We start from the raw sequence: 55,286 nt of genomic DNA, 5'->3' as shown, positions 1-55,286 counted from the left end.
ACGACCGCGTTGCGCACCGACCCGCCCTCGTCGAGCTCGGCCAGGTCCTGCTCCAGGGCCGCGTCGAGCTCCTCGGGTTCGAGGCCGGGCTCGGTGCCCGCGGGCGCGAGGGGGGAGGGGCGGATCGGGTGGCGCGCCCGGCGGCGTACGAGACGGAAGCGGAGGGTGGCGACGAGCGCGGCCGCGCAGCACAGGGCGAGCAGGAGCAGGAACAGCCAGCGGAAGGCGGCGCCCACCCCGTGGCTCGCGCCCGAGCCGTGGTGTGCGGACGCCGGTGCCTGCCGGTCGACGTGCTCGCGGGCGGGTGGCTGCTGGACCTTCCCCGCGGTGCTCGACGGCCGGTCGTGGTGCAGCGTCAGGTGGATCCCGGCCAGCGGACGCAGCCCGTCGGACCCACCCGCGAACACCGCCGCGAGGGCCAGGAGGACCACGGTCGCCAGGACCGCGCCGCGCACCGGCGCACCCATGATCGAAGGCTATTGCCGAGACCCGGGTTTGTCGCGCCCGAGAACCGCCTCTGTCGCATGCGAGAGGCGGTTCTCGGCGGTGACAAACCCGGGTCTCGGCGGTGACCAACCCGGGTCTCGGCTACTTGACCTCGGAGCGCATCAGCATCCGCAGACCGAGCGCCAGCGGGACGACCAGCCAGATGACGGCCGAGACCGCGAGCTGGGCCCACTGCTGGCCGGTCACGCCGGCGTCGTACAGCGGGATGGTGGCGGAGCGGAGGTCGAACCAGGCGGCGTGGTCGCGCCACCACGGCTGGGCCGACGCGAGCGCCTCGGAGACGCCCGGCAGGACCAGGGCGTAGACGAAGTAGCCGACGACGGCGCCGGGGGAGTTGCGGAACAGCACGCCGAGCATGAAGCCCATCAGCATGCCGATCTGGTCGGCGAGGACGATCTGCGCGAGCACGCCGGTCTGGATGTCCCAGGTCGGGGTGACGCCCGCGATGCCGGCGTTGAGCAGGTTGCCCAGGGCGCCCGCGGCGAGGGCCACGACGACCGAGACGATGCCGACCGCGACGACCACGAGCAGCTTCGCGGCGATGATCCGGGCCCGGCTCGGCACCAGCGTGAAAGTGGTGAGCGCGGTGCGCTGGCCCCACTCGCTGGAGACCGACAGCGCGCCGAGCACCGGCAGGATGACAGTCGTCGGGATGCCGACGGCCTGGGCGAAGTCGCCGTAGCTGAGCGTCGCGCGGTTGCCGAACAGCATGGTCGCGCCGGTGGCGATGAGGGAGAGGATCCCGACGCCGGCCAGCAGCCAGAAGCCCGAACGGGTGTCGAACATCTTGCGCCACTCGACCTCGAGCAGACGGTTGAAGGGGATGGGGGCGGGCACCGCCCGCTCCTCGCGTACGACGGCGGGGGCCGCCGCCTCGGGGGTGATCGTGGTGGTGCTCATGCCGCCGCTCCTTCGCTGGGGCTGGACTGGTTGGTCAGGGTGTCGCGCTGGGTCTCGGCCGTGAGCGACAGGAACATCTCCTCCAGGCCGGCACCGTCGGCCGCCCGGAGCTCGGTCAGGGCGATGCCCGCCTCGAACGCGGCGCGCCCGACCGCAGCCAGCTCGCCCTCGGCGAGCACGACGCCGGCAGCACCGGGCCGTGCCTTCACGCCGGCGGTCTGCAGCGCGGCCACGAGCGCGGCCTGGTCGGCGGCGCGCACCAGCGTGCCGCCCGCGGCGAGCAGCTCGTCCTTGGTCCCTTCCGCGACGATCCGGCCGTGGCCGATCACGACGATGTCGTCGGCGATGACCTCGATCTCGTGCAGCAGGTGGCTGGAGAGGAGCACGGTGCCGCCCTGGTCGGCGAAGCCGCGCAGCAGGTCGCGCATCCAGCGGATGCCGGCCGGGTCCAGCCCGTTGGCGGGCTCGTCGAGGATGAGGACCTCGGGATCGCCGAGGAGGGCGGCCGCGATGCCGAGCCGCTGCCGCATGCCGAGGGAGTAATTGCGCACCCGACGGCCCGCCTCGTGGTCGGACAGGCTCACCCGCTCGAGCATCTCGTCGACGCGGGTCCGCGGCAGCCCCATCGTCCGGGCCGCGATGGTGAGGATCTCCCGGCCGGTGCGGCCGGCGTGCTGCGCCGACGCGTCGAGCAGCACGCCGACCTCGCGGCCCGGGTTGGGCAGCTCGGTGAAGCTGCGGCCCAGGATGGTGGCGGTGCCCGAGGTCGGCGGGGTGAGGCCGACCATGACCCGCATGGACGTGGACTTCCCGGCGCCGTTCGGGCCCAGGAAGCCGGTGACCCGGCCCGGCCGGGCCGTGAAGGTCACGTCGTCGACGGCGGTGAAGTCGCGGTAGCGCTTCGTCAGTGACTGGATCTCGATCATGTCCCGGAGTCTGCTGCGCCGACCCGTCGGCGTACCTCCGGCGTGACCCTGGGATCGACCCTGGGATCGACCCCGGGGAACCCCGGCTGGATCGGATAGGCTTGCCTAAGTTAGTGTTGCCTTGCCAAACCACGACATCCATCGGGAAGGGAGGGAGCCGACGTGCTGCCCACCTTCGTCATCGGCCTCCGCGAGGGGCTCGAGGCGGCGCTGATCGTCTCGATCATCGCCACCTTCCTGCGGCGCAACGGCGGCTCGATGCGCGGCATGTGGATCGGCGTCCTCGCCGGCGTGCTGCTCAGCATCGGCGTCGGCATCGGCCTCGACCTGCTCGAGAAGAGCCTGCCGCAGGCCGAGCAGGAGGCGCTGGAGACCGTCATCGGCCTCGTCGCGGTCGTCATGGTCACCGGGATGATCGTGTGGATGCGCCACCACGCGCGCCACCTGAAGTCCGAGCTCGAGACCGCCGCCGCCGACGCGCTGGCCTCCGGCACGACCACGGCCCTCGCGGTGATGGCCTTCCTCGCTGTCCTGCGTGAGGGCTTCGAGACCGCGGTCTTCCTGCTCGCCACCTTCGAGCACGCCTCGAGCGCCCCCACGGCGGTCCTGGGCGCGGTGCTCGGCATCGTGGTCGCGGTCGTCCTCGGCTACCTCATCTTCGCCGGCGGCGTCCGGCTCAACCTGCAGAAGTTCTTCTCCTCCACCGGGATCTTCCTGGTCTTCGTGGCCGCCGGACTGGTCATCTTCGCCGCCCGCACCGCCCACGAGGCCGGCTGGCTCAACATCGGCCAGGGTCGCACCGTCGACCTGTCCTGGCTCGCGCCCAACGGCTCGATCCGCGCCGCGCTGTTCACCGGCGTGCTCGGCATCCAGCCCGACCCGCGCGTCGTCGAGGTGCTCGCCTGGACCTGTTACCTGATCCCGATGCTGGTGCTGATGTACCTGCCCGCCCGTTGGCGCCCCCAGGGTGCGCTCGCGCAGCGGCTGCGGTACGCCGGCGCCGCCCTCCTGACTGTCGTCGCGGCCGGGTTCTCGGTGCTGATCCCGGCCGCGGCGACGCCCCGCGCGGACCTGCCCGCGACCGTGGACCTCGCGACGCTGGTGACCTACAACGACGGCCGCGTGCCCGTGGGGCTCAGCACGCAGACCGCTCCGGGGCCCTACGCGGCCACGTGGACGGGCCGCGGCGGGTCGTCGTACGTCCTGACGATCACGGGCGGCGGCCTGACCGTGCCGCGCACCTACACCGTCGACGTTCCCACCCCGGCCTCGACCGACCCCGGCAACAACCGCCCGCTCTGGCGGCGCTGGTTCCCCCTGGCCCTCCTCCTCGCCGCAGCCGCCCTGCTCGGGCAGGCCGTGCGCCGGCGTACCTCCGTCACCACTCCGAAGGAAGACACCGAGAACCATGATGTCCCGATCAACGCGTAACGCGCTGGCCGCCTCCGTCGCCGCCCTGTCCCTCGCCTCACTGGCCGCCTGCGGCACCAAGGAGACGACGGCGACCGCCTCGAGCAAGGGCGCCACCCAGGTCGCGGTGACGATGGTCGCGGGCAGCAACGGCGACGACTGTCAGTACGACGCCACCACGGTGCCCGCCGGTCCGGTGACCTTCACCATCACGAACCAGAGCGCGACCGGCATCACCGAGTTCGAGGTCCTCGACGGTGAGCGGATCATCGGCGAGAAGGAGAACGTGATCACCGGGCTCCCGGCCGCGAAGCTCACCCTCACCCTGGGCGGCGGCAGCTACACGCTGTACTGCCCCGCGGCCGTCACCGAGAAGACCGACCTCAAGGTGACCGGCGAGGCCGCCGCGTCCCCGACCGGGGGCACCGCCCAGCTCCTGCAGCAGGGGGCCGACGAGTACGGCGAGTACGTCGTCACCCAGCTCGACGGCATGGTCGTCGCGGTCCAGAACCTGCAGAAGGCAGTGGCCTCCGGGAACCTCGCCGCCGCGCAGAAGGCGTACGCCGAGGCGCGACCGTTCTACGAGAAGGTCGAGTCCGACATCGAGGGATTCGTGCTGCCCGGCGGCGACCCGACCGACCCGGCCTCCAGCCTCGACTACCTCATCGACATGCGGCAGAGCAGCCTCGACCCGAAGCTCGGCTGGTCCGGCTTCCACGCCATCGAGCGCGACGTCTTCGGGTCGAGGAAGATCACCGCCGCGACCAAGAAGTACGCCGTCGACCTGGTCACCAACGTGAAGACCCTCGCCGGCGTGGCGAAGAAGCTGACCTACAAGCCGGAGGACCTCGCCAACGGCGCGGCCGGCCTGCTCGAGGAGGTCCAGTCCAACAAGATCACCGGCGAGGAGGAGGCCTTCAGCCACACCGACCTGGCCGACATCGCCGACAACATCGAGGGCGCGCAGCAGGCCTTCGAGGCGCTCCGGCCCGGTCTGGTCGAGCTCGACCCGGGCCTCGTCGACACCATCGCCAAGCGCTTCGCCGCGGTCGACAAGCTGATCAAGGGCTACGAGGACCCGAGCCAGGTCGGCGGCTACGAGCTGTGGACCCCCGCGCTGCGCAAGAAGGACGCGTCCAAGGTGAGCCAGCCGGTCCAGGCCCTCGCCGACGCGCTGTCGGGTCTCGCCGAGAAGGTGGCGACGGCTTGAGCGGCAGCGTGTCGGGAGGCGGCGCCGGCGGAATCCGAACGGACGCGCCCAACGGATCTGTGCCAGCCGCCGGAGACGCCGGAGACACGCTCGCTCGAAGAAGCGTGAGCGGGCTCTCCCGACGCACGCTCTTCGCCGGCGCCGGGGGTGGCCTCGCCCTCGGCGCGGCGGCGGGGTACGGCGTCGCCTCGGCCACCGAGCCCGACGCCGGCGACTCGGGCAACGTGATCGACCTCGACCGGTCCTTCGCGTTCTACGCCCCGGCCGCAGGCGGCCACCAGGCCGGCATCGAGACGCCCCCGCAGCGGCACAGCGTGCTGATGACCTTCGACATCGTCGACGGCACCACGCGGACCGACCTGCAGGTGCTCTTCGCCAGGTGGTCGTCGGCCATCGCGCAGCTGATGCAGGGCAAGCCGGTCGGCAGCGTGCAGCCCGACCGGCCCGGCGCCGTACCGGACGACACGGGGGAGGCCTACGACCTCGCGGCCGCCGGCCTCACCGTCACCTTCGGCCTCGGCCCGGGCGTCTTCGACGACCGGTTCGGCCTGGCCGGCAAGAGACCCGCGAAGCTGAAGGAGCTGCCCGCGCTGCCGAGCGACACCCTCGAGCCCGCGCTGTCGGGCGGCGACCTCATGCTGCAGGCGTGTGCCGACGACCCGCAGGTCGCGTACCACGCGATCCGCGACCTGGCCCGGATGGCACGGGGCACGGCCCACACCCGCTGGACGGTCATGGGCTTCGGCCGTGCCTCGGCCGGTGCCGGGCAGTCGACACCGCGCAACCTGCAGGGCTTCAAGGACGGCACCCGCAACATCAAGGAGAGCAGCGACCTCGACGAGTTCGTGTGGCTCTCCGACGGCGACGACGTCGAGTGGATGACCGGGGGCGCCTACATGGTCAGCCGCAAGATCCGGATGGACATCGAGACCTGGGACGCCGACGACGTCGCCAACCAGCAGCAGGTGATCGGCCGCTCCAAGATCGAGGGCGCTCCATTGAGCGGCGCGCACGAGTTCGACACGCCGGACTTCGCGGCGACCGGCGCCGACGGCAAGCCGACGATCGACGCGACCTCGCACGTCGCGCTCGCGGCCCACGAGAACAACAACGGGCTGCGCATCCTGCGCCGCGGCTACAACTACACCGACGGCCTCAACGACCTCGGCCTGCTCGACGCGGGGCTGCTGTTCATCGGCTTCATGAAGGACCCGCAGCAGTTCATCACGCTGCAGGAGAAGCTGGGGCGGTCCGACCAGCTCAACGAGTACATCGCGCACATCGGGTCGGCGCTGTTCGCCGTACCTCCAGCGCCACGGCAGGGGAGCTACCTGGCAGCGGCCCTCTTCGCCTGATCTGCCCACCCTGTGTCACACGTTCGTAACGTGGGGGCGAGAGTTGGTAGCGTGTGAACCTGCACAGCGCCGTGCGGTTCGAACCATCCCGTACGTAACGAGGTTTCGCTGTGACTGCTCGTCCCATCGTCCTGATCGCCGAAGAGCTCAGCCCCGCCACGATCGAGGCGCTCGGCCCGGACTTCGAGATCCGCCACTGCAACGGCGCCGACCGCGCCGAGCTGCTCCCGGCTATCGCCGACGTCGACGCGATCCTGGTCCGCTCCGCGACCAAGGTCGACGCCGAGGCGCTCGCCGCCGCCAAGCGGCTCAAGGTCGTGGCGCGTGCCGGCGTCGGCCTGGACAACGTCGACGTGAAGGCGGCCACCCAGGCCGGCGTGATGGTCGTGAACGCCCCGACCTCCAACATCGTCTCGGCCGCCGAGCTCGCCATCGCGCTGATGCTCGCCGCCGCCCGCAACATCTCGCCCGCGCACGCGGCACTGCGCAACGGCGAGTGGGCCCGCTCGAAGTACAGCGGCATCGAGCTGTTCGAGAAGACCCTCGGCATCGTGGGCCTCGGCCGGATCGGCGTGCTCGTGGCGCAGCGCCTCCAGGCCTTCGGCATGGACGTCATCGCCTACGACCCCTACGTGCAGCCGGGCCGCGCCGCCCAGCTCGGCATCCGGATGGTCGACCTCGACACCCTGATGGCCGAGGCCGACTTCCTCACGGTGCACCTGCCGAAGACCCCCGAGACCGTGGGCCTGATCGGCGAGGACGCGCTGTCCAAGGCCAAGCCGTCGCTCGTGGTCGTCAACGCCGCCCGCGGTGGCATCGTCGACGAGGACGCGCTCTACAACGCGCTCAAGGAGGGCCGCATCGCCGGCGCCGGCCTCGACGTGTTCGCCAAGGAGCCGTGCACCGACAGCCCGCTGTTCGAGTTCGACAACGTGGTCGCGGTGCCGCACCTGGGCGCCTCGACCGACGAGGCCCAGGAGAAGGCCGGTGTCGCCGTCGCCAAGTCGGTCCGCCTGGCGCTCGCCGGCGAGCTGGTCCCCGACGCCGTCAACGTCCAGGGCGGCGTCATCGCCGAGGACGTCCGGCCGGGCATCGGCCTGACCGAGCGTCTCGGCCAGATCTTCACCGGCGTGGCGGGCGAGGTCGCCCAGCAGCTCGACGTCGAGGTCCGCGGCGAGATCACCGCCCACGACGTCAAGGTGCTCGAGCTGGCCGCCCTCAAGGGCGTCTTCACCAGCGTCGTCGAGGACCAGGTCTCCTACGTCAACGCGCCGTTGCTCGCGGCCGAGCGTGGCCTCGCGGTCCGCCTGGTCACCGAGCCGGAGAGCCCCGACCACCGCAACCTGATCACGCTGCGCGGCACCCTCGCCGACGGCGCGCAGGTGTCGGTCTCGGGCACCCTGGTCGGCATCCAGCGCCGCGAGCGCATCGTCGAGGTCAACGGCTACGACATCGACATCGAGCCCACCGACCACCTGGCGTTCTTCACCTACGACGACCGCCCGGGCATGGTCGGCACCGTCGGCCAGGTGCTGGGCGCGGCCGGCGTGAACATCGCCAGCATGCAGGTCTCCCGCGACACCAAGGGCGGCCACGCCCTGGTGGCCCTCTCGGTCGACTCCGAGATCGCCGCGGACACGCTGTCGGAGATCGCGCAGGCGATCGACGCCACCTCGATCCACGCGGTCGACCTGGTCGACTGATTCGATGGCGCGAGCGCGTCGCCGCTGATCGACGCATCCCGGCGATGCGTCGGCGGCGCCGCGCTGCGGCGCACGCCGTCGAGTCGGTCGGTGGTTCCGTCGGTCTGGCGGCAAGACCGGCGTGGTCAGGCGACCATCACGCCGCCCGGACGTTCGCGTCCGGGCGGCGTCGTCGTTCCTGCCTCGACCTCGGCCCAGGCCGCGGCGATCCGGCGCACGGCCTCCTCCAGCTGCTCGGCGGACACCGCGAAGGGCAGGCGGACCCACCGGTCCAGACCGCCCTCCGGGGCGAAGGCCGGACCGGGGGCGAGCAGGACGCCGTGCCGCTCGGCGGCGGCCGCGAGGGCGGCGGCCCCCGGCCGCGGCAGCCGGCACCACAGCACCATCCCGCCGTCGGGGCGGCGGTAGGTCCACTCCGGCAGGTACGCCGCCAGGGCGGCCATCAGCGCATCGCGCTGCGCCACCAGACGGGCCCGGTGCGCGTCGAGCAGTGCCGTGTCACCGAGCAGCCGGACCAGCACCAGCTGCTCCAGCACGGGAGCGCCGAGGTCCAGCCCCACCCGCGCCCGGGTGAGCGCGTCGACCCGGTCGAGCGGCGAGCGGATCCAGCCCAGCCGCAGCCCGCCCCAGATCGCCTTGCTGGCGCTCCCGAGGCTGATCGCATCGGGAGCGTAGGAGGCGAACGGTCGCTTCGGAGGCTGCCCGTCGAGCAGCAGCTCGTGGTGCGCCTCGTCGACCACGGCGACACCGCCGTGCAGCCGCAGCAGCCGTGCGTACGCCGCCCGCGTCCGCTCCGGCATCACCAGCCCGGTCGGGTTGTGCAGGTCCGGCATCAGGTGCACGAGCCGCGGCCGGTGCCGGGTGAGCACGGCCTCGACATCCCCCAGGTCCCAGCCGGAGGGCTCGAGCGGGATCGTCACGAGCCGGCCTCCGCCGGTGCGCAGCGCCTCGACGGCGTTGGGGTACGTCGGCGACTCGACCAGCACCTTGTCCCGCGGCCCGGCCAGGGCCGCACCCACGACGGCCGTCGCCGCCAGCGCGCCCGCCGTGACGATGACCTGCTCAGGGCGGGTGGGCAGCCCGCGGGCGTCGTACGTCGCCGCGATGGCGCTCTGCAGCGCCGGCAGCCCGGCCGGGTAGTACCCGTGACCGCCGAGGTACGCCGGCAGGTCGGCCGCCGCCTCGGCGTACGCCGCCGCGATGCCGGGCGGGGCGGTGGCCGCCGCGCAGATCAGGTCGATCACGCCGTCGATCGCGGAGCCGTCGGTGCCGGGGGAGAGCGCGCGGTCGGTGGCCCGCCGCGGCCCGTCCGGGAGCCGGGTGAAGGTGCCGGCGCCCTGCCGCGCCTCGGCGTAGCCCGACTCCCGGAGGAGCTCGTAGGCCCGCGTGACGGTCGTGCGCGACACCCCGAGCACCTCGGTCAGGGACCGTTCGCTGGGCAGCCGGGTGCCGTAGGCGATCCGGCCGTCGCCGATCAGCTCGCGCAGGGCGTCGGCGAGGCCGACGTACGCGGGGGAGCGGGAGAACCCGTCGACGAGAGCAGCGAGCCGGGTGGCTGAAGTGGTCTGCTTCATAGAGGCCAGTGAACCACGATTGGCTATTTCAGAACAGTCCAATCACGAGCACCATGGAGACATGTCCCCGACGCCCCTCGCCGCCCTCGGCCCGATGGCCCAGCTCCGCGCCGGCCGGCTCGGCCGCCGCCTCCCGCAGCTCCTCGTCGGCCTGTGGATCTACGGCCTGAGCATGGCGATGATGATCCGGTCCCACCTCGGCCTGGACCCGTGGGACGTCTTCCACTCCGGCATCGTCGCGCGCGTGCCGGTGTCCTTCGGCACCGTCGTCATCGTGGTCGGCGCGCTGGTCCTGCTGCTGTGGATCCCGCTGCGGCAGGCGCCCGGGCTCGGCACGATCGCGAACGTGGTCGTCATCGGCGTCGCCACCGACGCCAGCCTCGCCATGATCGACGCCCCGCACGGCGTGGTCGCCCGCGGTGCCCTCCTGATCGGCGGCATCGTCCTCAACGGGCTCGCCGGTGCCCTCTACATCGGTGCCCAGCTCGGCCCGGGCCCCCGTGACGGGCTGATGACCGGCATCGTCCGCCGGACCGGCTGGCCGATCCGCGTCGTCCGCACGTCCCTGGAGGTCACGGTGCTGGCCGTCGGCTTCCTGATGGGCGGCACGATCGGCCTCGGCACGGTCCTGTACGCCGTGCTCATCGGCCCGATCGTGCACGAGCTCCTGCCGCTGGCGACTGTCGGCCTCACGCCTGAGGCGACGTCCGGGTAAGTGAGCTCACGATCGCCCGCATGGTCAGGTCTGCTGGACCGTCGGCGGCGAAGATGGCGAGCAACTCGCCTTTCTGGCCGGTTCGGGCGAGTCGATCACAGCGCCTGCATAGTGTCCACATCTCTTGCACGCGAAGTTTCCGGTGGTCGGGGACTTGATATCTGAACTCAGGCTCGTAGTTGGAGCAGATGTCGCACGTGTCGAAGACGGTCACGTTGGCCCCGCTCCGGTGGCGGGCGCCAAGTGCCACTCCTTGCCGTGATACTTCCCCTTCCAGATGTCCCACCCTCTGAACTTCATCGGCTTGGCGTATCGCGACCTGCACGGCATTCCTCCGCCGCCGCAGTCGAACACGACATCAACCTTGAGGAGCGGGAATTTGGTCAACCGCGGATGCTTCCAGCCGAACGAGCGATTGAAACTCGTGCTGGTCATGGACGTCCCAGAGACGTAACCAACGTAGAGTCGTGTGGTTCCGCGGCCCATCGCCGAGGCGTCCTGATAGGAGCAAAGGCGATGAGGTGCCTTCGGTATTCGCATGCCGCAGTCGAGCGTCACATACACCCAACCGTTGATCGGGTTGATGCCGTTGGAGCCGTCGTATTGCCGCTTGGTCTGAACGGTCAGCTTCCAACGAGTCGAGTCGCCGCCGAACAGCTGTTCCCGAATGCGGGCTTGGATCCCGTAGTAGGTGCAGATGCCCGCGTCATCGCAGTTCTCGGTGGTGACGAAGTCCCAGCCCGACTCGTAGGTGTACCTGGTTCGCTTGCCAAACCCCTCGCGCAACCAGTAGCCGGACGGAACGGCGTAGGTTTCGGCTTTCGAGGTGGACGTGCTCGCCGCGGCGACGGTGACGGCGGGAACCGTCAGGGCGGACACGGAGATCACCACGAGGATCGCCACCGTTCCGCAGTTGCCGAGCTTGTGCCGCAGGAGCCTGAACGTGCCGCGTGTGCGCGCGAGTGCCACAGGTCCATCTCCTCCGAGTAGTTCGACAGCCTGGCGTCACTTTCGCCGTGGGCCACGGCGATGTCAAGGTCGCCATCGGCCGGGTGAGGTCGATGGATCGGATCCGATATCGGGTTCGAACCTGGCGCCGCTGGATAGTCTCAGCAGCATGACGACAGACGGCGCCACCGCTGCAGCACCCGAGCCCACCCCGCTGGCTCCGCCGGACCCGGTGATCCAGCTGACCGCGCCCGAGGCGCCGGCCGTCGTCATCGAGACCCAGGCGCCGAAGATGGCGCCCCAGGTCGACCCGGCCATGGCACCCGAGCTCGACGCGAAGGTCGACGGCTTCCTGGCCTCCCTCGACGCCGCCAAGGTCGGCAGCCCCGAGTTCGCCAAGCAGGCCGAGGGCGTGCGCACCATGGGCGACGCCGACATCCGGCGCGCCGCCGAGACGTCGAACCGGATGCTGGACAAGCCGGTCACGGCGCTCAAGCAGGGCGGCATCGCGCAGGGCTCCGACGTCGGCAAGACGCTGATCGCGCTGCGTCGTACGGTCGAGGACCTGGACCCCTCCCAGGCGCGGGGAGCCCGGAAGTTCTGGGAGATGATGCCCTGGAACGACAAGGTCGAGGACTACTTCCGCAAGTACCAGTCCTCCCAGGACCAGCTCAACGGGATCCTCCACCACCTGCGCGCCGGGCAGGACGAGCTGACCAAGGACAACGTCGCCCTCAACCTGGAGAAGACCAACCTCTGGGCGGTCATGGGCCGGCTCAACCAGTACATCTACGTGGCCGAGCGGCTCGACGCGAAGCTGTCGGCGAAGATCGCGCAGCTCGAGCTGAGCGACCCGGAGGCCGCCAAGACCCTCAGCCAGGACGTGCTGTTCTACGTCCGGCAGAAGCACCAGGACCTGCTCACCCAGCTCGCCGTCTCGATCCAGGCGTACCTGGCGATCGACATCATCATCAAGAACAACGTCGAGCTCATCAAGGGCGTCGACCGTGCGTCCACGACCACGATCTCCGCGCTGCGGACCGCGGTGATCGTGGCGCAGGCGCTGGGCAACCAGAAGCTGGTGCTCGACCAGATCACCGCGCTGAACACGACGACGTCGAACATGATCCAGAGCACCTCGGAGATGCTGCGCGACAACTCCGCGAAGATCCAGGAGCAGGCGGCGTCGGCCACGATCGGCATGGAGCAGCTGCAGGCCGCGTTCCAGAACATCTACGCGACGATGGACTCCATCGACTCCTTCAAGCTCAAGGCGCTCGACACCATGTCGACCACCATCGGCGTGCTCGAGACCGAGGTCGCCAAGTCGAAGGCCTACCTGGACCGCGTCCAGCAGCAGGACCAGCGCAACGCCGCCGGCGCGCTCGACATCGCCGACCCCAGCCGGCCCGCCTGAGCCTGAGCCAGGGGACACCGTGGGCATCAGGTCGTGGTTCGGCCGCAAGGAGGAGGCCGAGCAGTACGTCGTACCTCCCGCACCGACCGAGAAGGACGTGCTCGCCTCGCTGAACCGCGTCAACGCGATGCTGACCGAGGGCAACGCGCCGCCGGTCGTGATCGCACGCGTGGTGGCGATCGCGCGCACGATCAGCCAGACGCTGCCGCGCATGCGCCAGCTCGGCCTCGGCAGCGCTGAGGGGTACGCCGTCGTGGCGACCGCCACCGAGTACCTCCCCGAAGCCGTCGCCGGTTACCTGCGGCTGCCGCGCGACTGGGCGGACACCCGGCCGCTGGACGGGCAGAAGACGGCGCTGATGATCCTCGTCGACCAGCTCGAGCTGCTCGCCGCGACGATGGACAAGATCTTCGACGCGGCCAACCGCGCCGACGCGCAGGCCCTGGTCACGCACGGCCGGTTCCTGCAGGAGAAGTTCGGCCACGGCAGTGGCCCCGAGCTGACGGTGGGGGCTCCGTGAGCACGACGCTGGGGGCGGCCCTGGCCGCGCTGGAGGCCGTCGCGACCCAGGCGGGTGTCGACCCGGCGACCGCGGTGGCCGAGGGGGAGTCGCTCGCCGCGACCGTCGCCGAGCCGAACAAGGGCGCGTTCGCCGACTGGGGTGAGCAGACCGGACACGGGGGCGACGACGCTGCCGAGGCCTTCTTCGACGCCGCGGTCCGGGGCCGGCGGTTCCGGGTCGCGCCGACGCCGACCATGGGCGTGCTCGAGCTGGAGCGCTCGGCCCACGCCCCGGCGTACGCCGCCGCCCTGGCCGACGTCGCGACCGCCGCCTCGTCCCTGGGCACCCAGGACCCGCGGGCCGTCGGCAACGCCGCCATGGCGTCCGCCGCGCAGCTGGGTGGGAGCAGCCTGGATCTGCGGGGTTCCGCGGGTTCGGATTTTTCGGGGGTGGGTGTCCGGGGACTCGACACCCATGGGGTCTTACGCCCCGGCGCACCCACCCCCGAAAAATCCGAACCCGCGGAAGCCACACCGGCACCGCCCGCTCCCGAACCCGAGCAGCCCACCCGGTCCGTCGAGGAGCTCCTCGCCGAGCTCGACGCCCTCACCGGCCTGGACGCGGTGAAGACGGAGATCCACAAGCAGGCGGCGGTGCTGCGCATCGAGGGCCTGCGCAAGGAGGCGGGCCTCGGCCAGCCGACCATCACCCGACACCTCGTCTTCAACGGCAACCCCGGCACCGGCAAGACGACCGTCGCCCGCCTCGTGGCCGGGATCTACCGGGCCCTCGGCCTGCTCTCCAAGGGCCAGCTCGTCGAGTGCGACCGCTCCGAGCTCGTCGCCGGCTACCTGGGCCAGACGGCCGAGAAGACCTCCCAGGTCGTGAAGTCGGCGGAGGGCGGCGTGCTGTTCATCGACGAGGCGTACTCGCTGTCCGGCGACCAGTACGGCAAGGAGGCCATCGACACGCTGGTCAAGGAGATGGAGGACAAGCGTGACGACCTGGTCGTGATCGTGGCCGGCTACCCGGTGCCGATGGCCGGCTTCATCGCCGAGAACCCGGGCCTGGAGAGCCGGTTCCGCACAATGCTCGACTTCGCCGACTACACCGACGACGAGCTGGTGACGATCTTCGCCTCGATGGCGAAGGCCGCCGACTACGACGCGGACGAGGCCGTGCTCGAACGGCTGCGGACCGTCCTCAAGGGCACCGAGCGAGGACCCGCCTTCGGCAACGCCCGGTTCGTGCGCAACGAGCTGGAGGCCGCGATCGGCCGCCAGGCCTGGCGGTTGCGCGACGTTCCGGCCCCGACGGTCGAGCAGTTGCGTAGTCTCAGCGCAGCTGACCTCGGGCCGGACACGGTGGACATCGCGAAGGAGCAGGCATGACCCAGGCACCGCCGGCACCGGCCCCTGCGCCCGCGGCCCCAGCCGCGCCCGGCTTCGTCGACACCCCGGCCCTCCTCTCCCGGCTGAACCTCGTCGCCGTGGTGACGGTGGTCCTGTTCGGTGTGCTCAGCGGCTTCCTGCAGTTCCTGGCCTGGCAGTCCGACGGCCGGGCCGCGGGCGACACCGACCAGCTGGTCCGGGTCCAGAACATCGAGTCCTCGATGCTGCGCGCGGACGCGCTCGCCACCAACGGCTACCTGCTGGCCGGGCTCGAGCCCAACGACCGTCAGCACGAGTACGACGACGCGATCGCCGCGGTGCTCAACGACATCGCCGACGCGGCCGAGGCGCAGCCCGCCGACCGTGCGGCGCTCGCCGCGCTCAACCAGCAGATCGACGACTACACCAGCAACGTCGCGCAGGCCGCCGTCTACGACCGGCTCGGCTACCCGCTCGGCATCGCCTACCAGCAGACGGCCTCGCAGCAGCTGCGTGACGACGCGAAGCCGATCGTGGAGGCGCTCGTCGCGGCCAACCAGAAGCGCTCCCAGGACGCCATGGGCGGGCAGCACCCGACCTGGCTGCTGGCGCTCGGTGTGCTCACGCTCGTGGCGCTCTTCCTGGTCAACCGGCAGCTGGCCCGGCTGTTCCGCCGGCGCTTCAACCCCGGGCTCGTGATCGCGGCCGTGATCGTCGTGCTCACCACCCTGGTCACCGCCGCGATGGCGTTCGCCGACGCGCGCAGCAACAGCCACACCGAGAGCCACTCCTACCGGCTGGCGACCGCCGCCGCCACCGCACGCACGGCCGCCAACGACGCCAAGGCGATCGAGAGCCTGCGGCTGATCAACCGCGGCTCGGGGTCGGTCTGGGAGCCGCAGTGGCGGGCCGCCGCCACCGCCGTCGAGAAGGCGGCGCCCGCCGACGACCTGGCCAGCTGGCGCACCTACGTGAAGAGGCACGCCGCCATCGTCAATCTCGACGAGACCAACCAGTGGAAGCGCGCGGTCGTCGCCGCGACCAGCGACGGCGCCACCGGCGCGAGCGCGCCCTTCGACACCTTCAACGGCCAGATGCAGTCGCTCGCCAGGTCGGCCGGGGCCCAGGCCAGCCACGACCTGCGCAGCGGCCGCGTGATCGCGCTCCTGCTCAGCATCCTCAGCGCGCTGCTCGGACTGGTCGCCGCCGTGGCGGTGTCGCGCGGCATCGGCGAGCGGCAGAAGGAGTTCCTGTGAGGCGCATCGTCCCCGTCGCGCTGGCGGCCGGCCTGCTCCTGTCCGGGTGCGGGTACGCCGACACCGCCGTACCGCTGCCGAGCGCGGCCGGGAGCTCCGCGGCCGCGGCGTCCAGCTGCACCGGAGCCGAGAGCCAGCCCAGCTCGTACCTGCGCTCCTACGCGCCGAGCGGGGACCTCACCGGGAAGACGATCGAGGCGATCAGGCAGCGCAAGGTGCTCCGGGTCGGAGTCGCGTGGGACACGCTCCGGATGGGCGCGCGCAACGTCAACACCAACGGTGTGGAGGGCTTCGACATCGACCTGGCGCGCGCGATCGCGAGCGCGCTCGGCGGCGAAGTGCGGGCCGAGTTCCGGGTCATCACAGCCGGCAACCGCATCAAGTACCTCCAGAACGGCACGGTCGACATGGTGATCCGCGCCTTCACCATCACCTGCGACCGCTGGAAGGACATCGCGTTCTCAAGCGAGTACTTCGACGCCGGCCAGAAGGTCCTGGTCCGCAAGGACGCCGCGGCGTCGTACGCCGGACCGCAGAGCCTCGCCGGCAAGAAGGTGTGCGCGGTGACCGGCACGACCAGCCTGGCCAACATCGAGCAGGTCGAGAAGAAGGCCATCCCAGTCACGGCCGACACGAACACCGGCTGCCTGATGGCGTTCCAGCAGGGCGACGCCGACGCCATCACCAGCGACGACACCGTCCTCGCGGGCCTCGTCGCGCAGGACAAGTACGCCGTGGTCCCGCCGCAGCGTCCGCTCGAGGACGAGCCGTACGGCGTGGGCATGAACAAGAACGCCAAGGACCTCGTCGCCTTCGTCAACCACGTGATCGCCCAGTACGAGCAGGACGGTCGCTGGCAGGCGTCGTACGACAAGTGGCTCAAGCCCTACCTGAAGGTGGCCGCGAGCCCGCCGACCCCGCTCTACGGACGCTCATGAGCCCCGCACCCGCTGCTCCCGGCAAGCTCGGGGAGGCGCTCGAGCCGGCCGACATCCAGGCCTACCTGGCCGAGCTCGACGAGTGGATCCGCGGCCGGCGTACCGAGCTCGACGACCTGGACCAGGCCGCCCTGGCGACCGGTCGCGGAGGCGAGGTCGCCGGTGACATGGCGCTCGCGCTCGCGCTGTGGAAGGCGATCGCCGACCGCTACCAGCTGATCTTCGCCACCTGGGACGGCGGGCGCGTGCTGGAGAAGGAGCGCGAGCGGATCTCCGCGCTGGTGTGGGGCCGGCTCGACGGCGCCACCGGGCTTCCCGGCGGGCTCGCCGTCTCGCTGCCGGAGGCCGGACGGCTCTGCGACGCGCTCGTCGCCCAGCTGCGCACGACCCTCACGCTGGTGCCCGGCGCGGACGCGTCGGCCGCCCGGATCAAGGAGCTGCGCGCACAGCTGGAGCGGATCCGCGACCAGCTCGCGCTGGAGCCGGCCAACAGCAGAGAGGCGGGCGCCCGCCGGCTGGCCGGGCTGATCCAGCGGCTCGACGACATCACCGCGCGGGCCGAGCGCGGCGCCGACGTCGCCGGCCGGCTCGGGCCGCTGGAGAACGAGGCGACGGTCTACGAGCGCGACCTGATCGTCGGCAACGCGCGGCGCCGCGACGCCCGCGACGAGGTGCTGTCCGCGCGCGAGCTGCGCGCCGACCTCGAGCAGCGTGCGGTCGCGTTGCGCAAGCTCGCCGACACCTGCGTGGCGACCGTGGATCCCGCGCCCCGCCTGGCCGTTCCCGATGTCGACGCCCTCGGGCCGGTCCCCGTGACGGCCGACGAGATCGGCGCCTACCGGCACCGGCTGGACCGGGTCTCGCAGGCGCTCGAGCTCGCCCAGCAGCGGTACGCCGACGCCCTCGACGACCACCAGGAGCTCGCCGACCTGCTCGATGCGTACGTCGCCAAGGCAAGGGCGCTCGGGGTCGCCGACAAACCCGACCTCGTGGCCAGCGAGCAGCAGGCGCGGGCGCTGCTCGACCGCCGCCCCACGCCGATCGCGATCGCGCAACAGCTCGTGACGACGTACCAGACCTGGCTGATGAAGGAGAGCGCCCGATGAGCAGCTGCACACAGCCCGGTTGCACCGGCAGCATCGTCGACGGCTACTGCGACGTGTGCGGCTCGCCGGGCGACGGCGGCACCGCCACGGCCGTCCCCACCGCCACCGCGACGGACGGGTGCACCCAGCCGGGCTGCACCGGCCGGATCGTCGACGGCTACTGCGACGTGTGCGGCAGCCCGTCGGCAGCGCCGCAGGCGACCGTGAAAGCCAACCGGAGCGCCAGCGTGGCGACCGCGGCGCCGATCAGCAGCGGGATGAGCGCGCCCATCACCACGGGCTCGTCGTCCTCGCGCGTCGCGTCGGCGGCGATCGGCTCCAAGCGCGCCGGCCTGTCCGGCTCGCACGCCACCCGGCGTACCCGCACCGGCTCGCAACGCCTGCGCGCCGCGCGCCTCGGCGCGGGCCTCACCTCGGTGCCGCCGGCTCCCACCATCGACCCGGCCGCCGCGATCATGGCGAACCCGCAGGTGCCGGAGGAGAAGCGATCCTGCGCGAAGTGCGGGGCGGCCGTGGGTCGCGGTCACGACGGCCAACCCGGCCGCGCGGAGGGCTTCTGCCCGCAGTGCGGCACGGCCTTCTCGTTCACCCCGAAGCTCAAGGCCGGTGACCTGGTCGCCGGTCAGTACGAGGTCGCCGGCGCCCTGGCACACGGCGGGCTCGGCTGGATCTACCTGGCCCGCGACCGCAACGTCTCCAACCGCTGGGTGGTGCTCAAGGGCCTGCTCAACTCCGGCGACCCGGACGCCCTCGCGGCCGCGATCGCCGAGCAGCAGTTCCTCGCCCAGGTCGAGCACCCCTCCATCGTCGAGATCTACAACTTCGTCACCCACGAGGGTGCCGGCTACATCGTCATGGAGTACGTCGGCGGCAAGTCGGTCAAGGAGATCCTCAAGGACCGGATGGCCGCGAACGGGGGGCAGTACGACCCGCTGCCGGTCGACCAGGCGCTCGCCTACATCCTCGAGCTGCTCCCGGCGTTCCAGTACCTGCACGACCTCGGCCTGGTCTACTGCGACTTCAAGCCCGACAACATGATCCAGGTCGGCGACGCCATGAAGCTGATCGACCTCGGCGGCGTACGCCGGATCGACGACCAGGAGTCGGCGATCTACGGGACGGTCGGCTACCAGGCGCCCGAGGTGGCCGAGGTCGGCCCGTCGGTGGCCTCGGACATCTACACGATCGGGCGCACCCTGCTCGTGCTGTGCCTGGAGTTCCGCGGCTACCAGGGCACCTACCTCTACTCGCTGCCGCCGGTCGACCAGACCCCGCTGTTCCAGAGCAACGACTCGCTCTACTGGCTGATGACCAAGTGCTGCGCGGCCGACCCGGCCGACCGGTTCGCGTCGGTCGACGAGCTCCGCACCCAGATGCTGGGCGTGCTGCGGGAGACGGTGGCCCGCAGCCACGCCGGCACGGCGCTCACCTCGGCGGCCTCGGTGCTCTTCGAGACGCCCGCGACGTCCGGGCCGATCGAGTCCTGGGACCAGCTGCCCGCGCTGCGCGAGGACACGACGGACGCCCAGCACACCTGGCTCGTCACGATCGGCACCGACGACCCCAAGGAGCGGCTCGAGGCGCTGCAGCAGGCGCCCGAGGACACCGCCGAGGTGTGGCTGAGCCGGGCGCGGGCCGCGCTGCAGCTGAACGACTCCGTGCTCGCCCAGCGATACGCCGCCTCGCTGCTCTCCGACGACCCGTGGGAGTGGCGCGCGCTGTGGATCGAGGGGCTCGCCGCTGTCGCCAACGCCGACTGGGAGGGCGCGAAGGCGTCCTTCAACGCCGTCTACCAGCAGGTGCCCGGCGAGCTCGCCCCGAAGCTCGCGCTGGCCTATGCCTGCGAGCGTGGCGGCCTGCCGGACGTGGCCGAGGGCCTCTACCGGGCGTGCCTGGCGACCGATGCGGCGTACGTCCCCTCCTCGGCGTTCGGCCTGGCTCGCGTCAAGGCGGCCGCCGGCGACACCGACGGCGCCTGCCAGGCGCTGGACCTGGTGCCGACCACGAGCCGCGGCTTCACCCAGAGCCGACGGCTGCGCGCGGACGTGCTGCTCGCCGACAAGCGGCAGGACCTGGGGCTGCTCGACCAGGCGATGCGCACCATCGAGGCGGCCCAGCTCGACCCCACCGACAAGAACGGCTATCGGGTGCGGATCCTCTCCGAGGCGCTGCCCATGGTGTCGGCGACAACGGTCCAGGGCGCGCACATCGGATCGGTGGAGGCGTCCGAGCGTGCGGTGCGGGCGGCGCTCGAGGCCGCGCTGCGCGGCCTCGCGCGCGACCACCACGACCGGCGCGAGCGGATCGACCTGGTCAACCGCGCCAACGCCGTCCGGACCTGGAGCCTGGTGTGACCTGCCCGGCGTGCGGGGCCGCGGTCCCCGCAGGCGTGCGGTTCTGCGAGAGCTGCGGTGCGGATCTCGGTACGCCGGCGGCGGTCGCCGTCGCCGCCGGACCCGTCGACGGGGGACCCCTGGAGGGCGCGCCGATCAGCGCGCCGACCCGGCGCCCGGCCGACGCGCTGCCCGACCCGGTGGAGCCCGGCGGCCGGCGACCGTGCGCGAGCTGCGGGGGAGAGGTCGGGCCCGACTACTACTGCACCGTGTGCGGCACGAAGGCGCCCAGCGAGCGCGACCACTTCGAGGAGACGCCCGCGGCCTGGGTGGCCGGGATCTGCGACCGCGGGATCGTGCACGAGCGCAACGAGGACGCCATGGCGCTGCTCGCGGCGGCCGATCCGGGGTCGCGCGCTGTCCTCATCGTGCTCGACGGCGTGTCCAGCTCGGTCGACTCCGACGTCGCCTCGCTCGCCGGTGCGCGTGCCGCGCGCGAGGTGCTGCGCCGGCCCCTGCCCACTGGCATGGGCACGGCGCAGAGCCGTGAGGCGGCGATCGCGAAGACGTTCGCGGACGCCGTGACCGCGGCCAACACCGCGATCGTCGCGACCACAGACCCCGACTCGCCCAACCCCGCGTCGGCCACCTTCGTGTGCGCGATCGTCGAGGGCAGCAGCGTGCACGTCGCCAACGTGGGCGACTCCCGCGCCTACTGGCTGCCCGACACGGGCGAGGGCGTGCAGCTGTCCGTCGACGACTCGATGGCGCAGCTGCAGATGGCCGCCGGCGTACCGAGGGAGCAGGCGGAGACCTCGCCGCAGGCGCACGCGATCACGAAGTGGCTTGGCCGCGACAGCTCCGACATCTCCCCGCGCGTCGCGCGCCTCGACGTCACCGACCCGGGATGGCTCGTCGTGTGCTCGGACGGCCTGTGGAACTACGCCTCCTCGCCCGCCGAGCTCGCCGCCCAGGTGGCCGCGGCCGCGACCCGGGAACCACTGGCCCTGGCTTCTTCGTTGGTCGGGTTCGCGACGACCTGCGGCGGGCACGACAACATCACGGTCGCGGTCGCGCGGCTCGAGCAGGAAGGAAAGCACGATGGCTGAGTTCAGCGCCGCGGTCTACCAGAACGAGTACCTCCCCGACGGCGGCACCGACGTCAACGCGATCGTCACGATCACGTGCGCGGGCGCTGGCACCGCGGGGCAGGGGAGTGCGGGCGACGCGGGCGAGATCATCATCGTCGACACCTCGGGCTCGATGGGCCCCGACACCATGCGCGCCGCCATCGACGGCGCGAAGGCGGCCCTCGACGAGATCGTCGACGGCACCTGGTTCGCGGTGATCGCCGGCGCCGACCACGCGATGCTCGCCTACCCGCAGGTCTCCAGCGGCCCGGGCATGGTCCGGATGGACGAGCGCACCCGCTCCGAGGCGAAGAGCGCCACGGAGCGGTTCGTGGGCAGCGGCGGCACGGCCATCAGCACCTGGCTCGACCTCGCCGGCCAGCTGTTCTCCTCGATCCCGTCGGTCACCCAGCGGCACGTCCTGCTGCTGACCGACGGCGAGAACCGGGAGCGCCCCGGCAAGCTCGACGAGGCGATCCGTCGTGCCACCGGCTACTTCCAGGCCGACTGCCGCGGGGTCGGCACCGACTGGCAGGTGGCGGAGGTACGCCGCATCTCGGAGGCCCTGCTCGGGACGGTCGACATCATCCCCGGCCCGGCCGAGATGCGCGCCCAGTTCCAGGAGATCATGCGCGCCTCGATGGCGCGCGGTGTCGCCGACGCCAAGCTGCGGGTCTGGGCGCCGCAGGGCTCGCAGGTCCTGTTCGTGCGGCAGGTGTCGCCGACGGTCGAGGACCTCACCGACCGCCGGGTCGAGGTCAACCCGCTCACCGGCGACTTCCCGACCGGCGGCTGGGCCGACGAGTCGCGCGACTACCACGTGGCGGTCCGGGTGGCGGCCAAGGCGATCGGCCAGGAGCAGCTCGCCGCGCGGGTCCAGCTCGTCGTCGGCGACGACGTCGTGACCCAGGGCCTGGTCAAGGCGCGCTGGTCGGGCGACGAGTCGCTGACCACGAAGATCGACCAGCAGGTCGCCCACTACACCGGTCAGACCGAGCTCGCGCAGGCGATCCAGGAGGGTCTCGCGGCCAAAGCGGCCGGCGATGACGCGACCGCGACCACCAAGCTGGGCCGGGCCGTCCAGCTGGCCGCGCAGACCGGCAACGACGAGGCCACCGCGAAGCTGCGCAAGGTCGTGGACGTGGAGAACGAGGCCGAGGGTACGGTCAAGCTGAAGCGCTCCGTCGAGAAGGCAGACGAGATGGCCCTGGACACCGCATCCACCAAGACGACCCGGATCCGCCGGGACACCACCTCATGACGTCGACCTGCCCTGCCGGGCACCAGTCGTCGGCCGACGACTACTGCGACGTCTGCGGGCTGCCCATCGGCGAGCAGCCGGCGCCCTCGGTGGTCGTCGAGGAGGTCGCGCAGCAGCCGGCACCGGACCAGGCGGATGCACCCGCAGCCGAGGCCCCGGCGACCTGCCCGAACTGCCAGACGGTCAACCCCGCCAACGCACTGTTCTGCGAGGCGTGCGGCTACGACTTCACCACCGGCAGCCTGCCCCGCCCGCTCGACCCGCCTCCGGTCCCGGACACGGGCGCCGAGCCGCCACCGATCGGTGCCGCTCCCACGACGCCCGCCGCGCCCGCGATCGAGCCCGGTTGGGTCGCGGAGATCTGGATCGACCCCGACTGGTACGCCGTCCAGGAGTCCGACGACCCGCTGCCCTCGGCGGGGCTGCCCTCCGTCGTACCGCTGCGGGCGCGGTCGCTGCTCGTCGGCCGGGCCTCGCAGAGCCGGGGGATCCACCCCGACCTCGACCTGTCCTCGGACTCCGGCATCAGCCGCCGGCACTGCCAGCTCACCACCGACGGCACCCGGTGGTGGGTCGAGGACCTCGGCTCCTCCAACGGCACGTACGTCGCCGACGCCGTCGGCCCGCTGCCCCAGACCCCGCTGGTGCCGGGTCAGAAGCGCGAGCTCGACGGCGACGACCGTGTCTACCTCGGTGCCTGGACCCGCCTGGTCATCCGCCGGGCGGCTCCGGGCGAGGCCTGACCCGTCACCAGTAGTGGGTCCGTGGGCCGATCGCGTGGCCCGCGGCCCCGGCGATCCACAGCACCGCGCCGACGACGATCGCGATGATGCCCAACGTCCAGAGGATCGCCACGTGCAGCAGCGCTCCGAGGACCAGCAGAACAACTCCCAGGATGATCATGGGAATCCACCTCCTGTCACGGGTGGTCGCCCTACGACCACCGCGTGACGCGGTACCCCTGGCGCGTCGGACGAAACGCGGCCCGTGGGTCAGCGACGGGTCGCGAGGACGACGCTGGCGTCGGGCGCGACCATCACCTCGACGGCGGTGAACCGCTCGTCGGTGAGCCACTCCTCGCGCAGCGTGTCGACCCGGCCGGCGGTGATCGGCGGCCACATCTCGCACGGGTAGAAGTCGTCGAGCACGACCACGCCTCCCGGCTCGACCAGGTCGGCGATCCGGTCGACCCGCACCGACTCCGGGTCGCCGGAGTCCATGAACAGCAGCGAGTAGGGGCCCTTGTCCATCAGCGTCGACCAGTCGGCGGTCAGCACGTCGACGAGCGCGTCGTCGACGAAGATCTCCGAGGCGGCCGCGGCGAGCTTAGGGTCGAGCTCCGCGGTGAGGATCGTGGCCGTCGTACCGCGGACGCCGGAGCGCAGCCAGGCCGTGCCGACGCCGCAGCCGGTGCCGAACTCGGCCATCACCCCGGCACGGGTCGCGGCGAGCGCGGCGAGCAGCCGACCGGTCTCGGTACGGCAGAACGAGACGTAGCCGGCGCGCCGACACACGTCGAACGCACGCAGCACGACCTCAGGGAGTTCCGGTGGCGCGCTCATGATGGAAACAGTCTTACCCAGCGCCCAAGATGCGGTACGGTGATCCCACCATGCGGAGCGCACCTTCCTTTCTCAAGGTAATTCAGCGCCGCGGCGGGGCCTGAGAGAGGCCACCTCGCCGCGGTGCTCGCGGCGTTTCCCCGATTCCCGCAGTCGGCTTCTCACCACCCGTAGAAGCACGCACGTCAGGAATCTCCGCCATGTTCTCGATCACCCACGATCGCACCCGCCCCGCCCACGTCTACTGGGGTCCGGCCCAGCACGACCAGGACCACCCGCTGCACCCCGCCGCCGCCACGTTCGACCCGTTTGACCAGCGAGACGACGCGGCCGAGCGCCCCGACGACAACTAGATTTCCGACCCATGAGCACGCACGCGTTCCCCCCTGCCCAGGGCTCCGTCGCCCTCGCCGTCGTCCCCGGTGACGGGATCGGCCCCGAGGTCACCGCCGAGGCGCTGAAGGTCCTCGAGGCCGCGGCTCCGGAGGGCGTGAAGTTCGAGCAGACCCACTACGCGCTGGGTGCCGAGAACTACCTGGCCACCGGCGAGGTGCTGCCCACCTCGGTCCTCGAGGAGATCCGCGGTGCCGACGCGATCATGCTCGGCGCCGTCGGCGGCAAGCCGAACGACCCGAACCTGCCGCCGGGCATCCTCGAGCGCGGCCTGCTGCTCAAGCTCCGCTTCGAGCTCGACCACTACGTCAACCTGCGCCCGTCGCGCCTCTACCCGGGCTCGGTCTCGCCGCTCTCTGACGCGGTGCTGGGCAAGGGCGACATCGACTTCGTCGTCGTCCGCGAGGGCACCGAGGGCCTGTACGTCGGCAACGGCGGCTCCATGCGCACCGGCACCCGGGCCGAGGTGGCGACGGAGGTCAGCATCAACACGGCGTACGGCGTCGAGCGGGTCGTCCGCGACGCCTTCAACCGCGCCCAGAAGCGCCGCAAGAAGCTCACCCTGGTCCACAAGACCAACGTGCTCGTCAACGCCGGCACGCTGTGGTGGCGGATCACCCAGGACGTCGCCCAGGAGTACCCCGAGGTCGCCGTCGACTACCTGCACATCGACGCGGTCATGATCTTCATGGCGACCGACCCGCAGCGCTTCGACGTCATCGTCACCGACAACATCTTCGGCGACATCATCACCGACCTGGCCGCCGCGATCACCGGCGGCATCGGCCTCGCGGCCTCCGGCAACGTGAACCCGGACCGCACCGCGCCGTCGATGTTCGAGCCGGTCCACGGCTCGGCGCCCGACATCGCCGGCCAGCTGATCGCCGACCCGATCGCCGCGATCCTGTCCGGCGCCCTGCTGCTCGACCACCTCGGCCACCCCGAGGCGGCGGCCCGTGTCGAGACGGCCGTGCTGGCCGAGCTCGAGGCCCGCACCCTCGGCCAGGCGATCCACACGCCGGCCGTCGGCGACTCCGTCGCCGCCCGAGTAGCCGGCTGAGCGGGTGCAGGAATCACCGGTCGACCGGTGATTCCTGCGCTGGGCGGGTGTTGCAACGCCCGCCCAGCGCCAGCAACCCTCCGCCTGCGTGACAGGTGGGGCAGCGGTTGCGTCTGCCCGCTCCGACGCCAAACTCCCACCTGTGCACCGAGAGGACTAGATTCATGAGCATGCAGATCACCACCACGCTTTCTGCGAACCCGACCGACGACGCGCGGCTGGCAGAGATCCTGTCCAACCCCGGGTTCGGCACGCACTTCACCGACCACATGTTCACCGTCGAGTGGACCCCGGCCAAGGGTTGGTACGACGCCCGCATCACGCCGTACGGCCCGATCACCCTCGACCCCGCGGCGGCCGTCCTGCACTACGCGCAGGAGATCTTCGAGGGCATGAAGGCCTACCGGCACGAGGACGGCTCGATCTGGGCCTTCCGCCCGGAGGCCAACGCCCAGCGGATGGTCCGCTCGAGCCACCGGCTCGCGCTCCCGGTCCTCGAGGTCGAGGACTTCGTGCAGGCCGTCTCCGAGCTGGTGAAGGTCGACGCCCGCTGGGTGCCCGACCAGGCCGACGAGAAGAGCCTCTACCTGCGGCCCTTCATGTTCGCGAGCGAGAAGTTCCTCGGCGTGCGGCCGGCCGAGCACGTCACCTTCATGGTGATCGCCTCGCCCGCCGGCGCGTACTTCAAGGGCGGCATCAAGCCGGTCACGCTGTGGCTCTCCGAGGAGTACACCCGCGCCGGCCGCGGCGGCATGGGCGCGGCCAAGACCGGCGGCAACTACGCCAGCTCCCTCGTCGCGCAGCAGGAGGCCTACGGCCAGGGTTGCGACCAGGTGGTCTTCCTCGACGCCCAGGAGGGCAAGTACGTCGAGGAGCTCGGCGGCATGAACATGTACTTCGTGTACGACGACGGCTCCGTCGTCACGCCCGAGACCGGCACCATCCTCGAGGGAATCACCCGCGCCTCGATCATCGAGCTGCTCGGCAAGATGGGCCACACCGTCACCGAGCGGAAGTTCGGCATCGACGAGTGGCAGGCCGATGTCGCCAGCGGCCGGATCACCGAGATCTTCGCCTGTGGCACCGCGGCGGTCGTGACGCCCGTCGGCGCGCTGAAGACCGCGCACGGCGACACCCCTGCGCCGGCGAGCCAGGAGCTGACGATGAAGATCCGTCAGGCCCTGGTCGACGTCCAGTTCGGTCGCGCCGACGACACCTTCGGCTGGATGAAGCAGATCGTCTGATCATCGCGCGAGCGCGTCGCCGCTGATCGCTCTCCCGCCGGGTTCACCCCGTCGCTCCGCTCCGGTGCGAACCGGCCTCGGTCGCTGCGGCGCCGCGCTGCCGCGCACGCAGTCGGGTCGTGCGACGACTGCCTCTGCCTGGCGGCAAGCCTCAGCTGTTGATCTCAGCTCTCGACCGGGCGGAAGAGCGAGTGCACCTTGCGCGCCGTCGCCCGGTCGGAGGCGATCTCCGGCGCGGCGTACACGACGTTGTGCTGGAAGGCCCGGTCCGGCGACTGGATGTCGCGCAGGACCGGGACCAGGCCGATCTCGGCGAAGAAGCGCGCGACGTCGACGTCGATCCACTGACCGTCCCAGACGGTCTCGCTCTCGACCTCGATGTAGACGAGCGAGGTGCGGGCGAGGAGCTCGCGGCCGGACTCGAGCACCGGGCCGTTGGCGCCCTCGACGTCGATCCAGGCGACCACGCGGTCGTCCGGCCCGACCTGCACGAGGTCGTCCAGCCGGGCGGCGGGGACGGTGACGTGCTCGGAGCGCTCCAGGGTGCGGTGGGTGCCGAGGCTGGCGCTGGTGCCGTCGAGCGGGCGGTCCTGGTCCTGCACCCGCAGCGGGATGGTCAGGTCGATCGGGCCGGCGCTGTCGGCCACGGCCGTGTGCACGTAGTCGACGCCGGCGGCGGCCAGCTCCTCGGCGTACTTGGCGTGCACGTGGGGGTTCGCCTCGAAGGCGACGACGCGCGCGCCCGGCGCCTGCTCCTTGATCGTGCGGCTGAAGGTGCCCTCGTGCGCGCCCGCTTCGAACGCGACCGTCGGCTCGAGCTCGGCGCACATGCGCAGGAAGATCGACTGCATCCGGCGCCGCAGCGCATGGGGCGGTACGCCGTCGCGGTGGCTGCGCACCAGGGTGCTGTTCGAGAAGAACCGGTAGGCGGCGTCGACGCTCATCGACGGGGCCGGCGCGGGCGTGGGCGTCATGGCGGCCACCCTACGGCGCCGGTCCGTCGATCCCGGGCGGTCCCCGGGTAGCCTCGGCGCGTGACGACCCAGCCCGGCAGCACCACGCCCGAACGCGTGGGCGACTACACGCTGCTCACCCGGCTCGGAGAGGGCGGGATGGGCATCGTCCACCTCGCGCGCGGACGCGACGGCCACCGGGTCGCGCTCAAGGTGCTGCGACCGCAGGTCGTGGGGGATCGCGAGGCGCGCAGCCGACTGGCGCGCGAGGTCGCCTCGCTCGAGCGGGTCCGCAGCCCGTGGATCGCCGAGGTCCTCGACGCCGACCCGTGGGCCGAGGTGCCGTACGTCGTCACCCGCTACGTGCCCGGCCTGTCGCTCTACGACCAGGTCGCCGAGGAGGGTCCGGTCGCGGGCCGCGACCTGGACTGGCTCGCGGGGTGCCTGGCCGAGGGGATCGCCGCGGTCCACCGGGCCGGCGTGCTGCACCGCGACATCAAGCCGTCCAACGTGCTGATGGAGGGTCGCACCCCGATCCTCATCGACTTCGGGCTGGCCCGCGTCGCGGAGGACCCGCGGCTCACCCAGACCGGCTACCTGCTCGGGACACCGGGCTACCTCGCGCCGGAGATCCTGTACGGCGACGACGCCACGCCGGCCGCCGACGTGCATGCCTGGGCGGCGACCGTGGCGTTCGCGGCCACCGTGAGAGCGCCGTACGGCAAGGGCCCGTCGATGGCGATCCTCGATCGCGCCCGGCGCGGCCAGCACGACCTCAGCGGCGTGCTGGAGCCGCTCCGGTCCGTGCTCGACGCGGCACTGGCCCCGGACCCGCTCGACCGTCCGCTGCTCGATGAGCTGCTCGCCTGGCTGCGACCGCTCAGCACCGATCCGGATGCTCCGCGTGTGGCGCCGCCCGGACGCGGGGTGCTGGGGCCGGAGACGCGGCCGCTGGTGAACCCCGGGACACCGGTCGCGGCGCCCGTCGCCCCGGTCGTGCCGATCACGAGGACCACCGAGCCGGCCGCCCCGACGGCGCCGGTGGCTGCTCCGGTGACCGCCGCGGTGACCCGGATGGAGCAGGAGTGGGACCAGCAGCACGGGCTGCTCGAGCCCGGACCCGAGCCGGTACCCCTCGCCGAGAAGGTACGCCGGGCCGTGCTGGTCGGCTGCGGTGCGCTGGCGATCGGCGGCGCCGTCGTGGCCGCGCCGTGGCTCGCGCTCGTCGGCCTCGCGGTCCTGGTGTGGGTCCTGCGCTCGGGGTCGCTGGCGGCGTCGGCGGTCGCGGACCGGCGTACCGTCCGCGGCCGGAAGTGGTACGACGGACCCCGGCTCGTCCTGACGAGCCCCTGGCACGTGGGGCGGGCCGTGCCCGGCGCCATCGGGCTGCTGCTGTGGGCCGTGCTCGTCGGTCTCGCCGTCGGGCTGATCGGCTTCGCGCTCGGCGACCTGCCGACCTCGCTGTTCGTCGGCGGTGCCGGCGCGGCGATCGGGCTGTGGAGCGGTCCCGGCGGCGACCGGTTCCGCGGGCCGCTGTCGCGCCTCGTCGAGCCTGCCGCACGACGTGCGGTGTCGTGGCTGATCGCCTGCACCGCGCTGGCCGGCACCGCGGCCGTGCTGGTGCTGATCGCCCAGTCGTCCGGCACCAGCTGGGCGCCCGGCTCGGGGGCGCCCTTCTAGGCAGGGTCGGGTTCGGCCTGCTTCGCGCGGACCCCCACCACGGCGGTTGCGACCACCATGACGCCCGCGACGACCGCGAGCTGACGCGGTCCGAGGTCGTGGTGCCGCCACGACAGGACGCCGCCGACCGACAGCGCCGAGCCGAACGAGCGCAGCGACCCGAACGATCCGAGCGAGCCCTGGGACGCCGCCGAGCCGACCGAGCCGATCGACGCGAAGGAGCCGATCGAGCCGACGGACGCGGCCGACCCGATCGACAGCACCGAGTGCGAGGAGCCGATCGAGAGCACCGACTCGAACGAGCCGATGCTGAGCAGCGAGTTCGTCGAGTCGATCGACCAGCGCGAGGCCATGTCGGGATCGTGACACGGGACGCGACGTACGTCACGGCTCTGCCAGAATGGGACGGACATGAACGATCAGCCCGCCCTGGACCTGCACGGCGCCTTCCACGTCTACGACACCACGCTGCGCGACGGCATGCAGCAGGAGGGCCTCAACCCGACGGTCGCGGACAAGCTCGCGATCGCGCGCCACCTCGACGGGCTCGGCGTGGGCTTCATCGAGGGCGGTTGGCCGGGCGCGAACCCGAAGGACACCGAGTTCTTCCGGCGCGCCGCCACCGAGCTGGACCTGAAGCACGCGCGGCTCGCCGCCTTCGGCGCCACCCGCAAGGCCGGCATCGCCGCCGCCGACGACCCGCAGGTCGCCGCGCTGCGCGACAGCCGCGCGGGCGTCGTCACGCTCGTCGCGAAGTCCCACGCGGGCCACGTCGAGAAGGCGCTGCGCACCACGCTCGCCGAGAACCTTGCGATGGTCCGCGACACCGTCGCCCACCTGCGCGCCGAGGGCCAGCAGGTGTTCCTCGACGCGGAGCACTTCTTCGACGGCTACCGGCTGGACCGGTCCTACGCGCTCGAGGTCCTGCGCACGGCGTACGACGCCGGGGCGGACGTCGTCGCCCTCTGCGACACCAACGGCGGGATGCTCCCGGACTGGGTCTCCGACGTGGTGCGCGACGTCCTCGACACGACCGGGGTCCGCGTCGGCATCCACTGCCACAACGACACCGGCTGCGCGGTCGCGAACACGCTGGCCGCCGTCGCGGCCGGCGCCACGCACGTGCAGGGCTGCATCAACGGGTACGGCGAGCGCACCGGCAACGCCGACCTCGTCAACGTGGTCGCGAACCTGGAGCTCAAGCTCGACCGGCAGGTGCTGCCGCCGGGTCTGCTGACCGAGGCGACCCGGATCGCGCACGCGGTCGCGGAGGTCACCAACGTGCCGCCCGCCTCGCGCCAGCCGTACGTCGGCACCAGCGCCTTCGCGCACAAGGCCGGCCTGCACGCGTCGGCGATCAAGGTCGACCCCGACCTCTACCAGCACATGGACCCCGCCGGCGTCGGCAACGACATGCGGCTGCTGGTCTCGGAGATGGCCGGCCGCGCGAGCATCGAGCTCAAGGGCAGGGAGCTCGGCTTCGACCTGTCCGGCGACCCCGAGCTGGTCTCGCGGGTCACCAAGCGGGTCAAGGAGATGGAGTCCGGCGGCTACACCTTCGAGGCGGCCGACGCGTCCTTCGAGCTGCTGCTCGCCGAGGAGGTGACCGGCACGCGTCCGTCGTACTTCGACGTCGAGAGCTGGCGGGTCATCACCGAGACGGTGACGAACCCACGGCCCGAGGACGAGGCCGTCTCCGAGGCGACCGTGAAGCTGCACGCCGGAGGCGTCCGCTACGTCGTCACCGGCGAGGGCAACGGCCCCGTCAACGCCCTCGACCAGGCGCTGCGCTCGGCGATCGTGCAGGCCTACCCCGACGTCGCGCGGTTCGAGCTGATCGACTTCAAGGTGCGCATCCTCGACCAGGGCCACGGCACCGACGCGATCACCCGGGTGCTCATCGACCACACCGACGGCGAGGCCGCCTGGGTCACCGTCGGCGTCGGCGCCAACGTGATCGAGGCGTCGTGGGAGGCGCTCGTCGACGGCATCACCTACGGGCTGCGTCGGAATCACGCCTGACGATCCGGTCGGCGAGGTCGTTCCACCCCGCGACGAGGCGGTCGAGCGGCACGTGCTCGACGTCGACCTGCTGGCGCAGGACGATGATCTCCAGCGGTGCCATGAGCGCGGTCGCGAGGTAGGGCAGGTCGCCGACCACCCCGAGCTCGCCGAGCAGGTAGCGCACGTGCTGGGTGGTGAAGGACAGGGCCGACAGGCTGCGCGAGCCCGGGTGGCCCGCGGCGGCGATCAGCGCCGCGTGCCGGAGGTTGAGCCGCATCCGGGTCTCGCCGAACGCCATCAGCCGGTCGTACGCCGGCGCGCCCGGCCCCAGCGGCGGCGGACCGCCGATCACCGCCGCCTGGAAGCCGCGCTCGGAGTGGTCGAGCAGGGCCGCCATCAGGCCCTCGCGGCTGCCGAACCGACGGAAGACCGTCCCCTTGCCGACGCCCGCCCGCGCGGCGACGGCGTCGGTCGTGACCGCGTCGACGCCCTGGCTCTCCACGAGCTCGGTCGCGGCCGCCAGGAGCACCTCGCGGTTGTGCGCGGCATCGGAGCGCTCGCGCCGGGGCTCGCCGGCCATCGGCAGCGGGTGCAGGTCCATGGTGCGGCCACTGTAGGTGAGCCCGCCGACGGCCGAGATCTCTTTTCGCGAGAGCCGGAATAGAAGCGGACTGCGGTCCGTTTGGCCTGTCATGACTGACACCGCTCGCATCGCCGTCCTGGTCGGCAGCCTCCGCGCCGACTCCGTCAACCGCCGCCTTGCCGAGGCACTTCGGGAGCAGGCGCCCGCCGGCTACACCGTCGACATCGTCGACGGCCTGGCCGAGGTGCCGTTCTACAACGAGGACCTCGACGGGGACGCCGCCCCGGCCGCCGTCGTCGCGCTGCGTCGGGCGATCGCCGCGGCCGACCGCGTCCTGGTCGTCACCCCCGAGTACAACGGCACCATGCCGGCGGTGCTCAACAACGCCATCGACTGGGCCTCCCGTCCGTTCGGCGCCGGCGCCCTCAAGGGCAAGCCCGTCGCCGTCGTCGGCACCTCTGTCGGCCAGTACGGCGGCAAGTGGGCGATCGACGACGCTCGTCGCTCTGCAGGCGTCGCCGGTGCCGACGTCGTCGAGTCGATCGAGCTCGCGCACCCCTACGCATGGGGCACCGACCCGTCCGCCGACGCCGAGACCCTGACCAAGTTCGTCGCCGCGGTGGCCGAGCTCGCGGCGTACGAGCCGCAGGAGTCGGCCGCCTGAGGCTCGTCCGCACCTCCGCGACGCGCCGCCCGATCGATCGGGTCGGGCGGTAGCGTCCGGGAGGTGACCGTGCAGCTGTCTCTCGAGCCGACGTACCCGTTGCTCACCGAGCGGCTGCTGCTGCGCCCGGTCGACCGCGCGCGGGACGCCGAGGCGATGCTGTCCTACCGCTCGCTGCCGGAGATCTGCCGCTACATCCCGCCGCTGCCCGCGACCGCGGAGTCGATCGCGACGATGCTGGCCGACCCCGAGCGGACCCGCAGCACGCTGACCGAGGCCGGGCAGCACCTCCTCCTCGCCGTCGTACGACGCGACACCGGCGAGCTGATCGGCGACGTCATCCTGTTCTGGCGCTCGGCCGAGCACCGCTCCGGGGAGATCGGCTACGTGCTGCACCCCGACCAGCACGGACAGGGCTTCGCCACCGAGGCGTCGCGCGCGCTGCTGGCGCTCGCCTTCGAGGGCCTGGACCTGCACCGGGTGGTGGCTCGGATCGACCAGCGCAACCCGGCGTCGGACGCGGTGCTGCGCAAGCTCGGGATGCGCCAGGAGGCCGTGCTCGTCGAGAACGAGTGGTTCAAGGGGGAGTGGACCACCGAGGTCGACTTCGCGATCCTCCAGTCGGAGTGGCGAGGTGCGGGGACGCGATAGCGTCGTCGCGTGAGCGAGCTGCACGACCTGACCGCCCTCGAGCAGGGAGCGTTGATCCGATCCGGCGAGCTGAGCCCGGTCGAGCTGACCGAGCACTACCTGGCGCGGGCCGAGTCGTTGCCGCCCGAGCTGGTGGACGGGGCGTTCGCGTTCCGCGACCCGGACGCGGCACGGCAGCGGGCGCGTGAGGTCGCCGCGGTGGGTCCGGTGGGCGAGACGTTCCCGCTCGCCGGCGTACCGACCGCGATCAAGGACCTCAACCTGACCCGGGGCGTGCCGACCCGGTTCGGCTCGCCGGTGTTCGCTGACTACGTGCCCGAGGTGTCCGACGCGGTCGCGCTGTCCATGGAGGACGCGGGCATGGTGAGCCTCGGCAAGACCGCGACGCCGGAGTTCGGCTCGCCCTGCTACACCGAGCCGGAGGGCCGACCGGCCGCCGTGACGCCCTGGGACCTCACCCGGATGGCGGGCGGGTCATCGGGAGGCGCCGCGTCGGCGGTCGCCGCCGGCCTCGTCTCCGTCGCGCACGGCTCCGACGGCGGCGGGTCGATCCGGATCCCCGCGTCCTGCTGCGGGTTGGTCGGGCTCAAACCGACGCGCGGCCGGATCTCCGGCTTCCCCATGTACGGCGACCCGATCGGCCTGGCCACCTCGGGCTCCATCGCCCGGACCGTCGCCGACGCGGCCGCACTGCTCGACGTGCTGGCCGGACGTCGAGCGGGCGACCCGTCGTGGGCGCCGGAGCCCTCGGGGACGTTCCTGTCGGCGTGCTCGCGGCCTCCGGGCCGGTTGCGGATCGCCCGGATCAAGGCCCCCATCATCGCCGACACCGCGGTGCACCCGGAGGTGGTGCGGGCGCTCGACTCGGCGACCGAGCTGCTGTCCGCGCTGGGCCACTCGGTCGAGCCGTTCGAGTCGCCGCTGCCGCCCGAGGCGGTGCCGGTCTTCGAGATCTGCTGGGCAGTGCTGACCGCGCTGTCGACGGTCAACCTCACCGACCAGCAGCGCGGGATGATCCGGCCGCTGACCCGCTGGCTGGGGGACCGCGGCGCGGCCGTGTCAGGGGCGGAGTTCGGCCTCGCGATCGGCCAGCTGCGGCGGTACGCCGCCGACGCGCTGGTCGCCCTCGCGCCGTACGACGCCGTCCTGACCCCAACCCTCGCCCACCCTCCGCTCCCGGTCGGCGCGATCCGCGACGACTCCGACCCGGCCGCCGACTTCGAGGCACAGAAGCGCTTCACGCCGTGGACCTCCGCCTGGAACGTCACCGGCATGCCGGCCATCTCGCTGCCCCTGCACACGACCGCCGACGGGCTGCCGGTCGGTGTCATGCTCGCCGGGCGCCCGGCCGAGGAGGAGCTGCTGCTCTCGCTCGCCGCCCAGGTCGAGGAGGCCGCTCCGTGGAAGGACCGCCACCCGCCGCTCTGGTGAGATCAGGCGGGCTGCATCCAGCGGGGGGCGGCCATGGTGAAGCCGAGCCGGTCACGCTCGCCCGCGCCCGCGGGGATGACGCCGATCACCGGCACCCCGGTGACCCGGGGGAGCTCGTCGCGGTTCGTCTGCTCGGCGAGCCCGGGGTCGCTCGGCCAGGAGCCGATGACGAGGCCGCGGGGCTCGATGCCCCGGCTGCGCAGGGCGCCGACGGTCAGCTCGGTGTGGTTGAGCGTGCCGAGACCGGCACGGGTCACCACGACGACCTCGTGGTCGGCCTCGGGCATCGAGTCGCGGAGCGCCACGGCGAGGTCGAGGATCGTCGCGCCGTCCTCGTCCAGCCGCACCAGCAGCCCGCCGGCGCCCTCGACAATGATCGTGTCGTAGTCGTTCGCGAGCCGGCGGAGGTACGCCGCGTGCACCGCCACCGGCGGGATCCGCACGCCCTGGCGGCGGGCTGCCACGTCCGGGGCGAGCGGGTCGTCGAGCCGGGTGAGCTCCTGGACCGCCACCCCGGTCAGCTCGCGCACCTTCGCCGCGTCCGCGCCCTCGTGGGTGTCGGCCGGTACGCCGGTCTGCACCGGCTTGACCACCACGACCGACCCGTCGACCGTGGCCGCGATGGCGGCCGTGGCGATGGTCTTGCCGACGTCCGTGTCCGTGCCGGTCACGACGATCACGCGGGTCATGAGTGCTCCTTGACGATCTGCTGCAGGGTGGCGACGGCGCGCTCCCAGTCGTCCTCCGGGACCCCGGCAGAGGCGGTCACCCGCAGCCGGGAGACGCCGTCCGGGACCGACGGGGGCCGGAAGCAGCCGACCCGCAACCCGACCTCGAGCGCGGCGGCCTGCGCGGCGACGGCCGCGTGGGGTGACGACATCGGGATCGACAGGACGGCGCCGTCGGGGGCGACCACGCCGAGGGTGTCGGCGAGCTGGCGGACGCGGGTGAGCACCCGCCGGCCCAGCTCCGGCTCGGACCTCATGATCCGCAGCGCCGCGAGGGCGCCGGCCGTCGGGGCCGGGGCGAGGCCGGTGTCGAAGATGAAGGGACGGGCCGTGTTGACCAGGTGCTCGCGCAGCGCCGACGAGCCCAGCACCGCACCGCCCTGCGCCCCCATCGACTTCGACAGGGTCGCCGTGACGACCACGTGGGGAAGACCGGCGAGGCCGAGGGAGGTGACCAGGCCCGGCCCGTGCACGCCGACCCCGTGGGCCTCGTCGACGACGAGCAGCGCGCCCGCCTGCGCGCAGAGGTCGGCCAGCTCGGCCAGCGGAGCGGCGTCGCCGAGCACCGAGTAGATCGACTCGACCACGACGAGCACCCGCTCCTCGGTGGCGTCGGCGAGTGCTGCAGCGACCGCGGACACGTCGTTGTGCGGCACCACGGTCACGGCCGCGCGCGACAGCCGGATCGCGTCGATGAGCGAGGCGTGCACGTGGGCGTCGGAGATGACGCGCACCGAGCGGTCCGCGAGCGCGGTGATCAGGCCGAGGTTGGCGTGGTAGCCGGTGGAGAAGACGAGGGCGGCCTCGTGCCCGGTCCACGCGGCGAGCTCAGACTCCAAGGTGGCGTGCAGGTCCAGGGTGCCGGTGACGAGGCGCGAGGCACCGGCACCGGCGCCGTACTGCTCGGCCGCGGAGGCGGCCGCGGCCCGCACCCGCGGGTCGGCGGACAGCCCGAGGTAGTCGTTGCCGGCCAGGTCGATCGTGGTGTCGCCGGCGGCGCGCGGCCGCAGCCGCCGGGTCAGACCGGCGTCCTCGCGCGCGGTTGCCCGCGCGGACAGCCACGACTCCCAGGCGCTCATCCGGCACCCGCCGCGGCGGTGATGCCCTCGACGAGGGTGGCCAGCTCGTCGTCGGTCACGACGTACGGCGGCATCGCGTAGACCAGGTCGCGGAACGGCCGCAGCCACACGCCCGCCGCCAGCGCGGCCTCGGTGGCGCGATCCATGTCGACCGGGTGGTCGAGCTGGACGACGCCGACGGCACCGATCGTCCGCACGTCCGTGACCCCGGGGGCCGTCCGCAGGGGAGCGAGGCCCGTGCCGAGGGCCGCGCCGATCCGGCGTACGTCGGCCTGCCAGTCGCGCGACAGCAGCAGGTCGATCGAGGCGTTGGCCACCGCGCACGCGAGCGGGTTGCCCATGAACGTCGGCCCGTGCATCACGACACCGGACTCGGACGCGGAGATGCCGCGCGCCACCCGGTCGGTCGTGATGACGGCCGCCAGCGTCAGGTAGCCGCCGGTCAGCGCCTTGCCCACGCACAGCACGTCGGGGGTGACGAGCTCGGAGACGAAGAGGTGACCGGTGCGGCCGAAGCCGGTCGCGATCTCGTCGAAGACGAGCAGCAGGTCGTGCTCGTCGGCCACCTCGCGGAACACACGCAGGCAGTCGGCGGGGTAGGGGTGCATCCCGCCCGCGCCCTGGAGCAGCGGCTCCACGACGATGCCGGCGAGCTCGTGCGCGTGCTCGGCGGCGGTACGCCGGAACGCGGCCTCCCACTCGTCGTACCTGACCAACGCGTTGGTTTCTGCGCCCGAACCCAACGCGTTCGTCAGGTACGACGGGCCTGCAGGCGGCTGGGGCGCGAACACCTGACCCGGCAGCACCCCGGTCCACATCGCGTGCATCCCGCCGTCAGGGTCGGTGACGCTCATCGGGTGGAAGGTGTCGCCGTGGTAGCCGCCGCGGACGGTCAGCATCCGCGTCCGCTCCGGACGCCCCTGCCCGCGCTGCCACTGCAGCACCATCTTCAGCGCCACCTCGACCGACACCGAGCCGGAGTCGGCGAGGAAGACCTTGTCGAGCCCGTCCGGCGTGATCGCGACCAGCCGCTGCGCCAGCTCGACGGCCGGCGCGTTCGTCAGCCCGCCGAACATGACGTGGCTGAAGCTCGCCACCTGCGCGGCGATCGCGGCGTCCAGCTCGGGGACGCGGTAGCCGTGGACGGCCGCCCACCACGACGACATCCCGTCGACGACCTCCCGTCCGTCGGCGAGGGTGAGCCGGGCGCCCGACGCCCCGGTGACCAGCCGCACCGGGACGGGCGACGTCATCGAGGTGTAGGGGTGCCAGACGTGCTCGCGGTCGAAGGCGAGCAGGCCGGCGGCGTCAGGCGTTGGCGGCAACTTCGGTCCCCGCGCCGCGCCGGCGGATCGCCGGGTTGTGCTCGCTGCCCTCGACCGTCGGCTCCTCGGCGGAGGCGGTGCCGCACGAGCCGCCGCAGCCGTCGCCACAGCCACCGGAGCCGCAGGCACCGGCCGCGTGTGCCCGGTGCACGACGCCGGCCCGGTGGGCGGCGATCAGCTCGTCGAAGGCGCTCTCGTCCATGCCCAGGATCACGAAGCCGTTGTCGCGCAGCATCTCCAGGTCGGTCAGCGCGTCCTGGCCCTCCGAGGTGAGGTAGTCGCCGAGGAAGATCGAGTTCGCCACCTGCAGGGCGAGCGCCTGCAGCGAGCGCAGGTGCATCTCCCGACCGCCGGCGATCCGGATCTCCTTGTCGGGGCACACGAAGCGCGCCATGGCGAGGATCTTCACGCAGCGCGTGGGGGAGAGCTCCCAGGTGTTCTCGTACGGCGTCCCGTCGAACGGCATCAGGAAGTTGACCGGGATCGAGTCGGAGTCGAGCGCCTTGAGCGCGAAGAGCGCCTCGGCCAGCTGCTCGTCGGTCTCGCCGAGGCCGGCGATCAGGCCGGAACAGGGGGAGAGGCCCGCGGACTTCGCCTTGCCGATGGTGTCCACGCGGTCGTCGTAGGTGTGCGTCTGGACGATGTTGTCGTGGTTGGACTCGGCGGTGTTGATGTTGTGGTTGTACGCGTCGACACCGGCCGCCGCGAGCCGCTCGGCCTGCCCGTCCTTGAGCAGGCCGAGGCAGGCGCAGACCTCGACGCCGTCGTACTCCTCCTTGAGCGCCTCGGTCATCTCCACGACCTTGTCGATGTCGCGGTCGGACGGGCCGCGGCCGGAGGAGACCATGCAGACGCGGGTCGCACCGCCGGAGAGGCCGGCGCCCGCCTGCTTGAGGGTCTCCTCCTTGGACAGCCAGGAGTACTTGAGGATCGGGGCCTGCGAGCCCAGCGCCTGGCTGCAGTAGTTGCAGTTCTCCGGGCAGAGCCCGGACTTCAGGTTGACCAGGTAGTTGACCTTGACGGTGTTCCCGAAGTGCTCGCGGCGCAGCCGGCCGGCCGCGGCGACGATCGACATCAGCTCGGAGTCGGGTGCCTGCAGGACCGCGACGGCATCGGCCTCGGTGGCGGAGCCGCCGGCGAGGATCTTGTCGGCGAGCTGGTCGAACACGGTCATCGTCTTCTCCTGGAGGTCGGTGGAACCGCTACCTGAACACTGTTCAGGAACGAGGGTAAGGGGCGTCCGGGGTTACCCGCCAGTCAGGTCTGTTGCAGGTACGCCGCCGCACAGTGCTGCCATGACACAGATATCGGATGCAGTGAAGGGTGCCGCCAAGTCCTCCGGCGGCACGATGCTGAACAAGGTCCCCGAGGTCACGATCTGGTTCTGGCTGATCAAGATCCTCTGCACCACGGTCGGTGAGAGCTTCGCCGACTACATCAACGAGACGCTCGGCTTCGGCCTCGCGAACACCATGCTGCTGTTCACCGCCATCTTCGTCGCGGTGCTGACCTGGCAGATGAAGACGCGTCGCTACCAGCCCTTCCCGTACTGGCTCACCGTCGTGGTGGTCAGCGTGGCGGGCACGCTCTACACCGACATGGGCACCGACCAGCTCGGCATCCCGCTGTGGATCAGCTCCACCGTCTTCGCCGTGCTGCTCGCCGGGGTGTTCGGCGTGTGGTGGCTGCGCGAGCGCACCCTGTCGATCCACGCCATCAACACCCGCTCCCGCGAGTCCTGGTACTGGCTGACCGTCCTGGTCACCTTCGCCCTCGGCACCGCGACCGGTGACTGGACCCTCGAGCTCACCAACTGGCTGCCGGTGCAGTCGATCTTCCTGCCGCTCGGCCTGATCATCTCGATCGCCGCGCTGTGGAAGTGGGGCGCCAACCCGGTGCTGTCCTTCTGGCTCGCCTACATCCTGACCCGTCCGCTCGGCGCCAACATCGGCGACGCCCTCGCGTCGCCCAAGGTGGCTCCCGCCGGTCAGCCGGTCGGCCTCGGCCTGGGCACGCTGTGGACCAGCCTGATCTTCCTCGGCGCGATCCTCGCCACGGTCGTCTACCTGACGATCAGCCGCTCCGACGTCATCGAGACGTACGACGCCACGCACGAGCCGGTCGTCACCACGAACCCGCACAAGGAGCGGATCGCGGCCTTCGGCTTCGTCGTCGTCGCCGCCATCGCCGGTGGCGTCATGTACTGGGGCCACCAGCAGCCGCACGCGACCTGTGACCCGACCGGTGCCAGCGAGACGATGCCCGCCTGCCCGAAGCCGGCCTTCAACGGCAGCCAGACCCAGGCGGCCGTGGCCAAGTACAAGGGCCTCGCGCAGAAGGCGATCACGCAGGACAAGGCCGGCAACGCGGCCGCGGCCCACGCGACCGTGCAGCAGATGCGCGACGACTGGGACGCCGACTCCACCTCGCTGACCGCGGTCAACCCCAAGACCTGGCACGCGCTCGACGACCAGATGGACGCGGTCCTCCAGACCTTCGCCATCGACCACGGCAAGATCAAGCCCGCCGCGCCGGCGGTGCAGGAGAAGCAGCTCGGGGTGCTGCTGCAGCTCCTGAAGACCAAGAAGTTCTGAGGGTCCTCGTCTCGAGACCCAGTCAGGCCCGCGGGAGCCGCACCACGAAGGTGGCCCCGCGGGCCTGGCCGTTCGTCCCGTCGTCTCCGACGAAGAGCACGTCGCCCCCTGCGCTGCGGGCGATCCGCCGGGCCAAGGCCAGTCCGAGCCCGGACCGCCCGGGCACCGCACCGGGACGGAACAGCACGTCCGGGTCGGCGACGCCCGGCCCGTCGTCGGACACGACCAGGTCGACGTGCTCACGGGTGAGCTCGACGTCGATCGCCACGTGCTCGGCGAGCCGGACCGCGTTGTCGACGGTGGGGGCCAGGGCCCGCAGCGCGACGTCGGCCGGTACGCCGAGCACGGCCCCGTCGTCGTACCGGACCTGGAGGTGGGGGTGCAGCCGGCGGGCCTCGGCGAGCACGTCGACGACGGCACACGTGCCGGTGGCCACGCGTTCGTCGGGGGCACGGCGGGCGAGCTCGAGGAGCACGGTGATGGTCGCGGCCATCGTCCGCGTGGCGCGGCCGATCTGCTCGAGGTCGGCGCGCAGCTCGGGGTCGAGGTCGGAGCGCATGCCGATCAGCTCCGCGGTGCCCTGGATGGCCGTCAGCGGGGTGCGCAGCTCGTGGGCGAGCTCGGCGGTGAGGCGCTGCTCGGTCCGGATGGCCTGGCCCACCTTGTCCAGCAGGCCGTCGAGGGTGTGCGCGAGCGCGCGGATCTCGTCGGTGGGCGGCCCCAGGTCGAAGCGCCGCTCGAGGTCGTGCTCGCTCCACTCCTCGGCGGTGCGCGCCATGTCGGCGACGGGCGAGAGCGCGCGGTGGCTGATCCAGGACGCGACGGCGACCGTGAGCAGCACGATGAGGACGCCGGACGCGATGGACACCTCGAGCGCCTGGGCCTCCTGGTGCTCGTACGGCGCCAGCGGCTCGACCACGACCACGGTCCCGCGGGCGCCGCTGCGGGTGGTGAACGGCTCGGCGTGGAGCGCGTAGAGGTCGGTGGTCACGCTGGCGTCGTGGGTGGTGCGTGCCAGCGCGAGGAAGTCGGAGCGCAACGACGGCGGCTCGGAGCCCGCGACGGCACGACCCGCCGCGTCGTACACGACGACGCCGGGATCGACGCCACGGCTGGGGACCGTCAGCCGGGTGCCCGGCGTCGCCGCGCCGATCAGCGCGATCACCGCGTCGGAGCGGTCCTCGATCACCCGCTCCACGGTGCGGTTGGTGGTGGTCGCGAGGATGAGCTGGGCCACCAGCCCGAGCGCCGCGGCGACGACGGCGGCGCCGGCCCCCGCGAGCAGGATCAGCCGACGGCGGAACCCTCCGAGGTCGGCGAGCGCGCGCGAGCGCCTCACGCCCGCTCCACCAGCCGGAACCCGACACCGCGGACGGTCTCGATCTCGACGGGTGCGTCGATCGACCCGAGCTTGGTGCGGATGCGGCGCATGAACGAGTCGATGGTGTTCTCGCTGACGAGTGCGCCGTCGGGCCACCCGGCCGCGACGACGCTGCGGCGGCGTACCACCGCACCGGGCTGGGAGGTGATCGCCGCGAGCATCCGGAACTCGGTGGGCGTCAGCAGCACCTCGCCCTCCGGCGTGCTCGCGCTGTGCGTCACCGGGTCGAGGACGAGGTCGCGCTGCGGCGGGGGAGGTACGTCGCGCCCGCGCCGGGCCAGCGCCGTGACCCGCACCAGCACCTCCTTGATCTCGAACGGCTTGACCACGTAGTCGTCCGCGCCGGCCGCGAAGCCGGCGAGCAGCTCGTGCGTGTCGCCGAGCGCGGTGAGGAAGAGCGCCGGTGCGTGCTGGCCGTTGGCGCGCAGGGCCTGCAGCACGTCGCGGCCGTCGGCGTCGGGCAGGCCCACGTCCATGATGAGCACGTCGACCCCGCTCGTCGGTGCGAGCCTGCTCAGCGCCTCGGCCCCGTTGTGCGCCGGTACGACGCTGTGTCCGGCTCCTTGCAACGCGCGGGTCAGCACGCCGCGGATCGCCGGGTCGTCCTCGCAGACACCGATCCTCAGCATGTGGCTACGGTTGCACCTCCGAGATGAGGAGGGCATGAAGTGCGCTACCGACGCGCCGACGTGATCGACCGCGCCATCGTCGTGCTCGACGAGCACGGGTTGGCGGAGCTGTCGATGCGCCGCCTGGCCGGCGAGCTCGGCGTACGTGCCAGTGCGCTCTACCACCACGTCGCCAGCAAGGACGTGCTCCTCGCCGCCGTCGCCGACGAGATCCTCGAGCGTGGTCGGCAGGCGTCCGAGATCGTCACCTGGGACTCCGAGCTGCGGCTGGTGTGCGTCGAGCTGCGGTCCGCGATGCTCGCCCACCGCGACGGTGCGGCGCTGATCTCACAGGTGTACGCCGGCGGCGGCGCCGCGCAGCCGGAGCAGCGGATGACCGCGGCGCTGGTGCGTGCCGGCGCCGCGCCGGAGCTGGCCCGGGTCGGTGCCCGGACGCTCGTGCACTTCGTGCTCGGCCACGTGGGCGAGGAGCAGGCGCGCGGCGGGTCGGATGCGGGATACGCCGAGGACTTTGCGGTAGGACTGGGGCTGATCCTGGACGGGCTCACCCACCTGCTCCGCTGAACCTGCGGTTCATGCGTCAGGCTTGTCCTCGAAACCTATGGGAGGCAGTGTGGACGACATGGCCGACAAGCAGATGAAGCCGGTGACCATCGTGCTGTTCGGCGCGACCGGTGACCTTGCCCGCCGCAAGCTGCTGCCCGGGCTGATCCACCTGTACGAGACCGGTCTGATGCCCGAGCTGCGGATCGTCGGCACCTCGCTGGACGAGCACACGACCGAGTCGTTCGTCGAGCTGGTGCGTGAGGCGGTCGTCGAGTTCTCCGGTGACGACGGCGACATGAACGCCTGGCCGGAGTTCTCCAAGCTGCTGTACTGGGCGCCGGGCTCGGAGGGGGCGGCCGGGCTGCGCGCCGCCGTCGACAAGGTCGAGGCCGAGTGGTCGGGCGACGTGATCCGGCTGGTCTACCTGAGCGTGCCGCCGAAGGCCGCGCTGCCGGTGCTGCACACCCTCGAGGAGGCCAACCTCGTCAAGGGCAGCCGGATCATCATGGAGAAGCCGTTCGGCGTGGACCTCGCGAGCGCGGTCAAGCTCAACGCCGAGCTGCACAAGGTCGTCGACGAGGAGCAGATCTACCGGATCGACCACTTCCTCGGGAAGGAGGCGGCCCAGAACATCCTGGCGTTCCGGTTCGCCAACGGTCTGTTCGAGCCGATCTGGCACCGCAACAACATCGACCACGTGCAGATCGACGTACCGGAGGAGCTCGGGCTCGACCAGCGCGCCGCCTTCTACGAGTCCACGGGCGCCTTCAAGGACATGGTCGTCACGCACCTGTTCCAGGTCCTGGCGTTCACCGCGATGGAGCCGCCCACGTCGCTGTCGCCGCAGGCGATCAACGACGAGAAGGACAAGGTCTTCCGCTCGATGGTGCCGCTGGACCCGGCGAACGTCGTGCGCGGTCAGTACCTCGGCTACCGCGACATCGAGGGCGTCGCGAAGGAGTCGGGCACCGAGACCTTCGTCGCGCTGAAGTGCTTCATCGACAACTGGCGCTGGGCCGGCGTTCCGTTCTACCTGCGCACCGGCAAGCGGATGGCCGAGGGCGCGCGGATCATCTCGATCGCCTTCAAGGAGCCACCGCGGTCGATGTTCCCGAAGAACTCCGGCGTCGGCGACCACGGCCCCGACCACCTGACTTTCGACCTCGCCGACAAGGCCAAGATGTCGCTGTCGTTCTACGGCAAGCGTCCCGGCCCCGGCATGAAGCTGGACAAGCTGTCCATGCAGTTCTCGATGCAGGACACCGGCTGGGCAGGCTCGGTGCTCGAGGCCTACGAGCGCCTCATCTACGACGCCTACCGCGGCGACAAGACGCTGTTCACCTCCGCCCAGGGCATCGAGCGCCTCTGGGAGGTCTCCGAGCCGCTGCTGGAGAACCCGCCGATCGTCCGCTCCTACCGCCAGGGGTCGTGGGGCCCGAACCAGATCCACCAGCTCATCGCGCCGTACGCCTGGCGCCTCCCGTTCGAGCGCGCCTGGCGGGACCCCAACCAGTCGGGGTTCTGAGCACGTCGCTCCGCTCACGCGGTGGTCGACGCGAGCACGAGGCCCAGACGCTCGATGAGCGCCCGCCGGATCGGGGCCGCCCGCTCGGCGAACTGCCGCTGGAGGTCGGCGTACTCCCGCTTGCCCTCCGCGGTCTCGATCCTGATCGGGCTCCACTCGATCCCATAGGGGTCGATGGTGATCCCGCTCATGTCGTACGGCGCGGCCCGCATGTCCATGATCCGCACGTCCCAGGCGAGCTCGAAGGCATCGGCGATGAGATCAGATCCGACCACGTCGGCCAGTCGGTAGGCGTGCTTGTAGAGGTCCATGTTCCCGTGCAGGCAGCCGGGCTGCTCGAAGTCGGGACGGTCGCCGGCGGCGGGCTGGAGGTTGTTGAGCGGGGCCGCCGGGGGAGTGAAGAACCGGAAGGCGTCCCAGTGGGAGCAGCTGATGCGGTGGCCCTCGACCACCTTGTCGGTCTCTGCAGCACCGAGGCGCAGCGGCTGGGGGTGCCGGGTCTCGGGATCCCGGTAGACCATCGCCCACTCGTGGAGGCCGAAGCACCCGAAGCTGCCCTCGCGCGCGGCGGTTGCCCGCAGGAGTCGGAGGGTGGCCTCCGCGAGGGGCCGCCTCTTCTCGTCGAGCGGACCGGGAGCGCGCCACGTCATCAGCTGTGCCGGGCGGAACGAGTAGTACTGGAACAGGAAGTCGTGGATGGGGTGCTTCACACCCGCCTGCCGCCGCGCGAGGTGCGGCTCGACGTACGGCGCAAGCCGCGCCTGATGCCGAGCCTGCTCGTCCACGCGGACAGGGTAGGTGGCGCTGGCCCGAACCCGAGAACACGGCTAGGGTGACCGCCGCAATAGAACGTGTTCCAAGTCTTCCGGAAGGCCCCCACCGGTGAAGCGTGCTCCTCGTCCCCTGCGTCCGACCCTCGCTGCTGTCGTGGCGCTGATCGCCGGGCTGTCGGCCCTCGACGTCGGCTCCACGCCGGCGCCCGCCGCCGCGGCGACGACGACGCCGGGCGTCGGGCACGTCTTCGTGATCAACCTCGAGAACAAGGGGTTCGACGAGACCTGGGGCCCGGCGTCAGCGGCGCCGTACCTCAGCCGGACGCTGCGCGCGCAGGGCAACCTGCTGACCAACTACTACGGCATCGGGCACGTCAGCCTCGACAACTACATCGCCCAGATCTCCGGTCAGGGCCCGAACCTGCAGACCCAGACCGACTGCCAGGTCTTCACCGACGTCGCCACCCTGGGCCTCACCTTCGCCCCGGGCCAGCTGCTCGGCCAGGGCTGTGTCTACCCGACGAGCGTCCCGACGCTGCCCGGGCAGCTGGACGCGGTCGGGGTGAGCTGGAAGGGCTACATGGACGACATGGGTACGCCGTGCCGCCACCCCGCCCTCAACAGCCAGGACCAGACCCAGTCGGCGAAGGTCGGCGACCAGTACGCGACCCGGCACGACCCGTTCATGTACTTCCACTCGATCATCGACGACCCGGCCTACTGCGCCGCGCACGTGGTCGACCTCACCCGGCTCGCCACGGACCTCCAGCTGGCCTCGACGACGCCGGCGCTGTCCTACATCACGCCCGACCTCTGCGACGACGGACACGACGCGCCCTGCGTCGACGGACGCCCCGGTGGGCTGGCGTCCGCCGACGCCTGGCTCCAGCAGCAGGTGCCGATGATCCTGGCCTCGCCGGCGTACCAGCAGGACGGCGTCCTCGTCATCACCTTCGACGAGTCCGACGGACCACAGGCCGACGCCACCAGCTGCTGCGGCGAGACCGGCGACCTCAACTCGCTCCTGCCCGGCCTCACCGGCACCGGCGGCGGCCGGGTCGGGGCGCTGGTCCTGTCCAGGTACGTCACCCCGGGCAGCACCTCGACCACGCCGTACAACCACTACTCGCTGCTGCGCAGCCTCGAGGACCTCCTCGGCGCCCGGGGCCACCTCGGGTACGCCGGCGCGTCCGGGGTCACCTCCTTCGGCCCTGACGTCTTCAACGCGGCGGGGTAGGCGAGGATCGCGGCGTCAGGTGACCGTCGTCGTCACCGGCACCGTGTGCAGCTCACCGCCCGCGCGGAACTGCACGAACAGCCGGTAGGTCCCGGGCTCCGGGAGCTCGACCATGAAGTCGAGGTCGGGGCCTCCGGGTCGTGCCGTCACCGTCTCGGTCGGGTGCAGGTGAGCGAACGCCAGGTCGCCCTCGCGGAACGCCGACACGTGCGCGTAGGTGTCGAGGTAGGGCTGCAGGCGGGCGAACGGGCGGCCGTCCTTGGCGATGCTCATCGTCAGGATGGAGCCGTTGCGCGGCCGCCCGTGGAGCGTGACGGTCCATCCGTCCACGCTCGCCGCACCAGTGGGTACGACGGGCGGGGTGCCGGCGTCCGCGCCCAGGTCCAGCGGCGCAGAGAGCACGACCTGAGCGTCGGCCCCGCGCGGGGTGAGCTGGGTGTAGACCCGGTAGGACCCGGGCGCGAGGGCGGCCGGCCGGACGCTCCACACGCCGTCGCGGGACAGGACCGGGTGCAGGTGCTGGAAGCCGGACAGGTCGTCGCGGACCAGGTAGAGGTGCAGCAGCTTGGTCTGCTCGCGTGCCAGGTCGGTGACGGGGGTCCCGTCACGGGTGACCGTGAAGCGCAGCGGCATCGCCATGCCGCTCATCGGGGTGGACAGCAGTGAGAGCGTGTAGCCGTCCGAGGTGGACGACAGCCCGTCGCCGTGCGCCATCCCGGGCATGGCGGACATCCCGGGCATGGCGGACATGTCGTGATCGGTCGAGCCGCAAGCGGCGAGCAGCAGGGCGCCGGCGGCGAGGGTCGCGAGCAGGCGGGTACGTCGGAGGTGCATCGGTGTCTCCAGGGTCGAGAGGGGTGGGTGCAGGCGGAAGCAGCCGACGCCTACTGACGCCACACACCCAGCACCGCTCCACCGCCGGCGCGCGGCGGCGGACGGGCGCAGTGCGACGTACCGGCGTGCCGCGACGGCCGTGGCGGTACGACGGCGGCGGCCGCGCGACCGGTCGGCACGGGGGTCGACTGCGGCACCGGTGTCGACGCGAGCCGGTGGCTGACGCACGGGTGCTGACCGCACGCGCTCATCGGGGCGGTCAGCGAAGGTCCGGACGGAGCCATCACCACCGAGGAGTGGTGGCCGGCGGACATCGCCATCGCGGGTGGTGCCGACAGCGCGTGCATCCCGATCAGGGCGGCCGCGAGGAGCCCGATCGCTGCTGCGACCCACGCCCGGCTCCGGCCCACGCGGCGAGGCTACCGGCCCGGTCCCGACACCTGTCCCGACCGATAGGCTCGCAGGGTGCGCATCGTCAGATTCACCACGGGCGAAGACCCCAGCTACGGCGTCCTGACCGGCGAGCTCGACGAGTACGGCCAGCCCGAGGAGGGCGCCACCATCGTGGCGCTCGCGGGCGACCCGCTCTACGTCGGCATCAAGCTGCTCGAGCAGCAGCACCGGTTCGAGGACGTGAAGCTGCTCGCGCCCGTGCTGCCCCGCAGCAAGGTGGTCGCGATCGGCAAGAACTACGCCGCCCACGCGGCGGAGATGGGCGGCGACGTACCGACCGAGCCGCTGATGTTCCTCAAGCCGAACACCTCGGTGATCGGTCCGAACGACCTGATCGTGTACCCCCGGCAGAGCGAGGAGGTCCACTACGAGGGCGAGCTCGCCGTCGTGATCGGCCGGATCTGCCGTGACGTCCCCGCCGAGCAGGCGACCGACGTCATCCACGGCTACACGATCGCCAACGACGTCACCGCGCGCGACCTGCAGCGCATGGACGTCCAGTTCACCCGGGCGAAGGGCTTCGACACCTTCTGCCCCCTCGGCCCGTGGATCGAGACCGACCTGGACCCGAACGACTTCACCGAGGGACGCAAGGTCCAGACCTTCCTCAACGGCGACCTCGTGCAGGACGGGTCGACCAAGGACATGGTCTTCGACATCCCCACCCTCATCGCCCACGTCAGCAGCGTGATGACGCTGCTCCCGGGCGACGTGATCCTCACCGGCACCCCCGAGGGTGTCGGCCCGATGCAGGTCGACGACGAGGTCGAGGTCGCCATCGAGGGCCTCGGCACCCTGACGAACAAGGTAGGAACCCGCTGATGAACAGCACCCCGGTACGCGTCCGCTTCTGCCCGTCCCCGACGGGTTCCCCGCACGTCGGCTTCGCGCGCGCGGCGCTCTACAACTGGGCCTTCGCCCGCCACCACGGCGGCACCTTCGTCTTCCGGATCGAGGACACCGACAAGGAGCGCAGCACCGACGAGTCCTACCAGGCGATGGTCGGGACCCTGCAGTGGCTCGGCCTGGACTGGGACGAGGGACCGCTGGTCGGCGGCGACTACGGTCCGTACCGCCAGTCCGAGCGCACCGACATCTACCTCGACGTCCTGGCCCGCCTCCTGGAGGCCGGCCGTGCGTACCCGTGCTTCTGCACGAACGAGGAGGTCGAGGCGCGCCGCAAGGCCAGCGGCTCCAAGACGATGGGGTACGACGGCTTCTGCCGCAACCTCGACGCCGAGACGATCGCCGCCTACAACGCCGAGGGCCGTCCGAGCGTGCCGCGGCTGCGGATGCCGGACGGGTCGATCACCTGGAACGACCTGGTCCGCGGCGAGGTGACCTTCGAGACCGAGCACGTCCCCGACTACGCCCTCGCCCGCGCCAACGGCGACCCGCTCTACACGCTGGTCAACCCGGTCGACGACGCGATGATGAGGATCACCCACGTCCTGCGTGGCGAGGACCTGCTGTCGAGCACGCCCCGCCAGATCCCGCTGCACCAGGCGCTCGTCGACCTCGGCATCTCCGAGGCGGTGCCGGAGTTCGGCCACCTCCCGCTGATCATGGGCGAGGGCAACCGGAAGCTGTCCAAGCGCGACCCCGAGTCCCACCTGTGGGCCTACCGCGACCAGGGCTACCTGCCGGAGGGGCTGCTGAACTACCTGGCCCTCCTGGGCTGGGCGATCGCGGCCGACCGCGATGTCTTCTCGCTCGAGGAGATGGTCGAGGCGTTCGACATCAAGGACGTCAACCCCAACCCGGCCCGGTTCGACCCGAAGAAGTGCGACGCCATCAACGGCTCGCACATGCGGCTGCTGTCGGTCGAGGAGATCACCCACCGCGCGCTGCCCTTCCTCAAGCGCGACGGCGTGGTCGGCGACCCGGTCACCGACTCCGACGCCCAGCTGCTCGAGCTCGCGATGCCGCTGGTGGCCGAGCGGATCAACAAGCTCACCGAGGCCAGCGACATGCTCGGCTTCCTCTTCGTCGACGAGGCCGACTTCACCGTCGACCAGGCCGACGCGGAGAAGCTGCTCGACGACGCCGGCAAGGACGTCGTGCGGGCAGCCGTCACCGCGCTCGCGAACCTCCCCACCTGGTCGACCGCCGCCATCCAGGAGGCGCTGCAGAAGGCGCTGGTCGACGACCTCGGCCTCAAGCCGCGGGTCGCCTTCGGGCCGGTGCGGGTCGCGGCGACGGGTCGCCGGATCTCGCCGCCGCTGTTCGAGTCGCTCGAGCTGCTCGGCCGCGACCGCAGCCTCGGCCGGTTGCAGCGTGCCCTCGGCTGACGACCTGACCTACGACCAGCTCCAGACGCTCGGTCGGCCGGGTGTCTGGCGCCCGTTCGTGGGCGTCGTCGGCCTGTTCGTCGGGGTCTGGTTCCTGCTGGCGATCCTGGTCATCGGCATCGTCACGCCGCACAACCTCGACGGCCAGCCGGTCACGCCCCGCTACCTGGCCGCCACGAACCTGTGGTGGGCGCTGACCATCCCGACGGTCTGCCTGGTGACGTGGCTGGTGCACAAGCTGTCGCCGCGATGGCTGTACTCGGTGGTCGCGTGCTTCCGGTGGCGCTGGTTCGTGGCGTGCCTGGCCCTGGCCGCGCTGACGCTGGTGGCGACCGTGGTCGTCTCCTCCGTCCTGCCCTCGCAGGGCGAGGCCACCGCCGACTTCTCGGGCCACCTCAACCCGTGGACGTCGCAGGTCCGCGACTTCGTGCTGGTGATCGCCCTGCTGACGCCGCTGCAGGCCGCGGGGGAGGAGTTCCTGTTCCGGGGCTACCTCACCCAGGCCGTGGGCAACCTGGTCAGCCACCGCTCGGAGCGGGTGCGGACGGCGCTCGTGGTCGTCGTACCGGCGTTCCTGTTCGGGCTCGCCCACGGCGTCGGTCAGGACGTCCCGGTGTTCTTCGACCGGTTCGCCTTCGGGATCGTGGCCGGTGTGCTCGTGCTGGTGACGGGCGGGCTCGAGGCCGGCATCGCGATGCACGTGCTCAACAACTTCCTGGCCTTCGGGCTGGCGCTCGCGTACAGCGACATGACGACCGCGCTGCACGTCACCCACGGCTCCTGGTGGGCCATCCCGGTGACCCTCACGCAGTCGCTGCTGTACCTCGCGCTGTGCTGGCGACTGAGCCGGAAGGTGGGTCTGAAGAGGCGAAGTGGCAAGGGCATTTTGGTTGCCCGTGAGGCCGCACGGTAAGGTTTGTCCTCGGTTCACCGGCCTCGGCCGGAGGGCCGAACACCTTGGGATATGGTGTAATTGGCAACACAGCTGATTCTGGTTCAGTCGTTCTAGGTTCGAGTCCTAGTATCCCAGCGAAACTCCCGCGGGAGCGCGTCAGACAGGCCGATTTGGCCGGTAGGGAAGCGGTTCGCTAGAGTTCACGCCGTTGTCACGGAGCGATCCAGGACAGCGAAATGCCCCCGTTGTGTAGCGGCCTAGCACGGCGCCCTCTCACGGCGTTAGCGCCGGTTCGAATCCGGTCGGGGGTACAACACAGAGGCCCTGGCGAAAGCCAGGGCCTCTGGCGTCTCCGGCCGCGGCTGTATCAAGGGCCCGCCTCGATCGCTCCTTCCTGCATGTCCGCCCTTCCCGCTCCCGCCGCCCTCACCCGGGCCTCCGTCCTCCTGCTCGCCGGCGCCGCGCCCGTCAGCGCGATCGCAGTGCACGTCGCCGGCTGGATGCCGATGGCGCGGTCGGCGCCGTACGTCGTCGGTCCCCTCGCGCTCGTCGCCGTGGTGGTGCTGCTGCGCGGATCGTTCGAGGCGCGCTGGGCGCTTCAGGGTGCGTTCGCCGGGCTGGTCGCGGTGGCGGCGTACGACGCCGTCCGGATCCCGTTGGTGCTGATGAACATCTGGCCCGACTTCATCCCGCGGATCGGGGGGTGGGTCACGGGGACCGGCGGGGACGACCTGCTGCTCGGTTACGCCTGGCGGTACCTCGGAGACGGAGCCGGGATCGGTCTGGCGTACTTCACCTTCTGCGCCGTGGTGGTGCAGGTGCGTCCTGCCCTCGTCCGGTCGCGTCCGGTCACGCTGTCGGTGGCGTACGGCGTCTTCGTCTGGTCCGGTCTCGTCGCGACCGTGCTGCTGCCGCCGCACGGCCAGACGTTGCTGTTCCGTCTTACGCCGGCGAGCTTCGGCCTGAGCCTGCTCGGCCACCTCATCTACGGCAGCGTGCTGGGCCTCGGTCTGCGGCGCAGCCTGCACCGTTTGCCCGAGACCGATTCGGGCACCGAGGCGGCATGCGTTCCCAGCTGGTCTCCGACCACGACGGTCTCCGCACGTTCGTCGTGGTGATGGACAAGGGCGACGAGGCGTTCGAGCAGCTCGGCCTCTTCGCCCGGGAGCAGGGCGTCACCGCCGCGGGGCTGACAGCTGTGGGGGCCGCGCGAGCGGTGACGCTCGGCTACTTCGACCCGGTGCTCAGCGACTACCGGAGCACGGAGTTCGACGAGCAGGTCGAGGTGCTCTCGCTCGTCGGCGACATCGCGGCCAAGGACGGCGAGCCGGCGGTCCACGCCCACGTGACGCTCGGCCGCCGCGACAGCTCCGCGATCGGCGGTCACCTGCAGAAGATGTCGGTCTGGCCGACGCTCGAGGTCGTCGTGACCGAGATGCCGGCCCACCTCGCGAAGAAGGTCGACCACGAGACCGGTCTGGCGCTGATCGACCTCGACGCGTAGCGAGACCCCTGCTGCGCCAGGATGGGCGCATGCGCGCCGCCAACCTGGGTCTGAAGCTCCTGCTCGAGCTGGGCGCCCTGGCGTTGCTGGGCGGGTGGGGGTTCCTCACGGGTGACGGCTGGGTCGCGCTCGCTCTCGGCATCGGTGCGCCGGCGGTGATGGTGCTCGTCTGGGGCCGCCTCTGCGCACCGCGCGCGGCCGGGCGGCTGCCCGCCCGGAGCCGTGTGCCGCTCGAGTTGACCATCCTCACGATCGCAGGCGTCCTCGGCTTCGCCGCGGGTCTCCACGTCGCCGCTGTGGTCTTCCTGGTCGCGGTCGTGGTCAACGCCGTCGGGCTGTCCGTCAACCGCCAGTGGGAGGCCTGACGATTCTCCTGCGGAGCCGTCCCGGCGGTGCCAGCATGAGGACATGAAGCGGCTGGTTGTCTGCTGCGACGGCACGTGGAACAAGCCGGACAGCGAGAACGTCACCAACGTCGAGAAGATCGCTCGCACCGTGCAGAGCGATCCGGACGCCACCGCGGGCGTCCACCAGCTCGTCTACTACGTCAGCGGCGTCGGCACGAACAGCTACGAGGCGGATCGGCTGCTGGGCGGCGCGTTCGGGTTCGGGCTCTTCCACAACGTCATCGCCTGCTACCGCTTCCTCGCCCAGAACTACGCGCCGGGGGACGAGATCTTCATCGTCGGCTTCAGCCGGGGCGCCTACACGGCGCGCTCCGTCGCGGGGATGCTGGGTCGGGTGGGCCTGCTGACCAAGGTGGCCCTCGTCGAGGAGCGGCTCCCGGAGGCGGTGCACCTCTACCAGCACACGAGGATGCCGGCCGGCGTCCTGGGGGAGAGCGTCGACGAGTTCAAGCACGACCACTGCAACGTCGTACCAGTGACGTTCCTGGGTGTCTTCGACACGGTGGGTGCGCTGGGGGTGCCGGGCTTCGAGCACGACGTACCGCGCTTCCACGACGTGCAGCTGAGCCGCCAGGTCCTCTGCGCCCGGCAGGCGCTGGCGATCGACGAGACGCGGATGAAGTTCGAGCCGACGTTCTGGGAGGCCGCCGCCGACGCGCCCACCGAGGACTCGCGGATCAAGCAGGTCTGGTTCGAGGGGGCGCACTCCGACGTCGGTGGTGGGTACGCCGAGACCGGCCTCTCCGACACCGCGCTGCTGTGGATGGCGCGCGAGGCGCACGCCGCCGGCCTGGTCTTCGACCCCGACCTGCTGGGCCGGTACGTCGGCTCCGGGAAGGACCCGATCCGGCACGACCCGTTGAACCTGATGTATCGCGTCGACAACGAGGTCCTCGAGGTGAAGAGTCACCTCCATCCGCACGCGGAGGACGCGTTCGACCACGGGCTGCGAGTGCTCACGAATCCGCACGCGATGTCGGTGCGCGTCGCGTCATCGGCGGTGAGCCACTTCCAGGAGGGTGGCTACGAGCCCGCGAACCTGGCGGCGTTCGCGGAGCTGACGAACGGCTTCGCCGGGATCGTCGAGGACGTCGTCCGGCTGCCCGAGGCGGGCGTCGACCTGGCCCCTCTGGGACGGCCGCCGCTCGTCGCGACCGCGGACTGACGGGCCAGGTCAGGCCTGCTGGACCAGGCAGATCAGGTGCCCGTCGGGGTCGCGCACCACGGCCATCCGCTCGCCCCAGGGCTGGTCGGCCGGCTCGTCGACGATCGTCCCGCCGTCGGCCGCCCACCGGGAGCAGGTGCCGTCGAGGTCCTCGATGCTGAACGCCACCGAGATCGACAGGTCGCTCGGCGTCGTCTCGCGCTGGTGGAGCAGGAGCTCGATGCCGTCGCCGATCGACAACAGCTCGGTCTCGCCCTGGGCCTGCAGCGGCGCCAGGCCGAGCCGGTCGGCGTAGAAGTCATGACTCGTGGTGAGGTCGCGGACGGAGATGATGACGCGGTGGAGACGTGCCATGGGGCCAGCCTAGGTGCCGGCTCCCGCGCGTTTCAGTGTGCCAGGCTGGAGTCCCAGCGGTTGGCGATCAGCTTGAAGCTGGGGGTGTCGTCGAGCGAGGTCACGGCCTCGTAGATGCGCTGGTAGGCGATGGAGGTGGTACGCCACCGGCCGTCGGCGTCGCGGCGGTAGCCGTCGGTGTAGTAGCCGCTGCCACGCACCACCACCTTGAAGTCGGGCACGACCACGGTGTCCTCGAAGGCCCACGACGCCGTCGCGGTGTCGCCGTCGACGTCGATCTCGGGGTGGGACGCGATGTGGGTGGTGATGATGCCGGGTCCGAGGTTGGTGCTCATGTACCCCACGACCGCGGCGCGGGAGTCGAAGTGCAGCGGTTCGCCCATCGCGGCGGTGCCGTAGCGAGCCTCCACGTCCTCGGCGAGGCTGTCGCCGAACTCGTCCCAGAGCTTCAGGTCGAGGGTGCGGAAGTAGCGGTGCTTGAGGCGCTTGATCTCTTCGATCGCTTCGAGGTCCACGGGGTGATGGTAGAACGGGTTCTAGTTCTGTGGGAGTCCTGTTGTTGGTCGAGTGGCGGCGTAGCGAAACCAGCGCGACGCTGTCGAGGGGTTGCTCCCGCCGCTGGTCGAGGAGGTTGCGCAGCAACCGTCGCGAGACCTCTCTGGGCGCTCTACGGGGCTGGTCATGGGCGGCCGCACCGTAGCCGCCCGGCACCCCGCCTCAAGGATGCTCGCTGCGCTCGCCCCGCTACGCGGCGCTTCGCGTCCTTGACCCGGGGTCCCG

The 55,286-nt window shown here is 71.6% G+C and carries 55 protein-coding genes and 2 tRNA genes (1 of these 57 running past the window's edge); 36 read left to right on the top strand and 21 right to left on the bottom strand.

Annotated elements, in window-relative coordinates; translation table 11 throughout:
- The 3 genes from ACYVAQ_RS21405 to ACYVAQ_RS21395 form a co-directional block, all read right to left on the bottom strand.
- On the bottom strand, positions 1–467 hold the 5' portion of the coding sequence (locus ACYVAQ_RS21405) for a DUF4129 domain-containing protein (protein WP_460792582.1). The gene continues 247 nt to the left of window position 1, outside the view; the window shows 467 of its 714 coding nt (coding positions 1–467); it begins with the start codon at positions 465–467; its stop codon lies beyond the left edge, outside the window.
- A 121-nt stretch (positions 468–588) separates the two neighbouring features.
- A complete protein-coding gene (locus ACYVAQ_RS21400) occupies positions 589–1,407 on the bottom strand; it encodes an ABC transporter permease subunit (RefSeq protein ID WP_460792581.1) in 819 nt (272 codons plus the stop codon).
- Positions 1,404–2,333, bottom strand: a complete 930-nt coding sequence (locus tag ACYVAQ_RS21395) for an ABC transporter ATP-binding protein (protein WP_460792579.1) — start codon at positions 2,331–2,333, stop codon at positions 1,404–1,406. Before ACYVAQ_RS21395 ends, ACYVAQ_RS21400 begins: the two co-directional genes overlap by 4 nt.
- Before the next feature lie 162 nt (positions 2,334–2,495).
- On the opposite strand from ACYVAQ_RS21395, the gene efeU reads away from it, so the two are divergent.
- The 4 genes from efeU to serA all read left to right on the top strand — a co-directional run bounded on the left by efeU (position 2,496) and on the right by serA (position 8,011).
- On the top strand, positions 2,496–3,764 hold the full coding sequence (gene efeU / locus ACYVAQ_RS21390) for an iron uptake transporter permease EfeU (protein WP_460792578.1): 1,269 nt from the start codon (positions 2,496–2,498) through the stop codon (positions 3,762–3,764).
- Positions 3,745–4,953 carry an iron uptake system protein EfeO gene (efeO, locus tag ACYVAQ_RS21385; RefSeq protein ID WP_460792577.1) on the top strand — a complete coding sequence of 403 codons (1,209 nt, stop codon included), beginning with the start codon at positions 3,745–3,747 and terminating at the stop codon, positions 4,951–4,953. The genes efeU and efeO overlap by 20 nt, the downstream gene beginning before the upstream one ends.
- Before the next feature lie 104 nt (positions 4,954–5,057).
- Complete coding sequence (gene efeB, locus ACYVAQ_RS21380; RefSeq protein ID WP_460792575.1) at positions 5,058–6,308, top strand: iron uptake transporter deferrochelatase/peroxidase subunit; 1,251 nt, start codon at positions 5,058–5,060, stop codon at positions 6,306–6,308.
- A gap of 110 nt (positions 6,309–6,418) precedes the next feature.
- The gene (gene serA, locus ACYVAQ_RS21375; RefSeq protein ID WP_460792574.1) at positions 6,419–8,011 is read left to right on the top strand and encodes a phosphoglycerate dehydrogenase; all 1,593 of its coding nucleotides are present in this window, start codon (positions 6,419–6,421) and stop codon (positions 8,009–8,011) included.
- A 125-nt stretch (positions 8,012–8,136) separates the two neighbouring features.
- Here serA and yczR read toward each other — a convergent pair whose 3' ends face one another.
- Positions 8,137–9,585, bottom strand: a complete 1,449-nt coding sequence (gene yczR, locus ACYVAQ_RS21370; RefSeq protein WP_460792573.1) for a MocR-like transcription factor YczR — start codon at positions 9,583–9,585, stop codon at positions 8,137–8,139.
- 61 nt (positions 9,586–9,646) lie between these two features.
- Here yczR and yczE point away from each other — a divergent pair, with 61 nt between their 5' ends.
- The gene (gene yczE / locus ACYVAQ_RS21365) at positions 9,647–10,300 is read left to right on the top strand and encodes a membrane protein YczE (protein ID WP_460792572.1); all 654 of its coding nucleotides are present in this window, start codon (positions 9,647–9,649) and stop codon (positions 10,298–10,300) included.
- A 210-nt stretch (positions 10,301–10,510) separates the two neighbouring features.
- On the opposite strand, the gene ACYVAQ_RS21360 is transcribed toward yczE, so the two are convergent.
- Positions 10,511–11,269 carry a hypothetical protein gene (locus ACYVAQ_RS21360; RefSeq protein WP_460792571.1) on the bottom strand — a complete coding sequence of 253 codons (759 nt, stop codon included), beginning with the start codon at positions 11,267–11,269 and terminating at the stop codon, positions 10,511–10,513.
- A 148-nt stretch (positions 11,270–11,417) separates the two neighbouring features.
- Here ACYVAQ_RS21360 and ACYVAQ_RS21355 point away from each other — a divergent pair, with 148 nt between their 5' ends.
- Genes ACYVAQ_RS21355 through ACYVAQ_RS21310 form a run of 10 tightly spaced genes read left to right on the top strand, consistent with a single transcriptional unit; the run spans position 11,418 to position 23,304 of the window.
- Positions 11,418–12,665, top strand: coding sequence for a toxic anion resistance protein (locus tag ACYVAQ_RS21355; protein ID WP_460792570.1), 1,248 nt, complete (start codon positions 11,418–11,420; stop codon positions 12,663–12,665).
- A 19-nt stretch (positions 12,666–12,684) separates the two neighbouring features.
- Positions 12,685–13,185: a hypothetical protein gene (locus ACYVAQ_RS21350; RefSeq protein WP_460792568.1), complete on the top strand. Its 501-nt coding sequence runs from the start codon at positions 12,685–12,687 to the stop codon at positions 13,183–13,185.
- Positions 13,182–14,558 (top strand): AAA family ATPase, encoded by a 1,377-nt coding sequence (locus ACYVAQ_RS21345; protein ID WP_460792567.1) that lies wholly within the window; start codon positions 13,182–13,184, stop codon positions 14,556–14,558. Before ACYVAQ_RS21350 ends, ACYVAQ_RS21345 begins: the two co-directional genes overlap by 4 nt.
- Positions 14,555–15,793: a hypothetical protein gene (locus ACYVAQ_RS21340; protein ID WP_460792565.1), complete on the top strand. Its 1,239-nt coding sequence runs from the start codon at positions 14,555–14,557 to the stop codon at positions 15,791–15,793. Before ACYVAQ_RS21345 ends, ACYVAQ_RS21340 begins: the two co-directional genes overlap by 4 nt.
- Positions 15,790–16,731, top strand: coding sequence for a glutamate ABC transporter substrate-binding protein (locus ACYVAQ_RS21335; RefSeq protein ID WP_460792563.1), 942 nt, complete (start codon positions 15,790–15,792; stop codon positions 16,729–16,731). The genes ACYVAQ_RS21340 and ACYVAQ_RS21335 overlap by 4 nt, the downstream gene beginning before the upstream one ends.
- Complete coding sequence (locus tag ACYVAQ_RS21330; RefSeq protein WP_460792562.1) at positions 16,728–17,837, top strand: hypothetical protein; 1,110 nt, start codon at positions 16,728–16,730, stop codon at positions 17,835–17,837. Before ACYVAQ_RS21335 ends, ACYVAQ_RS21330 begins: the two co-directional genes overlap by 4 nt.
- Complete coding sequence (locus tag ACYVAQ_RS21325) at positions 17,834–20,191, top strand: serine/threonine-protein kinase (RefSeq protein ID WP_460792561.1); 2,358 nt, start codon at positions 17,834–17,836, stop codon at positions 20,189–20,191. The genes ACYVAQ_RS21330 and ACYVAQ_RS21325 overlap by 4 nt, the downstream gene beginning before the upstream one ends.
- A complete protein-coding gene (locus ACYVAQ_RS21320; protein ID WP_460792560.1) occupies positions 20,188–21,279 on the top strand; it encodes a protein phosphatase 2C domain-containing protein in 1,092 nt (363 codons plus the stop codon). The genes ACYVAQ_RS21325 and ACYVAQ_RS21320 overlap by 4 nt, the downstream gene beginning before the upstream one ends.
- Complete coding sequence (locus tag ACYVAQ_RS21315; protein WP_460792558.1) at positions 21,272–22,561, top strand: VWA domain-containing protein; 1,290 nt, start codon at positions 21,272–21,274, stop codon at positions 22,559–22,561. The genes ACYVAQ_RS21320 and ACYVAQ_RS21315 overlap by 8 nt, the downstream gene beginning before the upstream one ends.
- Positions 22,558–23,304: an FHA domain-containing protein gene (locus ACYVAQ_RS21310; RefSeq protein WP_460792557.1), complete on the top strand. Its 747-nt coding sequence runs from the start codon at positions 22,558–22,560 to the stop codon at positions 23,302–23,304. Before ACYVAQ_RS21315 ends, ACYVAQ_RS21310 begins: the two co-directional genes overlap by 4 nt.
- A gap of 4 nt (positions 23,305–23,308) precedes the next feature.
- On the opposite strand, the gene ACYVAQ_RS21305 is transcribed toward ACYVAQ_RS21310, so the two are convergent.
- Both ACYVAQ_RS21305 and ACYVAQ_RS21300 read right to left on the bottom strand, forming a co-directional pair.
- On the bottom strand, positions 23,309–23,635 hold the full coding sequence (locus tag ACYVAQ_RS21305; RefSeq protein WP_460792556.1) for a DUF3040 domain-containing protein: 327 nt from the start codon (positions 23,633–23,635) through the stop codon (positions 23,309–23,311).
- Entirely contained in the window at positions 23,554–24,123 is a 570-nt protein-coding gene (locus ACYVAQ_RS21300; RefSeq protein WP_460792555.1) for an O-methyltransferase, read from the bottom strand. The genes ACYVAQ_RS21305 and ACYVAQ_RS21300 overlap by 82 nt, the downstream gene beginning before the upstream one ends.
- A gap of 200 nt (positions 24,124–24,323) precedes the next feature.
- Between ACYVAQ_RS21300 and ACYVAQ_RS21295 the strand changes: the two genes are divergently transcribed.
- From ACYVAQ_RS21295 to ACYVAQ_RS21285, 3 genes are all read left to right on the top strand, one after another.
- Positions 24,324–24,476, top strand: coding sequence for a hypothetical protein (locus ACYVAQ_RS21295; protein ID WP_460792554.1), 153 nt, complete (start codon positions 24,324–24,326; stop codon positions 24,474–24,476).
- A gap of 11 nt (positions 24,477–24,487) precedes the next feature.
- Positions 24,488–25,576: a 3-isopropylmalate dehydrogenase gene (locus ACYVAQ_RS21290; protein ID WP_460792553.1), complete on the top strand. Its 1,089-nt coding sequence runs from the start codon at positions 24,488–24,490 to the stop codon at positions 25,574–25,576.
- A gap of 164 nt (positions 25,577–25,740) precedes the next feature.
- Positions 25,741–26,820, top strand: a complete 1,080-nt coding sequence (locus tag ACYVAQ_RS21285) for a branched-chain amino acid aminotransferase (protein ID WP_460792552.1) — start codon at positions 25,741–25,743, stop codon at positions 26,818–26,820.
- Positions 26,821–26,984: 164 nt separating this feature from the next.
- On the opposite strand, the gene ACYVAQ_RS21280 is transcribed toward ACYVAQ_RS21285, so the two are convergent.
- On the bottom strand, positions 26,985–27,794 hold the full coding sequence (locus ACYVAQ_RS21280) for an FkbM family methyltransferase (protein WP_460792551.1): 810 nt from the start codon (positions 27,792–27,794) through the stop codon (positions 26,985–26,987).
- 60 nt (positions 27,795–27,854) lie between these two features.
- On the opposite strand from ACYVAQ_RS21280, the gene ACYVAQ_RS21275 reads away from it, so the two are divergent.
- Positions 27,855–29,453, top strand: coding sequence for a serine/threonine-protein kinase (locus ACYVAQ_RS21275; protein ID WP_460792550.1), 1,599 nt, complete (start codon positions 27,855–27,857; stop codon positions 29,451–29,453).
- On the opposite strand, the gene ACYVAQ_RS21270 is transcribed toward ACYVAQ_RS21275, so the two are convergent.
- Positions 29,450–29,806, bottom strand: coding sequence for a hypothetical protein (locus tag ACYVAQ_RS21270; protein ID WP_460792549.1), 357 nt, complete (start codon positions 29,804–29,806; stop codon positions 29,450–29,452). The two genes, ACYVAQ_RS21275 and ACYVAQ_RS21270, sit on opposite strands and share 4 nt — an antisense overlap.
- Before the next feature lie 58 nt (positions 29,807–29,864).
- Between ACYVAQ_RS21270 and cimA the strand changes: the two genes are divergently transcribed.
- On the top strand, positions 29,865–31,475 hold the full coding sequence (cimA, locus tag ACYVAQ_RS21265) for a citramalate synthase (protein ID WP_460792548.1): 1,611 nt from the start codon (positions 29,865–29,867) through the stop codon (positions 31,473–31,475).
- Here the strand turns inward: cimA and ACYVAQ_RS21260 are convergent.
- Positions 31,444–32,058 (bottom strand): TetR/AcrR family transcriptional regulator, encoded by a 615-nt coding sequence (locus ACYVAQ_RS21260; protein WP_460792547.1) that lies wholly within the window; start codon positions 32,056–32,058, stop codon positions 31,444–31,446. The genes cimA and ACYVAQ_RS21260 overlap by 32 nt on opposite strands.
- A 91-nt stretch (positions 32,059–32,149) precedes the next feature.
- On the opposite strand from ACYVAQ_RS21260, the gene ACYVAQ_RS21255 reads away from it, so the two are divergent.
- From ACYVAQ_RS21255 to ACYVAQ_RS21245, 3 genes are all read left to right on the top strand, one after another.
- Complete coding sequence (locus ACYVAQ_RS21255; RefSeq protein ID WP_460792546.1) at positions 32,150–32,704, top strand: NADPH-dependent FMN reductase; 555 nt, start codon at positions 32,150–32,152, stop codon at positions 32,702–32,704.
- Positions 32,705–32,767: 63 nt separating this feature from the next.
- Complete coding sequence (locus ACYVAQ_RS21250) at positions 32,768–33,355, top strand: GNAT family N-acetyltransferase (RefSeq protein ID WP_460792545.1); 588 nt, start codon at positions 32,768–32,770, stop codon at positions 33,353–33,355.
- 9 nt (positions 33,356–33,364) lie between these two features.
- On the top strand, positions 33,365–34,786 hold the full coding sequence (locus ACYVAQ_RS21245; RefSeq protein ID WP_460792544.1) for an amidase: 1,422 nt from the start codon (positions 33,365–33,367) through the stop codon (positions 34,784–34,786).
- Positions 34,787–34,788: 2 nt separating this feature from the next.
- On the opposite strand, the gene bioD is transcribed toward ACYVAQ_RS21245, so the two are convergent.
- The 4 genes from bioD to bioB are packed head-to-tail and all read right to left on the bottom strand — an operon-like array spanning position 34,789 to position 39,092.
- Positions 34,789–35,475: a dethiobiotin synthase gene (bioD, locus tag ACYVAQ_RS21240; protein WP_460792543.1), complete on the bottom strand. Its 687-nt coding sequence runs from the start codon at positions 35,473–35,475 to the stop codon at positions 34,789–34,791.
- On the bottom strand, positions 35,472–36,593 hold the full coding sequence (locus ACYVAQ_RS21235; protein WP_460792542.1) for an 8-amino-7-oxononanoate synthase: 1,122 nt from the start codon (positions 36,591–36,593) through the stop codon (positions 35,472–35,474). The genes bioD and ACYVAQ_RS21235 overlap by 4 nt, the downstream gene beginning before the upstream one ends.
- A complete protein-coding gene (locus ACYVAQ_RS21230) occupies positions 36,590–37,918 on the bottom strand; it encodes an adenosylmethionine--8-amino-7-oxononanoate transaminase (RefSeq protein WP_460792541.1) in 1,329 nt (442 codons plus the stop codon). The genes ACYVAQ_RS21235 and ACYVAQ_RS21230 overlap by 4 nt, the downstream gene beginning before the upstream one ends.
- On the bottom strand, positions 37,902–39,092 hold the full coding sequence (gene bioB / locus ACYVAQ_RS21225; RefSeq protein WP_460792540.1) for a biotin synthase BioB: 1,191 nt from the start codon (positions 39,090–39,092) through the stop codon (positions 37,902–37,904). The genes ACYVAQ_RS21230 and bioB overlap by 17 nt, the downstream gene beginning before the upstream one ends.
- Before the next feature lie 121 nt (positions 39,093–39,213).
- Here bioB and ACYVAQ_RS21220 point away from each other — a divergent pair, with 121 nt between their 5' ends.
- Positions 39,214–40,512: a COG4705 family protein gene (locus tag ACYVAQ_RS21220; RefSeq protein ID WP_460792538.1), complete on the top strand. Its 1,299-nt coding sequence runs from the start codon at positions 39,214–39,216 to the stop codon at positions 40,510–40,512.
- Positions 40,513–40,534: 22 nt separating this feature from the next.
- On the opposite strand, the gene ACYVAQ_RS21215 is transcribed toward ACYVAQ_RS21220, so the two are convergent.
- Together ACYVAQ_RS21215 and ACYVAQ_RS21210 are read right to left on the bottom strand one after the other, a co-directional pair.
- A complete protein-coding gene (locus ACYVAQ_RS21215; RefSeq protein WP_460792537.1) occupies positions 40,535–41,851 on the bottom strand; it encodes a sensor histidine kinase in 1,317 nt (438 codons plus the stop codon).
- A complete protein-coding gene (locus ACYVAQ_RS21210; RefSeq protein WP_460792536.1) occupies positions 41,848–42,522 on the bottom strand; it encodes a response regulator transcription factor in 675 nt (224 codons plus the stop codon). Before ACYVAQ_RS21210 ends, ACYVAQ_RS21215 begins: the two co-directional genes overlap by 4 nt.
- Before the next feature lie 39 nt (positions 42,523–42,561).
- On the opposite strand from ACYVAQ_RS21210, the gene ACYVAQ_RS21205 reads away from it, so the two are divergent.
- Entirely contained in the window at positions 42,562–43,086 is a 525-nt protein-coding gene (locus ACYVAQ_RS21205) for a TetR family transcriptional regulator (protein ID WP_460792535.1), read from the top strand.
- Between the two features lie 58 nt (positions 43,087–43,144).
- The gene (zwf, locus tag ACYVAQ_RS21200) at positions 43,145–44,593 is read left to right on the top strand and encodes a glucose-6-phosphate dehydrogenase (protein ID WP_460792534.1); all 1,449 of its coding nucleotides are present in this window, start codon (positions 43,145–43,147) and stop codon (positions 44,591–44,593) included.
- Positions 44,594–44,607: 14 nt separating this feature from the next.
- Here zwf and ACYVAQ_RS21195 read toward each other — a convergent pair whose 3' ends face one another.
- Positions 44,608–45,378, bottom strand: coding sequence for a 3-methyladenine DNA glycosylase (locus ACYVAQ_RS21195; protein ID WP_460792533.1), 771 nt, complete (start codon positions 45,376–45,378; stop codon positions 44,608–44,610).
- Between the two features lie 97 nt (positions 45,379–45,475).
- On the opposite strand from ACYVAQ_RS21195, the gene ACYVAQ_RS21190 reads away from it, so the two are divergent.
- Positions 45,476–46,603 carry an alkaline phosphatase family protein gene (locus tag ACYVAQ_RS21190; protein ID WP_460792532.1) on the top strand — a complete coding sequence of 376 codons (1,128 nt, stop codon included), beginning with the start codon at positions 45,476–45,478 and terminating at the stop codon, positions 46,601–46,603.
- Positions 46,604–46,618: 15 nt separating this feature from the next.
- On the opposite strand, the gene ACYVAQ_RS21185 is transcribed toward ACYVAQ_RS21190, so the two are convergent.
- Together ACYVAQ_RS21185 and ACYVAQ_RS21180 are read right to left on the bottom strand one after the other, a co-directional pair.
- Entirely contained in the window at positions 46,619–47,437 is an 819-nt protein-coding gene (locus ACYVAQ_RS21185) for a hypothetical protein (RefSeq protein WP_460792531.1), read from the bottom strand.
- Positions 47,438–47,487: 50 nt separating this feature from the next.
- On the bottom strand, positions 47,488–47,847 hold the full coding sequence (locus ACYVAQ_RS21180; protein ID WP_460792530.1) for a hypothetical protein: 360 nt from the start codon (positions 47,845–47,847) through the stop codon (positions 47,488–47,490).
- 55 nt (positions 47,848–47,902) lie between these two features.
- Between ACYVAQ_RS21180 and ACYVAQ_RS21175 the strand changes: the two genes are divergently transcribed.
- The 9 genes from ACYVAQ_RS21175 (at position 47,903) to ACYVAQ_RS21135 (ending at position 54,152) form a co-directional block, all read left to right on the top strand.
- Complete coding sequence (locus tag ACYVAQ_RS21175) at positions 47,903–48,712, top strand: fumarylacetoacetate hydrolase family protein (protein WP_460792529.1); 810 nt, start codon at positions 47,903–47,905, stop codon at positions 48,710–48,712.
- Positions 48,712–50,181 (top strand): glutamate--tRNA ligase, encoded by a 1,470-nt coding sequence (gltX, locus tag ACYVAQ_RS21170; protein ID WP_460792528.1) that lies wholly within the window; start codon positions 48,712–48,714, stop codon positions 50,179–50,181. Before ACYVAQ_RS21175 ends, gltX begins: the two co-directional genes overlap by 1 nt.
- Positions 50,168–51,094, top strand: coding sequence for a lysostaphin resistance A-like protein (locus ACYVAQ_RS21165; protein ID WP_460792527.1), 927 nt, complete (start codon positions 50,168–50,170; stop codon positions 51,092–51,094). Before gltX ends, ACYVAQ_RS21165 begins: the two co-directional genes overlap by 14 nt.
- 45 nt (positions 51,095–51,139) lie before the next feature.
- Positions 51,140–51,211, top strand: a tRNA-Gln gene (locus ACYVAQ_RS21160).
- Between the two features lie 103 nt (positions 51,212–51,314).
- Positions 51,315–51,387 (top strand) — tRNA-Glu (locus tag ACYVAQ_RS21155).
- Between the two features lie 87 nt (positions 51,388–51,474).
- Positions 51,475–52,194 (top strand): hypothetical protein, encoded by a 720-nt coding sequence (locus ACYVAQ_RS21150; RefSeq protein WP_460792526.1) that lies wholly within the window; start codon positions 51,475–51,477, stop codon positions 52,192–52,194.
- Entirely contained in the window at positions 52,140–52,580 is a 441-nt protein-coding gene (locus tag ACYVAQ_RS21145) for a PPC domain-containing DNA-binding protein (protein ID WP_460792524.1), read from the top strand. The genes ACYVAQ_RS21150 and ACYVAQ_RS21145 overlap by 55 nt, the downstream gene beginning before the upstream one ends.
- Positions 52,581–52,609: 29 nt before the next feature.
- A complete protein-coding gene (locus ACYVAQ_RS21140) occupies positions 52,610–52,945 on the top strand; it encodes a DUF2568 domain-containing protein (protein WP_460792523.1) in 336 nt (111 codons plus the stop codon).
- 43 nt (positions 52,946–52,988) lie between these two features.
- Complete coding sequence (locus ACYVAQ_RS21135) at positions 52,989–54,152, top strand: DUF2235 domain-containing protein (protein WP_460792522.1); 1,164 nt, start codon at positions 52,989–52,991, stop codon at positions 54,150–54,152.
- Between the two features lie 9 nt (positions 54,153–54,161).
- Here the strand turns inward: ACYVAQ_RS21135 and ACYVAQ_RS21130 are convergent, their stop codons facing one another.
- Together ACYVAQ_RS21130 and ACYVAQ_RS21125 are read right to left on the bottom strand one after the other, a co-directional pair.
- On the bottom strand, positions 54,162–54,506 hold the full coding sequence (locus tag ACYVAQ_RS21130) for a VOC family protein (protein ID WP_460792521.1): 345 nt from the start codon (positions 54,504–54,506) through the stop codon (positions 54,162–54,164).
- A gap of 32 nt (positions 54,507–54,538) precedes the next feature.
- Positions 54,539–55,021 (bottom strand): nuclear transport factor 2 family protein, encoded by a 483-nt coding sequence (locus ACYVAQ_RS21125; RefSeq protein WP_460792520.1) that lies wholly within the window; start codon positions 55,019–55,021, stop codon positions 54,539–54,541.
- Positions 55,022–55,286: the final 265 nt, after the last annotated feature.

The organism is Nocardioides maradonensis, assembly GCF_054777115.1.
This window is presented reverse-complemented; position numbering and strand designations above follow the sequence as displayed.

What these genes read in the sequence shown, in the direction of transcription:
- ACYVAQ_RS21270 (WP_460792549.1), bottom strand. Translation starts at nt 29,806, where the DNA reads ATGGCCTCGCGCTGGTCGATCGACTCGACGAACTCGCTGCTCAGCATC.
- ACYVAQ_RS21255 (WP_460792546.1), top strand. Translation starts at nt 32,150, where the DNA reads ATGACTGACACCGCTCGCATCGCCGTCCTGGTCGGCAGCCTCCGCGCC.
- ACYVAQ_RS21330 (WP_460792562.1), top strand. Translation starts at nt 16,728, where the DNA reads ATGAGCCCCGCACCCGCTGCTCCCGGCAAGCTCGGGGAGGCGCTCGAG.
- ACYVAQ_RS21140 (WP_460792523.1), top strand. Translation starts at nt 52,610, where the DNA reads ATGCGCGCCGCCAACCTGGGTCTGAAGCTCCTGCTCGAGCTGGGCGCC.
- ACYVAQ_RS21295 (WP_460792554.1), top strand. Translation starts at nt 24,324, where the DNA reads ATGTTCTCGATCACCCACGATCGCACCCGCCCCGCCCACGTCTACTGG.
- bioD (WP_460792543.1), bottom strand. Translation starts at nt 35,475, where the DNA reads ATGACCCGCGTGATCGTCGTGACCGGCACGGACACGGACGTCGGCAAG.
- ACYVAQ_RS21185 (WP_460792531.1), bottom strand. Translation starts at nt 47,437, where the DNA reads ATGCACCTCCGACGTACCCGCCTGCTCGCGACCCTCGCCGCCGGCGCC.
- ACYVAQ_RS21355 (WP_460792570.1), top strand. Translation starts at nt 11,418, where the DNA reads ATGACGACAGACGGCGCCACCGCTGCAGCACCCGAGCCCACCCCGCTG.
- ACYVAQ_RS21130 (WP_460792521.1), bottom strand. Translation starts at nt 54,506, where the DNA reads ATGGCACGTCTCCACCGCGTCATCATCTCCGTCCGCGACCTCACCACG.
- cimA (WP_460792548.1), top strand. Translation starts at nt 29,865, where the DNA reads ATGAACGATCAGCCCGCCCTGGACCTGCACGGCGCCTTCCACGTCTAC.
- ACYVAQ_RS21280 (WP_460792551.1), bottom strand. Translation starts at nt 27,794, where the DNA reads ATGACGCCCACGCCCGCGCCGGCCCCGTCGATGAGCGTCGACGCCGCC.
- zwf (WP_460792534.1), top strand. Translation starts at nt 43,145, where the DNA reads ATGGCCGACAAGCAGATGAAGCCGGTGACCATCGTGCTGTTCGGCGCG.
- ACYVAQ_RS21325 (WP_460792561.1), top strand. Translation starts at nt 17,834, where the DNA reads ATGAGCAGCTGCACACAGCCCGGTTGCACCGGCAGCATCGTCGACGGC.
- ACYVAQ_RS21150 (WP_460792526.1), top strand. Translation starts at nt 51,475, where the DNA reads ATGTCCGCCCTTCCCGCTCCCGCCGCCCTCACCCGGGCCTCCGTCCTC.
- ACYVAQ_RS21315 (WP_460792558.1), top strand. Translation starts at nt 21,272, where the DNA reads ATGGCTGAGTTCAGCGCCGCGGTCTACCAGAACGAGTACCTCCCCGAC.
- yczE (WP_460792572.1), top strand. Translation starts at nt 9,647, where the DNA reads ATGTCCCCGACGCCCCTCGCCGCCCTCGGCCCGATGGCCCAGCTCCGC.
- efeO (WP_460792577.1), top strand. Translation starts at nt 3,745, where the DNA reads ATGTCCCGATCAACGCGTAACGCGCTGGCCGCCTCCGTCGCCGCCCTG.
- ACYVAQ_RS21340 (WP_460792565.1), top strand. Translation starts at nt 14,555, where the DNA reads ATGACCCAGGCACCGCCGGCACCGGCCCCTGCGCCCGCGGCCCCAGCC.
- ACYVAQ_RS21400 (WP_460792581.1), bottom strand. Translation starts at nt 1,407, where the DNA reads ATGAGCACCACCACGATCACCCCCGAGGCGGCGGCCCCCGCCGTCGTA.
- gltX (WP_460792528.1), top strand. Translation starts at nt 48,712, where the DNA reads ATGAACAGCACCCCGGTACGCGTCCGCTTCTGCCCGTCCCCGACGGGT.
- ACYVAQ_RS21220 (WP_460792538.1), top strand. Translation starts at nt 39,214, where the DNA reads ATGACACAGATATCGGATGCAGTGAAGGGTGCCGCCAAGTCCTCCGGC.
- ACYVAQ_RS21285 (WP_460792552.1), top strand. Translation starts at nt 25,741, where the DNA reads ATGAGCATGCAGATCACCACCACGCTTTCTGCGAACCCGACCGACGAC.
- ACYVAQ_RS21235 (WP_460792542.1), bottom strand. Translation starts at nt 36,593, where the DNA reads ATGAGCGCCTGGGAGTCGTGGCTGTCCGCGCGGGCAACCGCGCGCGAG.
- ACYVAQ_RS21145 (WP_460792524.1), top strand. Translation starts at nt 52,140, where the DNA reads ATGCGTTCCCAGCTGGTCTCCGACCACGACGGTCTCCGCACGTTCGTC.
- ACYVAQ_RS21395 (WP_460792579.1), bottom strand. Translation starts at nt 2,333, where the DNA reads ATGATCGAGATCCAGTCACTGACGAAGCGCTACCGCGACTTCACCGCC.
- ACYVAQ_RS21260 (WP_460792547.1), bottom strand. Translation starts at nt 32,058, where the DNA reads ATGGACCTGCACCCGCTGCCGATGGCCGGCGAGCCCCGGCGCGAGCGC.
- ACYVAQ_RS21300 (WP_460792555.1), bottom strand. Translation starts at nt 24,123, where the DNA reads ATGAGCGCGCCACCGGAACTCCCTGAGGTCGTGCTGCGTGCGTTCGAC.
- ACYVAQ_RS21290 (WP_460792553.1), top strand. Translation starts at nt 24,488, where the DNA reads ATGAGCACGCACGCGTTCCCCCCTGCCCAGGGCTCCGTCGCCCTCGCC.
- ACYVAQ_RS21210 (WP_460792536.1), bottom strand. Translation starts at nt 42,522, where the DNA reads ATGCTGAGGATCGGTGTCTGCGAGGACGACCCGGCGATCCGCGGCGTG.
- yczR (WP_460792573.1), bottom strand. Translation starts at nt 9,585, where the DNA reads ATGAAGCAGACCACTTCAGCCACCCGGCTCGCTGCTCTCGTCGACGGG.
- bioB (WP_460792540.1), bottom strand. Translation starts at nt 39,092, where the DNA reads ATGACCGTGTTCGACCAGCTCGCCGACAAGATCCTCGCCGGCGGCTCC.
- ACYVAQ_RS21310 (WP_460792557.1), top strand. Translation starts at nt 22,558, where the DNA reads ATGACGTCGACCTGCCCTGCCGGGCACCAGTCGTCGGCCGACGACTAC.
- ACYVAQ_RS21135 (WP_460792522.1), top strand. Translation starts at nt 52,989, where the DNA reads ATGAAGCGGCTGGTTGTCTGCTGCGACGGCACGTGGAACAAGCCGGAC.